This window comes from Rhodoferax sp. U11-2br, assembly GCF_018619435.1.
Taxonomy (GTDB): domain Bacteria; phylum Pseudomonadota; class Gammaproteobacteria; order Burkholderiales; family Burkholderiaceae_C; genus Rhodoferax.
Genome location: NZ_JAHFZF010000008.1, coordinates 57672 through 115342 on the forward strand (window position 1 = coordinate 57672; position 57671 = coordinate 115342).

Sequence of the window (57671 nt, forward strand, 5' to 3'; positions counted from 1 at the left end):
CAGTCAATCGTGATGCCCAGGCGGTGCAGCCCCACACGCACCGCTTCACCAATCAGAGGGTCGTCTTCTACCAGCAACACACGCATCGGTTTTTCCAGAACAAAGAAGTGATTTTCAGCTTAGCACGCCCACACGCGACAAAGCCGCGCAAAAGCGCGGCTTTGTTGTGGGGCGGATAGGCCACCTCAGGTCAAGCTGTTTAGCTGGCGACAGCTTCCTTCTTGACAGCCTTCTTGGCGGCGTGTTTTTTCACGACCTTCTTGGCCGGTGGCGTCACCGCTGCAGGTTGGGCGGCGGTTGCGGTGGCAGCCGGTGCTGCAGGCGCGGCGGGTGCAGCCGGGGTGGCGGCAAAAGACAGGCTGGCGCCCAGAAGACCAGCAGCGAGGCACAAAGCGGAAAAACTTGATTTCATGATGCTTCCTTGACAGGTTGAGGTTGTTTACTCAGGTGTTGGTAGCTCACCAACTGGGGAGAACTGTAGAACCCGCAACTTAGCCTGTCCTTAGGCTTGGCTTAGACGAGACTTAAGCTGGGTCATGACCATGCCACACCCCGCTAGACCACAAGAGACTACTCAATAGTCATAGCAATTAGCCCTTTATACACAAGGGCTGGAGACCAAAACTAAGCAGATTCAGCGTCCAGATGGACCCGACCCGCCTCGATCGTGATCACCCGCTGGCAACGTGCCGCCAGCGCCTTGTCATGGGTCACCAAGACCAGGGTGGTGCCAAGCTCGCGGTTCAGGGTCAGCATCAGCTCCATCACCGTCTCGCCGGTGGCGAAGTCCAGACTACCCGTGGGTTCATCCGCCAGCAACACCGCCGGTTGCACCACAAAGGCGCGGGCCAGCGCCACCCGCTGTTGTTCCCCCCCCGAGAGCACCTTGGGGTAATGCCCCAGGCGCTGTGACAAGCCAACCCGTGCCAACAGCTCGGTGGCGGTCTGGCGAGCGTTGCGGTGTTTGGCCAGTTCCAGCGGCAGCATCACGTTCTCTAACGCGGTCAGGTTGCCCAATAGCTGAAAGCTTTGGAACACAAAACCCACTTTCTGGGCACGCAGTGCGGCGCGGGCGTCCTCGTCCATGGCAAACATATCCTGGCCTGCCAGGTGGACCGTGCCTTGGCTGGGCACATCGAGGCCGGCAATGATGGAGAGCAGCGTGCTTTTGCCAGAGCCGGAGGCGCCGACAATGGCCACTGTTTCCCTCTGGTTCAGCTGAAAATCGATATCACGCAGAATGTCGAGTGTGCCGGTGGAGTCCGTGACAGACTTGAACACGTGGTCGACCGAGATAATGCAATCTGACATGGGGCTTTTTTTGAATGTGATCAACTTGAATCGTCGTCACTGTATCGCGTTGGCCAGTGCACTGGCTTTGGCAGGGATTAACAGCGGCGCAGCACAGGGCCAAACCATGAGCTCACCACCCGCAGGACCCACCATCGTGGTGCTGGGTGACTCGCTGAGTGCCGAATACGGCCTCAAACGTGGCAGCGGCTGGGTGGCCTTGCTGGAGAAAAAACTGGCCAGCGAAAAGATGCCTGCCAATGTGGTCAACGCCAGCATCAGCGGTGACACCACCAGCGGCGGGCGCGCACGCCTGCGTGCGCTGCTGGCCAAGCACCAGCCCAAGCTGGTGGTGATTGAGCTTGGCGCCAATGACGCCTTGCAGGGGCTGCCGCTGGCCCTGACGCAGGACAACCTGAATGCCATGGTCCAGTCGGTGCAGGCCACCGGGGCCAAGGTGTTGCTGGTGGGCATCCAGGTACCACCCAACTACGGGCGTGACTATGGCGAGCGTTTTGCGCGGATGTATACGCAGGTGGCCAAAGCCAACAAGGTCGCTCTGGTGCCGTTCATGCTCAAAGGGGTGGCCGATGTGCCTGACAGCCTGAAGTGGTTCCAGGCAGACCGCATCCACCCGGTCGAGGCGGCGCACCCGATCATCCTGGCCAACATCTGGCCTGAGTTCAAAAAGACACTGCGATGAGCCTGCAAGGCGATTCGCGCGGTCCGATTGTGGGGGCGGGCTGAATGGCGCAGGTACGTTCAGGACAGGTGGTGCAAGATCATGCTCCACCTGCATGACACCCGACCTAGCTGCAATCGATGCAGCGCAATTTTGTACAGTTTGGAAACCCAATAACCATAGCGCCGAAGGGTTGTTCCATAAGGGCTATGACCAATTTGAGCAGTCTGACTCTGCCATCAGACTGATGGGCCTAGGGCCCTGTCAACCGGGTTGGCCAGACGCGTCATTGGGTGTGGATGGCGCACCCATGTCATCCTCGGGCAGCGGGTCACCGGCCTTGCGCTGTGCTTTTTCCTTCAGCTTTTCTTCTTTTTTCTTCTTCTTGGCCAGTTCTTTCTGACGCTTCTCGTAGCCGTAATTTGGTGTTGCCAATGTAGTCTTTCAGTGTTGAAGGCCCGATTTTAACTGCAGGCCTCACACCAGCCGATGCAAGGCCTGCGCCAGATCGGCCTGCAAATCTGCCACCACTTCGAGGCCGATGGAAAACCGAACCAAGGTGCCGTGCGCCAGGTGTGCCGGCCAGCCACCACGCATGCTGGCCAGGTCGTAAGGCACCACCAGGCTGATCGGGCCACCCCAGCTGTAACCAATCTTGAACAGGGCCAGCGCGTCACAAAACGCGTCGACCTGGGCCTGGCTGTATTCAGGCTTGAACAACACGCTGAACAGCCCAGCCGCACCGCCCCAACCGGGGGTGCACAGCGCTTGCCAGTGTGCATGGCCCGGTGATGACGGCAGCGCCGGATGCAACACCTGGGCGAATTCGGGGCGAGTCTGGGCCCACTGTGCCAAAGTGCGGGTGGCTTCGTCATGCGCCTTGTAACGCAGCAGCAAGCTGGGCAGGGAGCGCAGCACAGCTTCCACATCATTGGCACCAACACCCAACCCCAAGCGCATGTGGCACAGCTTGAGCTTCATGTGCAAGCTGTCGTCGCGGGTGACGACACTGCCCATCAGCACATCACCGCCGCCACTGGGGTATTTGGTCAGGGCGTGTGCGGAGATATCAACGCCGAGCGCGGGCATGCTGCCAGGTTGCAGATCAAACGGTGCAAACGCCAGACCGGCGCCCCAGGTGTTGTCCAGCGCGCACAACACGCCAGCCGCTTTGCAGATGCGCACTTGGGCGATCAGGTCAGGAAACTCCAAGGTAACCGAGCCCGCAGCTTCAAGCCAGACCAGCCGAGTCTGGGGGCCGATCTTGGCCGCCAGGTCTTGCGGCTGCATCGGGTCAAAGTAACGGTGGCTGATGCCCCAATGTTTGAGTTCACCTTCAGCCAGCGCCTTGCTGGGGCCATAGGCGTTGTCGGGGATCAGCACCTCGTCGCCTGATTTCAACAAGGCCAGCGAAACCGTTGCAATCGCCGCCAAGCCGCTGGGCACCAAGAGGCACTGCTGGCCGCCTTCCAGCGTACACAGCCGTTCTTCCAGCATGTAGCTGGTGGGCGTGCCATGTAAACCGTAGGTGTAGGCGGATTTGTCTTTCCACTCAAAGTGCCGCATCGCTGCCACATTGGGGAAAAACACCGTCGAGGCCTTGAACACACCCGGCTGGGGTGCCGCAAAACCTGCGGGAGGCACATAGGCGTGGTGGATCAGATCGGTGCTGGAGACAGTCATGTGCGTGGTGCTATAAAACCCAAAAACGCTTACCAATCAATGGATTGTGATCAAACGCTCCACTTCTGGATGAGCTGTTCAGGGCGCATGTTGTCGTAGCCTTCGAAGGGCTGGTGGATCCACGGATTGGTCGGCAGGTAGTCCACACAGTAGTCGGGCGTGAAGATCGAGATCGCCTTGGTCCAGATCACCGCGCTGCGCAGCTCGGTGATCGGTTTGTAGTTGTTCTTGAGCTCTTCGATCACCTTGTTCAGGGTGTGGCCGGAGTCGGCCAGGTCGTCCACCAGCAAGACCTTGCCGGCAATCTGGCCCTTCGGCGTGGTGATGTAGTGCGCGATGTCGAGCTTGCCCTGCACCGTGCCGGCTTCGGATCGGTAGGAACTGGTGGACATGATGGCCAGCGGTTTGTCAAACACACGCGACAGCACGTCGCCCGGGCGCATGCCACCGCGTGCCAGGCACAGGATGGTGTCAAACTGCCAGCCCGACTGAAACACCTTGATGGCGAGTTTTTCGATCAGATTGTTGTACTCGTCGTAGCTCACATACAGGTGTTTGCCGTCTTCTGTCAACATGGATTTGCTCCTGTAAAAATAGCTGCTTACGCAACAGATATAAGGGCCAGAGGCCGATTACTTATATAAACTAAAAATTTGGTGATCAACGACTGACCGTTCAATCCGCCAAGAACGGGTGACGCATCATGATGGTGTGGTCGCGGTCCGGGCTGGTTGAAACCACGTGGATCGGCACACCGGTGACCTGCTCGATTCGCTGCAGGTACAGCCGCGCGGCGGTGGGCAACTGGTCGTACTGGGTCACGCCCACGGTGCTGTCGCTCCAGCCTTCCAGGGTTTCATAGACCGGCTCGCAGCGGGCGATGTCATCAGCGCCCATCGGCAGGATGTCGGTGAGTTCACCGTCAAGCATGTAGCCAGTGCAGAGCTTCAACTCTTTGAGGCCATCGAGCACGTCGAGTTTGGTGATACACAGGCCGGTCAGGCCATTGACCTGGGCCGAACGTTTGAGCAGCGCTGCATCAAACCAGCCGCAACGGCGGCTACGTCCGGTGGTCACGCCTTTTTCAGCACCCACGGTGCTCATGTGGTAACCCGGTGTGCCCTCCACTTCCCAGTCCAGCTCGGTCGGGAACGGGCCGCCACCCACACGGGTGCAATACGCCTTGGTGATGCCCAGCACGTAATGCAGCATGCCCGGGCCCACACCTGAACCGGCTGCGGCGTTGCCCGCCACGCAGTTGCTCGATGTCACGAACGGGTAAGTGCCATGATCGATGTCCAGCAGCGTGCCTTGGGCACCCTCAAACAGCAGGTTTTCACCATTGAGGTGGGCGTCGTTGAGCTCGCGCGACACGTCAGCCATCATCGGCCGAAGCAATTCGGCGTGGCGCATCGCTTCGTCATACACCGGCTGGAACTGCACCTCGCCGTCTTTCATGTACGGAGACAGCACCGGGCCGAAGTCGAAGCTGCGTGAATTCAAGTAGGTGGTCAACACATGGTTGTGCAGGTCCAGCAGTTCACGCAGTTTGCGGGCAAAACGCTCGGGAAACTTCATATCCTGCACACGCAGGGCACGGCGGGCGATCTTGTCCTCATAAGCTGGGCCAATGCCGCGGCCGGTGGTGCCGATCTTCTCCACCCCACCCTGCTCGCGTGCGGCCTCACGGGCCACGTCGAGGGCTGCGTGGAACGGCAGGATCAGCGGGCAGGCTTCGCTGACGCGCAGACGGGAGCGCAGTTCCACACCGACTTTCTCCAGCCCGGCAATTTCTTCAAACAGCTTGGCCGCCGACAGCACCACACCGTTGCCGATGTAACACTTGATGCCCGGGCGCATGATGCCGCTGGGAATCAGGTGCAAGGCGGTCTTGATGCCATTGATCACCAGCGTGTGGCCAGCGTTGTGGCCGCCCTGGAACCGCACCACGCCCTGGGCGCTTTCGGTGAGCCAGTCCACCAGTTTGCCTTTGCCCTCGTCGCCCCACTGGGTGCCGACGACCACCACATTACGTCCTTTGATTGCAGTCATGTTGTTCCGCTTGGTTTCACTCAAATTGTTTGCACAAGCCATTGCCCGGCGGACTCGACGAGTTCGCGGTCGCAATGGAATTCATCTACTTCACTCTCATGGCCTGGCAACACACAGACCACCACCTCACCTTGCGCACGCAGTGTGGTGATGGCTGCCGCCAGCCGGGGCTCCTGGCGCCAAGGGGCGCGAATGGCCGCCTGCAGGGGCCGCGCTGCCACCGCAGACACCAAGGCTTTGATGTCCAGGCTGAAGCCCGCCGCCGGACGGTTACGGCCAAACACCGCGCCGACCTGGTCGTAACGCCCACCACGCGCCACAGCGCCACTGGCACCTGGCGCATAAATGGCAAACCGGGCACCGGTGTAATAGGCATAACCCTGCAGATCGGCCAAGTCAAACGTGACCTGAACGCCCGACAGTTGGCCAGCGAGTTGCTTCAAATTCTGGAGCGCCTCAGCCACACCGGGTAGGGGCGGAAGGACTTTTTGGGCATCATCAAGCACGGAAGCGTCACCATACAGCTGCACCAGAGTCAACAGGCCCTGGCGAATGTGGGCGGGCAAATCACGTGTCAGTGCCGTCAACTCGGGGCTGTCTTTGGCCGCCAGCGCAGCGTACAAAGCGGCAAGTTGTGCCGACCCCAGCGACAGGCCCGACAACATGGACTTGACCAGACGCGCGTCAGCCAGGTCAACACTGGGCTTGCTGAGCTGAGCAGCCTTGAGGCAGTCCAGCGCCAGCGTCAGAATCTCGATGTCGGCTTCCAGACCGGCATGACCATAAATTTCGGCACCAAACTGCAAAGGTTCACGCGTGGCATGTGGTGCACCTGGCAAGGTGTGCAACACCGGGCCGCAGTAACACAGACGTGTGACACCGCTGCGGTTGAGCAAATGGGCATCGATACGAGCGACCTGGGGTGTGCTGTCAGCACGCAAACCCATCATGCGCCCCGAGAGCTGATCGACCAGCTTGAAGGTCTGCAAATCGAGCGCCACACCGGCACCGGTCAACAGGGATTCAAGATGCTCCAGCAACGGCGGCATGACCAGCTCGTAGCCATAACAACGCGCCGCATCCAGCAGGTCACGACGCAGTTCTTCGATGTGCCGTGCTTCAGACGGCAAGACATCGGCAATGTGATCCGGCAGGACCCAAGCAGACATGGATAAAAAAGGGAGGCTGTTAAAACCTGAATTCTACCGGGCGAATGCCGGACCCTGGCTCAGGCCAGCCACCAAATCAGCGTCAGACCGAGCAACAGGCTCAGCAAACCGAAGAAGCGCAGCTGGCCGTCGCTGAATTTGAGGATCTGCAGGAAGGTTTCCCGCCAGGTTGCCGGTGAGACAAAAGGCATGAAACCCTCCACCAGCAAGACCAGGGCAATGGCCAGCCAGAACGTGCTGCTGTTCAGGCCGGATTCCATGGCTACTTTTTACCGCTGGCAGCGGGCGCGGCGCCACCACGCATGGTTTTAAAGAAATCAGAGCTGTTGGGGTCCAGCACCATCACGTCGCTCTTTTTGGAGAACGTCGCTTTGTAAGCGTCCAGACTGCGGTAAAACTGGGCAAACTGCGGATCACGACCAAAGGCTTCGGTGTAGGTGCGAGCCGCCTCGGCATCGCCTTCACCCTTGATTTTCTGGGCATCGCGGTAGGCATTGGCCACCGTCACTTCGCGTTGGCGATCCGCATCGGCGCGGATTTTTTCACCTTCAGCCGCACCGGTGGAGCGCAACTCGTTGGCGACACGGGTGCGCTCGGCCTCCATACGCCGGTAGACCGACTCGGTGATGGCATCCACATAATCCACGCGGGTGATACGCACATCCACCACGTCAATCCCCCAGGGCTTGGCGCCACGCACCTGACTCAGCACCTCACCCTTGACATCCTCCATCAACTGCTCGCGCTTCGCTGACAGCAGTTCTTTGACAGTGCGTTTGTTGATTTCTTCCTGGAACGCATTACGTACCACGCGGTTGAGCTGGCTGGCACCCGCAGCCTCGGTGGTGCCGACATTGCGGATGTATTCGGTGGGCTCAGAGATGCGCCAACGCACATACCAGTCGATCACCACCCGCTGCTTTTCAGCGGTCAGCACCGGTTCGTTGTCGGTGCTGTCCAAAGTCAACAAGCGTTTGTCAATGTAGGAGACATTCTGGAAAGGGGGCGGCAACTTGAAGTTCAAGCCCGGCTCGGTGATGACGTCCTTGATTTGCCCCAAGGCAAACACCACACCAAACTGGCGCTGGTCCACCACAAACAGGGTGGAACTGGCCAATGCCAGCAGCAGCAAGACGGTTGAGAATAAAAAACCTAAGCGATTCATCAGGGAACTCCTAGCGGGTTTCGCGCGTGCGGTCACGAGCGGCGTCGCGGGTACGGTTGTCGGTCGCCGCAGCGGTGCCTACGGCCGGGGTACTTGGCACAGGCGCCGGTACAGCAGTGACGTCTTGCGAGACCTGTCCGGTCATTTGAATGATTTTGTCCAAAGGCAAATACAGCAAGTTGGAACCCTGTTTGGTGTCCACCATGACCTTGGTCACGTTGCTGTAAATCTGCTGCATGGTATCGATGTACATGCGGTCACGGGTGACCTGAGGTGCCTTCTGGTACTCAGCCAGGACCGACTTGAAGCGCTGGGAATCACCCTGGGCCTGTGCCACGATACGTGCTTTGTAGGCATCAGCCTCCTCTTTCAGCCGGGAGGCGGCACCCACGGCACGCGGAATCACATCATTGGCGTAGGCTTGGGCCTCATTCTTGGCGCGCTCACGCTCTTGTCCGGCCTTGAGTACATCGTCAAACGCCGCCTGTACTTGCTCAGGTGGACGAACACCCCCCTGCTGCAGGTTGATACCAACAACTTCAATCCCAACCTTGTAGCGGTCCAGGATTTTTTGCATCAGGTCACGCACGCGTGGCGCAATCTGGTCGCGTTCATCTGACAAGGCGCTGTCCATACGCATCTTGCCAACCACCTCGCGCACGGCAGTTTCGGCAGCCTGGACCACGGCGTCGGCCGGGTTTCGGCTTTCAAACAAAAACGCCCGCGCGTCGTTCAAACGGTACTGCACCGCGAACTTGATTTCGACGATGTTTTCATCTTCGGTCAACATGGCGGATTCGCGCAGACCGGTGGCCTTGATGATCACATCACGCCCAACGTCCACAGATCGGATCTGGGTCACAAAGACCAGCTCATGACGCTGAATGGGGTAAGGCAGACGCCAGTTAAAACCGGCACCCACAGTGGAGTTGTATTTGCCAAACTGGGTGATGACGGCCTGCTGCCCTTCCTGCACGATGAAAAAACCGGTGCCAAGCCAGATCAACACGGCCACACCTGCTATCAAACCTGCACCAATGCTGGCTGTCTTCATATCGGGCTGGAAACCGTTTGGACCACCTTTGCCCCCCCTACCGCCGCCAAAATCACCACCGTTGGGCCCACGGCCACCCGGTTTGGTGTTGCCAAACAGGCCACCTAACTTGCGGTTGAAATCACGCCACAACTCGTCCAGATCCGGTGGGCCCTGGTTGCCAGCACCTTGTGGTTTGCGCTCGTCATTTTTGGGGGGCTCGGAGCCTGCGGGTGCCGGGCGATCTGCCTCTCCACGAGGACTCTCGTCGGGCTTGTCATCATTGCGACCCCAGCGCGGATCATTGAGATTAAACATGCCTTGGAGGCGTCGCGGTAACAGCGCCAAACTCAAAGTGGGTAATTGGAATTTCATCGCATCAGCTCTTATCTAATAAGTATTGATTGTGCCGAATCAAAAGGCAGCCTCATGACCTGGAGGGAAATCTGTGGCAACCAAGCTGGGACGCTGGGCAATCACCGCTTGTGTGAGAAGCTCCCGCAACCCAGCAACACCCTCGCCGCTCTGCGCACTCAAGAATATCCGTGGTGTTGGTGTGCCGTCGAGTTCATAACTGTCTTGCAACACAGGGGGGCGACGGTCAGGCGCCACCGTATCCAGCTTGTTGAAGATCAGAATCTGGGGAATGTCATGTGCACCAATGTCCTTCAGAACATGTTGCACCTCAGTGATTTGGTTGAGGTAGTTGTCGTTGGAAAAGTCAACCACATGCAACAACAAATCGGCATCCACAGCCTCTTGCAGCGTGGCCTGGAACGCATCGATCAGCCCGTGCGGCAAATCACGGATAAATCCAACGGTGTCAGACAAAGACACCATGCGTCCGACGTCCCCCAGGTACAACTGACGGGTGGTGGTATCGAGTGTGGCAAACAACTGGTCAGCGGCATAAGTACGGGCCTTCACCAATGTGTTGAACACGGTGGATTTGCCAGCGTTGGTGTAGCCAACCAGTGAGATGTTGAAGGCATCGCGTCGATCACGCTGGCGGCGCTGGGTGGTTCTTTGGCGTTTGACTTTGCTCAACCGCTCTTTGATGCGTTTGATGTTGTCACCAATCATTCGGCGGTCAAGCTCAATCTGGGTTTCACCTGGACCCCCTCGCATACCAATGCCACCACTTTGTCGCTCCAAGTGGGACCAACGGCGCACCAAGCGGGTGCTCAAATACTGCAGTCGGGCCAGTTCCACCTGCAATTTGCCCTCATGGCTACGCGCACGCTGGCCAAAGATTTCCAGGATCAACAAGGTGCGGTCATTGACCGGCAACTCCAGATGCCGCTCCAGATTGCGCTGTTGCGCTGGACTGAGGCTTTGGTCAAACAGGATCTCCTGTGCACCCAGCTGCTGGGCCAGCATTTTGATCTCATCGGCTTTGCCGCTGCCTATAAACAGGGCCGCATCGGGCGCCCGCCGTTTACAGGTCACGCGAGCGACAGGATTCAGCCCAGCTGTCTGGGCCAGCAATCCGAGCTCTTGGAGCTCGGCATCAAAATGGGGGAGGCCAAAATCAACGCCCACCAGCAAGGTGGGCGCCGGATTGAGATCAAGCGGCGGCAGGTTGGTCACCCTCAGTGGCAGAGAAGTTGACGGCGCGCCCGGGGACGATGGTCGAAATGGCGTGTTTGTAAACCATTTGGGTGACGGTGTTGCGCAATAGCACTACATATTGGTCAAATGATTCGATTTGACCTTGCAGCTTGATGCCGTTGACCAGGTAAATCGATACAGGGACATGTTCTCGACGCAAAGTGTTGAGAAACGGGTCTTGCAAAAGTTGGCCTTTGTTGTTCACGATATTCTCCGTGTTCGGATAATGAAAGAAAAGAAAGAGTCACGATACCACAGCCATCTGTGGCAGCGACTTCAGAGTGGACAAATCCACCACAAATATGTCGAAGGGATGGCTTGCATGCCTCAGTCTGTCTTGTCGGCAAATGGATTTGCCGACGTTTTCAGCTCGATGCGCAAAGGCGTACCTACCAGATCAAACGCTTGTCGGAAGCGACCTTCCAGAAAGCGCTTGTACGCGTCGGTGACATGCTCAAGTGAATTGCCGTGAATCACGATGATTGGCGGATTCATACCGCCTTGGTGGGCGTAACGCAGTTTGGGCCTGTACATGCCAGAACGCTTCGGACTTTGGAACTGCACAGATTCCAGCAACAAACGTGTCAGCACAGGTGTTGACATCTTGCAGTTGGCAGCCTTGTAAGCCTGGATGATGGATGCCCACAAAGGACCCAGACCCTGCCGTTTTTGTGCAGAGATTAGATGCATGTTGGCAAACTTCAAGAACGCCAAACGAGTTTCAATGGAACGCTTCACCAACTCGCGCTGGTAGTCGTCCACCGCGTCCCACTTATTGACTGCCAGCACCACTGCCCTGCCATTTTCAAGGATGTAACCCGCGATGTGTGCATCCTGGTCGGTGACGCCTTGGGTAGCATCGATCAACAACAAAACAACATTCGCCGACTCAATGGCTTGCAAGGTTTTGACAACTGAAAATTTTTCGATGGCCTCGAACACCTTGCCACGCCTGCGCAAACCGGCTGTGTCAATCAGCTCAAACTTCTGGCCTTCACGCTCAAATGGTACGGATATGGCGTCGCGGGTGGTTCCAGGCAAGTCAAAAGCGACCAGACGTTCTTCACCCAACCAGACATTGATTAGGGTTGACTTGCCCACGTTGGGGCGACCTGCCACAGCGAGTTTGATCACGCCTGGCGCGGTATCCTCATCATCTGGACTGTCCGGCAGGTTCAGCGGTTTGAGCGCCAGATCCAGCAAAGAACGGATGCCCTGCCCGTGTGCTGCAGACACCGGCAACACCTCGCCCAGCCCCAACTCATAGAACTCGACCAAATGAGCGCCTTCCAACATGCCTTCGGCTTTGTTGGCGACCAGTAGACACGGCTTGCCCAAACGTCTGAGGTAGTTGGCAATGTCATGGTCTTGTGCAGAGACACCCCCTCGTGCATCCACCACAAACACAATGACATCGGCCTCTGCCACAGCCTGACGCGTTTGTTTGGCCATTTCTTTGTAGATGCCGCTAGTGGCATCTGGCTCAAACCCGCCGGTATCGATGACGATGAACTCTTGGCCGCTGTGTTTTGCGTTGCCATAGTGACGGTCGCGTGTGAGGCCGGAGTAATCCGCCACGATGGCGTCACGGGATTTTGTCAGTCGGTTGAACAGTGTAGATTTGCCCACATTCGGGCGGCCCACCAGGGCCAATACGGGCTTCATATTGATTGATCAGTCGGTGGTGACGTGCTACTCGGGCTGAAAGCCAAAGACCGTGCCATTGCGGGTGACCGCAACCAAGGTGGTTCCTACAACCACCGGGGTCGCCACAATGGCAGAACCATCCGTGGGCAAACGTGTGAGTGGTGTGCCGTCGGCACGCGCCATAAAATGGATGATCCCGGTGTTGTCACCGACCACCACAGAGCGTCCCAGCACCAAGGGTGTGCCAGGTTGCCGGTAACGCAGGCGCTCTGAGGTCCAGGTAAGGACACCGTCACTGAGTCGCCATGCCATCAGCTTCCCGTCGGCTTCAACCCCATAGACCAGCTTCTCATCCCCGCTCAGACCAACCCCACCAGAAGCTGGCTGTTTCCAAATAACATTGCCCTGGCTTGTGTTGACACAACCCACCGCAGCCTGGAACGCACGTGCACAAACCACATGGCCCTCGCGGCTGACTCCAGCAACCAAATCGACCAGGCGCTCGATATCGTTGGTGCCACGTGGCGTCGCCAAAGGTGCATCCCACACCACATTGCCAGTCAGCGGATTCAGACCAACCAGTCTGCCACTCAGGCCTACGACCAGTGTGTTGTTGACCGCCAAGAGAGCACCAGCCTGGCGCAGAACCAGAGCTTCACCGGGCCGCTGGTTGGACCACAATTTTTTGCCGCTGCGCGCATCAAAAGCTGAGACCACTCTGTCTGCACCCAGCACAAACACGCGCTCGCCCGCTACCAAAGGTGGAGTGAACACTTGGCTTGACAGTCGCGTACGCCAAAGCTCACCCTCAGCAACCATGGTGACAAGTTGGTTGTCTCGGGTAACCACTGCTGCGTACACGCCGTCACTGCCAACTCCCGCCGAAATCTGGGTGTCTAACTTGATGCGCCACAACGAGGCGCCAGTTTGTGCGTCCAGGGAGCTCACGTTACCGTCCGAGCTGGCCAAGGTCACGGCATTGGCGGAGGTACTAACAGCCAGCGGGAAGTCCACTTTGCCTACTTGGGCCTTCCAGACGGTTCGAACGCCCAACAACGCGGGGTTGGCGCCTAACTCGGCTGGTTTGGGCGCCTTCGATCCACTGGCACAGGCTGCCAACAGACCGACAAGGACCACACTCACTCCGACTTTGAAGAAACGATCAACTGTGAATTGGTTCAACATGGACTATTTCCCTTGTACGGCGTCGGCCGGGGCAGTGTTTTGCACGTTGACACCCAAGGCGCCAAGCTTGACCTCGACCAAACGCCGGTATTCTGTCAAAGTGTCAAACAGGCGGTAGGCCTTTTGATACTCTTCAACCGCTTTGGATTTGTTGCCTTGCAGCGCCAGAATGTCGCCTTTTCGATCCGCTACCAAGGCCTCAAAACCCGCAGGAAAGCTGCCACCCAACTGGCTCATCGCGCCATCCAAGTCCTTGGCATCCATCAGAATCCCAGCCAACCGGAGCTTGGCCACAGCTTGGTAACCAGCATCAGAAGACTTTTCGGCAACCCAGAGCAGTGCCGATTTGGCAGCATCTGTTTTGCCGGTTGTTGCATAGTGTCCGGCGGCCAATAACCCCGATTGCTGGGCATAGGCCGTGGATGCAAATCGATCTTTCATATCTGAAAAAACACGGTCAATTTTGGCTGAATCGCCGGACTGAATGGATCGCTCGACTTCATCAAACAGCGCCGCCGCCTGATTGGCTTGGTTACGTTGCCAATAGTTGTAAAAATTCCAGCTGGCGAAAGCTGCCAGGACAACAATCAAAACCCAGGTGATCAGATTGCCATATTGCTTCCAGAAATGCTTGATTTGGTCAAGCTGTTCCTGTTCTTCAAGATCCAATTGGTTTGCCATGACGTGATTCGCTAAACGGTAGATTGTAGAGTTGGCGCCCATGTGGCCAGATCGGCCAAGGCTTGTGAGGTTTGCGCGACTGCGGCATCGCGCAACGGTTTGATCGTGACCTGTTTCGCCGCGATCTCATCAGGTCCAAAAACCAATGCGTAGCGTGCACCACTGGCATCTGCGCGTTTGAACTGGCTTTTCATGCTGCCCATCCCCTCCAAGGAACTGGTGTGCATTTGAACGCTAATGCCCGCTGCGCGCAAAGACTGCAGCGTCGACAGAACCAAAGGCATGGCAGACGCCTCTGTCACGATTGCATAAGCATCGAGTGGCGCCCCGGTGCCGTTCAGTCCGGCCGTCTTGGCCAGTTCCAGCACACGGTCGACACCCAGTGCCCAACCAACGGCCGGGGTTGATTTTCCGCCCAATTGTTCAAACAAATAATCGTAGCGGCCACCGGCGCAAACGGTGCCTTGTGAACCCAGACGGTCGGTGGTGAACTCAAAAACCGTCAGGTTGTAATAGTCCATACCACGCACCAGTCGCGGGTTCACGGTGTAGGCCACGTTGTTGGCTTCCAGGATGGTCTTCAAACTGTTGAAGTGGGACAGCGAAGCCTCACCCAGAAAATCCAGAAGCTGAGGCGCCGCATTCACCAGTCCTTGCATTTGAGGATTCTTGGTGTCCAAAATACGCAAAGGGTTGCTGTACAGCCGTCTGCGCGCATCCTCATCCAGCACATCGGCGTGTTGCTCAAAGTAGGCAATCAGGGCTTGCCGATGTGCCAAGCGTTCGGGCGGTTGACCCAAACTGTTGAGTTCCAGGCGGACATCCGTCAATCCAATCTCTGCCCACAGCGCTGTGGCCATCAAAATCAGTTCGGCGTCAACTTCGGCTCCAGGAAAACCCAATGCTTCGGCACCAATTTGATCAAATTGCCTGTAACGACCTTTCTGCGGCCGCTCATGTCGGAACATGGGGCCCATGTAATACAGGCGCTTACCACCATCATACAAGAGGCTGTGTTCCAGCGCAGCACGCACCACGCCAGCGGTTGCCTCCGGGCGCAGGGTCAGAGGATCGCCGTTGAGGCGGTCCTCAAAACAGTACATTTCTTTCTCGACAATATCCGTCACCTCACCCAAACCACGTACAAACAAGGGGGTGCGCTCAACAATGGGGGTGCGGATATTGCGGTAGGCAAAACGCGACATCAAGTCGCGGACTTTGGCTTCAAACCATTCGACAGTGGCTGAATCAGGGGGAAGCAAGTCATTCATGCCTTTCACGGCTGTCAACTTGCCCACAGGAGAGGGAGTTACTTTTTCTGTCATGGAAGGCGGGGTCACATCTGGGAAACGGCTGTTGCACCAAAGCGCTTTTCAACATAATCTTCAACAACCGCCTGAAATTCTTCGGCAATGGCATCACCGCGCAGGGTCATGCGTTTTTCGCCATCGATAAAAACTGGCGCAGCAGGTGCTTCACCGGTACCGGGTAAGCTGATGCCAATGTCTGCGTGTTTGCTCTCGCCTGGGCCATTCACGATGCAGCCCATCACGGCGACTTTCATTTTTTCGACACCAGGGTATTTGCTGCGCCAATGGGGCATCTGCGCACGCAGAAAAGCTTCGATACGCTGAGTCAACTCCTGAAAGGTGGTACTGGTGGTGCGGCCACACCCAGGACAGGCCGTCACGCTGGGCACAAAAGAACGCAAGCCAAGTGCCTGCAAAATCTCAGCGGCAATCAACACTTCTTGTGTTCGGGACTCTCCAGGCTGAGGGGTCAAAGACACCCGAATGGTGTCTCCTATACCTTCTTGCAACAGCACAGACAGCGCTGCAGCGGAGGCGACGGCGCCTTTGGTGCCCATACCAGCTTCTGTCAAACCCAAATGCAATGCGTAGTTGCAGCGCTTGGCCAGTTCTCGGTACACCGAAATCAGGTCCTGCACACCACTCACTTTGCAAGACAGGATGATCTGGTTCGGATCCAGCCCCATCTCAACGGCTTGTTGCGCGGAATCCAGCGCAGAAGTGACCAAGGCCTCATACATCACCGACTTAGCACCCCAAGGCGTGTCCCGACGGCTGTTTTGATCCATCAGGTCGGCCAGCAAAGTCTGGTCCAAGCTACCCCAATTCACCCCAATGCGAACGGCTTTGTTCCACCTCACAGCAGCTTCGATCATCAGGCCGAATTGCTTGTCTCGCTTGTCCCCCTTGCCCACATTGCCTGGGTTGATCCGATATTTGGACAAGGCCTGGGCACATTCCGGGTAGTCGGTCAGCAAACGATGCCCGTTGTAGTGGAAGTCACCAATCAAGGGCACATCGATGCCCATGCGATCGAGTTGCTCTCGAATGTGCGGTACGGCCTGAGCTGCCTCGGGCGTATTCACCGTCAAACGTACCATCTCTGAGCCGGCCAAAGCCAGTTCCTTGATCTGGATGGCAGAACCAATCACATCCACCGTGTCGGTGTTGGTCATGGATTGAATCCGTACCGGGGCACCCCCTCCCACCGTGACGATCCGATTGCCCCAGACGACTTTGGCCTGTCTGGATGCGCTGGTTTGTGCAGTCGCTTCTGCTATTGGCCTAGCTGTATTCATCACTTCACCTCAAATCGCGCAACATTTTCGCGAGCCAGAGGCGTCAGATCCAGCGGCTTTCCGCGAACAGCCACCGACACCATATCTGCACGCCCCACCACAACGGACAAAGGCAGTTGTCCTGTCAAGCGAATCACTTCGCCACTCTGCATCAACTTGCGCAATTTGGACTGCCCTGCACTGTCAGTGACTTCAACCCATGATTCCCCATGACCACTCAGCTCAAGCACAGCTGGCGGACTCATCACCTCAGCGCTGACCACATTCACCGGCGTACTGGCCGGAAGTGGAGGTGCAACACTCACCACTTTACTTGCCGATGCCGCAGGTACCTCCGCAGCCACGGGCGCCTCTGGGCGAATGCTAGAAGGAGGCTGCGTCAAAACAACCGCTTCTTCAACCCCATTGGCAGATACCTGCGGATTTTGGGCGGGTTGCTCCATGACCAGCATAGGTTCGGCAGGCTCTTTGGATACAAGGGCGCTGTCCTCAAACAAAGGAGCGACCGGCCAAGCCAGGATCACCACAATCGCTACGATCAAAAACAGGACACCAAGACCAATGGGACTGGATATCTGTGCCAACACACCGTGCCGCGATGCCCCGGTAGAGTCTTTGAAGCTTGTGTTCAAGCCAGTCTCATTGATTTTGAACTGGTTGAACTGAGGTTCAGGCAAACTGGCCATGATGGGCGCAGGATCCACTTTCAAGGCGCGACAAACACTCAGAGCCAACGAACGCACAAAAACCATGTCGGGCAACTGGTCAAATCGACCGGCCTCCAGTGCTTCCAGCTTCCTCACCGGTACTTTCAAGGCGACAGCCAAGGCTGCAATATGCAGCCCTTGTGCCTCACGCGCTTCTTTGAGCATAGTCGCTGCCTGCATCGGCGCAGACTGGACTGCAATATCCGTCACCTCGCCCTCAAGACCCAGATCATTCATCAAAAGCTCCACGCTGGAAAAAGGCAACCTGCGGCGACTCGGGAAAACGCTTGATCAACTGTTCAGCAAGCTGATTCATCGCTTCAAGATTGGCCATACGTTTTTCGATCTTGATACCGAGCCACAGCGTCTCTGCGTTAGCCAAATCGGTATTGTTCAGTCGACGGATGTAAAACTGCGCTCGGACAAACTCTTTTCTTTGAAAAAGAACATTGGCCAGGTTGTACCCAGTGACAGGGTTGGCCGCGTCATATTCATACGACTTCATCAGGCTGGCCTCTGCCTCTGGCAATTGGCCCGCTTTGAGCTGGCAGACACCTTGGGCCATAAGTGTCTTGGCACGCTCGTTGTACAGTGGATTGGCCAGAGCCTGACTGAAATAGGACATCGATTGAGCAAAGTGCCCGTTCTGGCACTTTAACCACCCCATGTTGTGCAACACGTGGCTGTCCCTAGGTTTGAGCGACAGTGCTTTGTTGAAACTGTCTTCGGCAATGGCGTAGTCATTCAAGCGCATGTAAATCAGTCCACGCAGGCTGAAAGCGTCTGAATAACTTGGATCGACCGCAATGGCCTGCTTGATTTCGTCCAATGCGACGGTGGTCTTGCCTTCTTCAAGGTAGCCTAGCGCCAACTCCATCCGGATACGTGCCCGTTTACGCTCAGCACTCACATCCGACTCGGTGACGATGTCCTCATGCACCTCACCCACACGGCTTGAACCTGCCGGCGCAGCACAGCCACCGAGCGTCAACGCACTACACAAGACGCAGGCCGCCAGAAGCAACTCAAGACGACTTGTCGATGTGATTTTCATCGTGACTTTCATGGTTCAGATTTTCGCATCGCTTGGGACATCCAAAGGACTTGAATTCAACTCAGAACTACGTTGACGGGCAATTCGCACAGTCACCCGGGTCCGGTCAACCACATCACCTGCAAGCTGACCACAGGCCGCATCAATATCATCACCACGGGTCTTTCGCACGGTGGTTGTGATGCCTGCTTCGCTCAGGATTTTTGCAAATCCTTGGACTCGCTCCGGCTTGGACCGATGCAGGCCGGAGGCCGGAAAAGGATTAAAGGGGATCAGATTGAATTTGCACCACGACACAGAATGTCCGTAGTGCTTTACCAACTGGACCAGTTCCAGTGCCTGCGCATCGCTGTCATTCACCGCGTCGAGCATGCAGTATTCAAAGGTAATGAAATCCCTCGGGGCATGTTCGAGGTAGTTGACACACGCTAGCATCAACTCTTCAAGCGGATGTTTGATGTTGAGTGGCACCAAGTAATCACGCAATGCATTGTTGGACGCATGCAGAGAAACAGCCAAGGCCACTGGGCATTCAACACCCAACAAGTCCATCTTCTTGACCAAACCAGACGTCGACACCGTGACACGACGGCGTGACAGGCCGTAGCCATGGTCGTCCAGCATCATTCGGAGAGCTGGAATCAGCGCCGTATAGTTTTGTAAGGGCTCACCCATGCCCATCATCACCGTGTTGGAGATCACCCGCTCATCGCGTTTGAGATGCTTGCGCAAAAAATGCTCGGCAAACCAAAGTTGCGCGATGATTTCACCCGTGGTCAGGTTGCGACTGAAACCTTGATGCCCGGTTGAGCAAAATCGACAACCCATGGCGCATCCGGCCTGGGTCGATAGACACAGCGTCCCTCGGTCATCCTCCGGGATAAAGACCGTCTCCACGGCATTGCCACCGCCAACATCGAAGAGCCATTTGATGGTGCCATCCGCAGAAATATGCTGGGAGATGACATCCATCGCCTTGACATGGGCAACACCCTTGAGTTTTTCACGCAAGGATTTCGCCAGATCGCTCATGTCCTCAAAACTAGAACATCCTCTTTGGTGGATCCAGCGAAACAGCTGAACAGCGCGAAAGCGCTTCTCGCCCAGCCGCTCGCAAAAAGCGGCCAAACTCTCGAGGTCGTGTTCGAGCAGGTTGACCGTCATACTGTCTTCAGCGAGAAAAAACGTTCATGCCGGGGAAAAAGAAGCTCACTTCGACAGCGGCTGTCTCAGCGGCGTCAGAACCGTGCACTGCATTGGCATCAATGCTGTCAGCAAAATCAGCACGGATGGTGCCAGGCGCAGCCTTCTTAGGATCCGTTGCGCCCATCAGTTCACGGTTCTTGAGGATGGCGTTTTCACCTTCCAGTGCCTGGATCATGACCGGGCCGGAAATCATGAATTCGACCAGATCCTTGAAGAAAGGACGCTCTTTGTGCACTGCATAAAAAGCTTCGGCCTCGCGGCGTGACAAATGAGCCATCTTGGAGGCCACAATTTTCAGGCCGGCCGCTTCAAAGCGAGCATAAATCTGACCGATCACGTTTTTGGCAACAGCGTCAGGCTTGATGATGGAGAGAGTGCGTTCGATAGCCATATGATTTCCTCGTGAATTAAAAATTTCTGATCTTTGGACCAAAGCCCTTGATCTTAACCTGCGCCCAATTGGCATGAACGCCAACGGGTTGCTTTCTTATCTGCTGCGCCCACCGGGCCTGCGTCCAGCACCTGGTACGTTTCCGCGTTTTTTGCCAGCTTCTTGACGCTGCTTGGAAAAACTGTCCGCTCCAATGTAGCCCAATGATGTTTTTAAGGGATCAGGTTGTGAAGCTGCAGCTTTGCCAGCAGCCGGGGATCGTGCAGGACCTCGACCCGGTGTGTTGCGGGTGCGTACCGCGCCACCTGCACCACGCCCGTTGGGTGTCCGCTTACCCGCCGGCGCGGGCTCAGCAGAGTCGCGCACAGGTGCACCTGCCGTTTGTGATGCCCGCGTTAACAAGCGGATATCTGCGTCGTCCAATTCAACCCAGGCACCCCGCTTCAAGCCTCTAGGCAACACCATGGAGCCATAACGGATACGGATCAGACGGCTCACGGCATGGCCGACCGACTCCAACATGCGCCGCACCTCGCGGTTGCGCCCTTCGGAGATCGTCACCCGATACCAGCAATTCGACCCCTCCCCACCCCCCTCTTCGATGGAGCCGAACTGCGCCATGCCATCATCGAGCCGGACACCGTCGAGCAGTTTGTGTTTTTCTTCCAAAGTCAGCGCGCCCAGCACCCGCACCGCATACTCGCGCTCCAACCCAAACCGGGGATGCATCAAATTGTTGGCCAACTCACCCGAGCTGGTGAACAACAGCAAACCCTCGGTGTTGAGGTCAAGGCGGCCCACCGACTGCCATTTACCCTGAAACAACTTGGGCAGTTTGCGAAACACCGTGGGCCGGTTTTGCGGGTCATCGTGGCTGACCACTTCGCCTGCAGGTTTGTGATAGGCCAAGACGCGTGCTGGCGGCGGCGCAATCTTGAAACGAATCGGCTTGCCATTGACTTTGACATTGTCGCCAAACTGAACACGCTGCCCAATATGCGCAGGTTCATTGTTGACGGTGATACGCCCCTCCAAGATGAGCTGCTCCATCTCCAGACGTGAGCCCATGCCAGCCTGCGCCAACACTTTGTGCAACTTGGGTGATTCCGGCTGAGGTGGCAGAACCCGCTTGAGTGCAGCTGGGTTTGCTTCGTTTTCTGCAGCATCGAACACACCGGAGACAACGTCTTCAAAACGAATGGCATCATCCATGTCAGTGGCAGGCGCGGTCGGCTCTGTAGGGAGTTCGGTCATGGTGTGTCCTCAGGTACGGGTTCAAGCGGGCTCGTGCCCGGATCGGGGTCGTTCGACCAGTTCAATTCGCCATTGCGTGAACTGGCGTCGGTTGAAACGAAAGAGGCTGCTTTCAGCGAGTCAGCCAAGGGCAACTCCTGCCCCAACATCGATTCAAGAGCATCGGTGGCTTGGGGTGGCGATGTCAACAGCGGCAGTTGATCCAGGGAGTTGAGCCCCAGATCGTCCAAAAAATGACGGGTTGTGGCGAACAGCGCCGGCCTGCCCACGGTATCACGATGCCCAATCGTCTCAATCCAGCCCCGGTCTTCGAGCTGTTTGAGGGTCAGCGAATTCACCGTTACCCCGCGAACTGTCTCGATATCACCTCGCGTGACAGGTTGCTTGTAAGCAATGATGGCCAAGGTCTCCAAGGTCGCACGGGTATACCTGGGCGGCTTCTCCGGATGCAAGCGCTCCAGATACACCTGCATGCCAGGGCGACTCTGAAAACGCCAACCTGTAGACACCGACACCAGCTCCAGACCGCGTTCGGACCAGTCTGCCTGCAACTCGAACAACAGCGCATCAATCCCGGACGTCGCCCAGTCATCACCCAACAAGATCCGCATGTCCTTGACGGGCATGGGTTGTTGGGCACAAAGCAATGCAGTTTCCAGGATGCGTTTGGCATCCGCCGTGTTCATGGTTGGCAAATTCCGGTCAAAACACCCCCATGGGTGCGGTACTCAAAGATATGGAAGACGTGATCAGGACCGACAAGTCATCGGTGGCACGTTGAATCGCATGGCAAGGCCGTGCTAAAAGATGTCGCTATTGTAATTGAGGCCCCAGCTACAAAGCGCCGTCGAAAAGTCCGATGGCAAAGGCGCCTTAAAAACCAGCGATTGCCCCGTCACGGGGTGGACAAACGCCAGCTTGGTGGCATGCAAAGCCTGTCGTTGTAATCCCGCGGCTGCCGCACCACCGTAGGTCTGGTCCGACACCAAAGCATGCCCGATCGACGCCAGATGCACCCTGATCTGGTGCGTCCGACCGGTGTGCAAAGTGCACTTGATCAGACAGCCCTGCACACCGTTTGCCAGGCATTCAAAGTCGGTCTGTGCCACCTTGCCCGCATGCAGCGCCAGATCCACCACCGACATGCGCAAACGATTGCCAGGGTCGCGACCAATGGGGGCGTCCACATGCCGCACAGCCGCACCGCGCCAAACACCGTGTGCCAGAGCCAGGTATTGCCGTTTCACCGTACGTGCAGCAATCGCCTGGACCAGCGCGTCCATGGTCTGGCGGGTGCGCGCCACCACCATCAGGCCGCTGGTGTCCTTGTCCAACCGGTGAACGATACCGGCACGTGGCAGATGAAAAGCCTGACTGTCATAGCCCAACAAACGGTTCATCAGCGTGCCACTCCAGTTGCCAGGCGCCGGATGCACCACCAGGGCGGCCGGTTTGTCGATGACCAGTAAGTGCTCATCCTCAAAAACAATATCAAGAGGCTCACTCTCGGCCTTGAACGCCTGGCTTTGGGGTGTTGGTCGCAGTGCAATTTGGCCAATATCGCCAGCTTTAACCTTGGATGCGGCCTTCTTGACCACTTTCCCGTTCACCCAAACACTGCCCAGGTCAACCAGTTGCTGCAGGTAACTTCGTGAGAACTCAGGCACGAGGTCAGTCAATGCCAGATCCAAACGCAAGCTGTGATGCTCTGGCTTGAACGTCAATGCGCGCAGCTCCACCTCTGGCCCGGCGTCTTCGGTAGCCTCGCCGTCATAAGTCCCAAGGTCGGTCGATATAATTTGTGGAGTGTTTTTCAAGAAAGCTGTCCTACATGCCTGATGCCAAATTATCTGCTGCCCGCACCTGGGCCCTCGCGTGTGGCGTTGCGCTGCTAGGCGCTTGTTCCTCCACCCCCAAAGATCCGACAGCGGGTTGGAGTCCGAACAGGATTTATGCCGAGGCCAAGGATGAGTTAAAAGCTGGCGCCTATGACAAGGCAGGCCCCCTGTTTGACAAGCTCGAAGGCCGCGCCGCTGGTACGCCCTTGGCGCAACAGGCCCAGTTGGACAAAGCCTACGCCCAATACAAAAACGGTGAACCGGTGCTGGCGGTGGCCACACTCGACCGTTTCATGAAGTTACATCCAGCCAGTCCTGCGCTGGATTACGCGCTGTACCTCAAAGGATTGATCAATTTTAATGATGATCTGGGTTTGTTTGGGTCCATCACCCGGCAGGATCTGTCAGAGCGTGACCAGAAAGCTGCCAAGGAGTCGTTTGAATCTTTCAAGGAACTGATCACCCGTTTTCCTGACTCCAAATACGCGCCAGATGCCAGTGCGCGTATGCATTACGTGGTGAACTCGCTGGCCGAGTCTGAGGTGCACGTGGCGCGCTACTACTACCAACGTGGCGCCTACCTAGCCTCTATCAACCGAGCTCAAACCGCGATTGCGGACTACCAGGGTGCGCCAGCCTTGGAAGAAGCGCTGTTCCTGATGATGCAGTCGTATGATGCATTGAATCTGCCCGAATTGCGCGACGACGCCCGGCGCGTGCTGGAAAAGAACTACCCCCAGACTCCCTATCTGACACAAGGATTCAAGTCCAAGACGCAGCCCTGGTGGAAGCTCTGGTGAGGGAATGAGTATCAAGGCTTGTCGGGTCACAGCTTCGACCGGTATTCACAAAGGCGATCGGGATTACCAGCAAGATCAGGTGAGCTTGATCAGCCACCACCATGTCAAAGGCTGCGTGATGGCGGTGTTGGCAGACGGCATGGGTGGCCGCAGTGGTGGGCGCAAAGCCTCTGACCAGGTCATGATGACAGCACGACAGCTGTTTGAGCGCTATGCACCGTCGGTCGACGATCCGATCAGCATGCTGAGCCAGTTGGTTCTGGAAGCGCACACGGTGATCAAACTCACCGCCATATCTACCGAAGAAGAGCCCCACAGCACCATTGCGGTGTTTATCCTCAACCCGGATGGCAGTTGCCACTGGGCCCATGCCGGTGACTCGCGGATTTACCACTTTCACGGCAAACAGCTGGTGTCTCGCACCCGCGACCATTCCTACGTTCAATCACTGGTCAACAAGGGTGAACTCACCGAAGAACAGGCCAGTTTTCATCCGCAGTCCAATATTTTGATGGGCTGCCTGGGCACCGAGAAAGAGCCGCCGATTGACACCCACAGCATCAGCAAACTGCAAGCGTCAGACACCCTCATGGTCTGCAGCGATGGCTTGTGGCACTATTTCACCGAGGCTGAGCTCGGTTCCGTGCTGGCAACACTGTCGCCTCGGGAGGCCAGTGAATTTTTGATTGACAAAGCGCGTTTGCGTGCCAAAGGCAGTGGCGACAACCTGTCACTGGCCATCGTCAAGGTGGAAGCGGCCAGCAGCTAAGCTCAGGGCTGGGTCTCAGGCGGAACAGATTTTTCCAGCTGTTCCTGTTGTGCCGCGATATTGGCTTCGATGCGTTTGAGCGCCTCTACCGCCTTGCTTTGGCGCTCCATGTCGTTCAATACCAGTTCTTGGCGGCGCAACTCGTCCGTCGCCTGACGCTTCACCTTGCGGGCGTCACTCAGACAGTCGGACACCGCAAAGCGGCTGTAACAGTCACGTTCTGACGCGGCATACACCAGTTCGCTGGCCTCACGTTCCCGGGCAATACGTGCCCGCTCTGCCCCCACATCCAGCGCATTAGCTGAAGGCATCTCGGTTTGTGCCATGGCAGCCAGCTGCGCCAGGGTCAAGATCAGTCCGATCAAAATTTTGAGTGTCATGTCAGCCGTGTGTCCACGTTACGGCGCTCGAGCGCCAAAAATTCACCAGTTTGCATTTCTTTGATACGCGACACCGTGCGCGCAAATTCATTGACCAACTGCCCTTCGGTGTACAACTGATCAGCGGGCACAGCGGCCGACATGATCAGATTGACCCGCCGATCGTAAAGCACATCAACCAGCCAGGTAAAGCGTCGCGCCTCCGCCGCCATGCGCGGTGGCAACTGGGGCACGTCGCTGAGCAGAACAGTGTGAAACTGGGTGGCCAATTCCAGATAGTCATTTTGGGAGCGCGGCCCACCACACAGGGTTTTGAAATCAAACCAGACCACACCACCGGCACGCCGGCGCGCCTGGATCACACGTGATTCGATCTGTAACACCGGGTCCTGGTCCTGCTGCTCGGCCAGCCGCTCGAACGCACTGACCATGGCCGCCTCAGCTTCTGGTCCCAAAGGTGTGTGGTAGAGCTCCAGCTGTTCCATCGTGAGGCCACGGTAGTCCGTGCCGTTGTCGACATTGATCACTTGCAACTCGTGCTTGAGCATCTCGATGGCGGGCAACAGGCGATCACGGTTCAAACCATTGGGGTACAACTCGTCGGGTTTGAAGTTGGAGGTGGTCACCATGCCCACGCCATTGTCAAACAAGGCCTTGAGCAGGCGGTGCAAGATCATCGCGTCGGTGATGTCCGACACATGGAATTCATCAAAACAGATCAGGCGGTACTTTTCGGCAATCTGTTTGGCCAGTTGGTCCAGCGGGTTGACCGTGCCCTGCAAGGCGGCGAGTTCACGGTGCACTTCGCGCATGAACTCATGAAAATGCAGCCGGGTTTTGCGCTTGAGCGGCACCGCGGTGTAAAAGCAGTCCATCAGAAAACTTTTTCCGCGCCCGACGCCACCGTACATGTACACACCACGCGGAATTGGCGGGTGGTTGATCAGCTTCTTGAATGCGTTGGAGCGCTTCTCCTTGAAATGGCTCCACTCGCGCGCGCAGGTTTCCAGTGCCTGCACCGCACGCAGCTGCGCCGGGTCACTCGTGAAACCACGCGCAGCCAGTTCATTCAGGTAGATTTTCTTAACGGTCACAAGCCAACCACAAACTATAAAAAATAGAGCTACTAGCCCTTATTTTATAAGGGCTAGAGGCCAATTTTTTATCAATCAGAAGTTCAGGGTGCGTTTATCCACCGCCAGCGCTGCTTCCTTGGTCGACTCACTCAAAGACGGATGAGCATGGCAAATGCGGGCAATGTCTTCGCTGCTGGCACGGAATTCCATGGCCATCACACACTCGGCGATCAGCTCGCTGGCCATCGGGCCAACGATGTGCACGCCCAGGATCTCGTCGGTCTTGGCATCTGCCAGCATCTTGACCATGCCGGTGGTGTCCCCCAACGCCCGCGCACGGCCATTGGCCAAGAACGGGAAGGTGCCCGCCTTGTAAGCCACACCATCGGCCTTGAGCTGCTGCTCGGTACGCCCGACCCAGGCAATTTCGGGACTGGTGTAGATCACCCACGGAATGGTCTGGAAGTTGACATGCCCATGCTGACCAGCAATGCGCTCGGCCACGGCCACGCCCTCTTCTTCCGCTTTGTGCGCCAACATCGGGCCCCGCACCACATCACCCACCGCCCAGACGCCGGGCAGGTTGGTCTTGCAGTCGGCATCCACCACAATCGCACCGCGCTCGTCGAGCTTCAGGCCCACGGCCTCGACGTTCAGTCCGGTGGTGTTGGGCGAGCGACCGATCGAGACGATGAGTTTGTCCACCTCCAGCGTCTTGGCTTCACCCTTGGCGCTGGTGTAGGTCACCGTTACACCCTTTTTGCTGGTCTTGATCTCACCGACATTGACGCCAAGCTCGATCTTCAGACCCTGCTTGTCAAAGGCTTTTTTGGCTTCTTTGGCAATCTGCTCGTCCACCACCCCCAGCAGGGTTGGCAAACCTTCCAGAATCGTGACATCGGTGCCCAGGCGGCGCCAGACTGAGCCCATCTCCAGGCCAATCACACCGGCACCAATCAGCCCGAGCTTCTTTGGCGCGGCATTGATGCGCAAGGCCCCGTCGTTGGACAGGATCAGTTCTTCGTCAAACGGTGTGCCCGGCAGTGCACGGGCGTTCGAGCCAGTGGCCACAATGATGTGGCGACCCACAATGGTTTCTTCGGTGGCACCTGCCACCTTGATCTCATACCCGTCGGCGCTGGCTTTGACAAAGGAGCCGCGGCCATGGAAGAAGCTGACCTTGTTCTTCTTGAACAGGTATTGGATGCCATCGTTATTCTGTTTGACCACCGTGTCTTTGCGTGCCACCATCTTGGCGACATCGATACTCAGACCCTTGACGGTGATGCCATGGTCGGCAAAGTGATGGCTGGCCTGCTCATAGTGCTCTGAGGATTGAAGCAGTGCCTTGCTCGGGATACAACCCACATTGGTGCAGGTGCCGCCCAGCGCCGGACCACCCTGGCTGTTTTTCCACTCATCCACACAGGCCACGTTTTGGCCCAACTGGGCGGCACGGATGGCCGCAATGTAGCCACCAGGGCCGCCACCAATCACGATCACATCAAACTGTTTGCTCATAAAAATTCCTTTTTGCGTTCATGAGGCATCCATTCACAGCGTGCCCTCAGCCAGAAACACCGCGGAACCGGCTTGGCCGGGCCGCTGGTGTTGCCCCTGCAAGGGGCAGGCGTTGCGACACGCAGTGCGCGAAGCCTGGGGTGTGCTTTAAATATCAAACAACAGGCGTGCCGGATCTTCCAGCGCCTCTTTCATGGCCACCAGGCCCAACACGGCTTCGCGGCCGTCGATGATGCGGTGGTCATACGACATGGCAAAGTAGTTCATCGGGCGTACCACCACCTGGCCGTTTTCAACCATGGCGCGGTCCTTGGTAGCATGCACGCCCAGAATCGCGCTTTGGGGCGGGTTGATGATGGGGGTGGACATCATCGAGCCAAAGGTGCCGCCATTGCTGATGGAGAAAGTGCCACCGGTCATTTCTTCCATGCCCAGTTTGCCGTCCCGGGCCTTTTGGCCAAACTCGGCAATCTTCTTCTCAATCTCGGCAAAACTCATCTGATCAGCGTCACGCAGGATCGGCACCACCAGACCACGTGGTGAGCCCACGGCAATACCGATGTCAAAGTAGCCGTGGTAGACGATGTCGGTGCCATCCACCGAGGCGTTGAGCACCGGGAATTTTTTCAAGGCGTGCACTGCGGCCTTGACAAAAAAGCTCATGAAACCCAGCTTGACACCGTGTTCTTTCTCGAAGCGTTCTTGCATGCGCTTGCGCATGTCCATCACCGGGGCCATGTTGATCTCGTTGAACGTGGTCAGGATGGCGTTGGTGCTTTGTGACTGGATCAAGCGCTCGGCAACCCGGGCGCGCAGGCGGCTCATCGGTACACGTTGTTCGGGGCGACCTGCCAGCTGCGCTGCCAGATTGCTGGCCGGCGCCGCCACTTGAGGCAATAAGGGGGCTGCTGCCTTTGCTGGTGCAGGCGCAGCAGCTACAGCTTTAGGTGCAGCCACGGCCGCCAGAACATCCCCTTTGGTGACGCGGCCATCCTTGCCTGTACCCGTCACCGAACCTGCAGCCAGGTGGTTATCCGCCATCAGCTTGGCCGCAGCGGGCATCGCCACACCAGCCATCGCGGTTCCGGCTGGTGCTACCGCTGCGGGTGCTGCGACTGCTGCAGCCGACACCGCCGCCATGGCCAGGGTCACTGGCGCCACCACCGCGCCTGCCACACCTTCGGTGTCGATACGGGCAATCAGCTGATCAGCCGCCACCGTGCTGCCATCGGCTTGCAGGATTTCGACAATCACACCAGCTGATGGCGCCGGCACTTCCAGCACCACCTTGTCGGTTTCAACGTCGATCAGGATTTCGTCCACGGTGACGCTGTCACCGACTTTTTTCTTCCACTGCAACAAGGTGGCTTCGGCCACGGATTCAGACAGTTGCGGGACTTTGACTTCTACGATTGCCATGACAATTCTTTCAAAAAATACTTGAGGACTGCGCTTGTGACTGTGTCAGGCGCGTTTATTTGGACAGGACAAAGCCCTTGAGCTTGCCAAACGCACCTTCCACCAGCGCTTTTTGTTGCTCCTGGTGCAAATGGGCGTAACCAACGGCCGGCGAGGCCGAGGCTGCACGTCCTGAGTAGCCGAGCTTTTGCCCCTCAAGCATGTTTTCGTGAATGTAGTGCTGCACGTAGAACCAGGCACCCTGGTTTTGCGGCTCGTCCTGTGTCCACACCACCTCGGTGGCATTGGGATACTTCTTGAGCTCGGCGCCAAACACCTTGTGCGGGAACGGGTAGAGCTGCTCGACCCGGATGATGGCCACGTCATCGGCGCCTTTTTCCTCGCGTTTCTTGGCCAGATCGAAATAGACCTTGCCCGAACACACCACCACCCGTTTGACCTTCTCGGCCTTGAGCGCCTTCTGGTCAGGGATGATGGTCTGGAAGCTGCCCTTGGTGAATTCAGACAAGGGGGACGCGGCATCCTTGTTACGCAGCAGCGACTTGGGCGTGAAGATCACCAGCGGTTTGCGCAGGGTGCGGATCATCTGGCGGCGCAGCACGTGGAAAATCTGGCTCGCGGTGGTCGGCTGCACCAGTTGCATGTTGGTGTCGGCCGCCAGTTGCATGAAACGCTCGACCCGAGCTGAGGAATGCTCCGGCCCCTGCCCTTCGTAGCCATGCGGCAGCATCAGCGTGATGCCGTTGACACGACCCCATTTCACTTCACCCGAGGCGATGAACTGGTCAATCACCACCTGCGCGCCATTGGCAAAGTCGCCAAACTGGGCTTCCCAGATCACCAGCGTGTTGGGGTCGTTGGAGGCGTAACCGTATTCAAAGCCCAGCACCGCTTCTTCGGACAGGATGGAGTCGATGACATTGAACGGGGCTTGGTTGTCGGCCACGTTTTGCAAGGGCACATAGGTGCCGGTGTCCCATTTTTCACGGCTTTGGTCGTGAATCACCGCATGGCGGTGGGTGAAGGTACCCCGGCCGCAATCTTCACCCGACAGGCGCACCGGGTAACCACTGGCCACCAGCGAGGCAAAAGCCATGTGTTCACCCATGCCCCAATCCACCGGAATGTCGCCGCGACCCATGGCCGCACGGTCGTCGTAGACCTTTTTGACCAAGGGATGCGGGTTGACGCTGGCGGGGATCACGGTGATTTTTTCAGCCAGACGTTTCCACTCTGTCAGTGGGATGGCGGTGTCGCAGACATCGGTCCATTTTTTGTTCAGGTAGGGCGCCCAGTCCACCGCAAACTTGCTCTTGAAATTGGTCAACACCGGGTCCACCGTGTGGCGGCCAATGTCCATGGCGGCACGGTAGGCCTTGGCCATCTGGTCGCCCAGATCAGCCCCCAGACCTTGCGCGGCCAGTTTGTCCGCGTAGAGTTTGCGGGTGCCAGGATGCTGAGCGATCTTTTTGTACATCAGCGGCTGAGTCAGCGCCGGGGTGTCCTGCTCGTTGTGGCCCAATTTGCGGAAACAAATGATGTCCAGCACCACGTCCTTGCGGAACTCCATGCGGTAGTCCAGCGCCCACTGCATGGCCATCACCACCGCTTCGGGGTCATCACCGTTGACGTGCATCACCGGGGCTTCGACGCCCTTGACGATGTCGGTGCAGTACAGCGTGGAGCGGTAGTCGCGCGGATCCGAGGTGGTGAAACCAATCTGGTTGTTGATGATGATGTGCACCGTGCCGGCCGTGGTGTAACCACGGGTTTGTGCCAGCGCCAGGGTTTCCTGGTTGACACCCTGGCCCGCAAAAGCGGCATCACCGTGCACCAGCACTGGCAACACCTGGCGGCCTGTCGGGTCAGCACGGCGGTCCATACGGGCCCGCACCGATCCTTCCACCACCGGGTTGACGATTTCCAGGTGTGACGGGTTAAACGCCAGACTCAAGTGCACCGGGCCACCAATGGTGGTGACATCGGAGCTGAAACCTTGGTGGTACTTCACGTCGCCGGCGGTCAGTTCTTCCGGGGCGGTGTGGTCAAACTCGGCAAACAGGCCAGCGGGCATCTTGCCCAGGGTGTTCACCAACACGTTCAGGCGGCCGCGGTGGGCCATACCAATCACAATTTCCTGCACGCCACGCGCACCAGCCTGCTGGATCAGTTCGTCCATGGCTGCAATGAAGCTCTCGCCACCTTCGAGCGAGAAGCGCTTCTGGCCGACATACTTGGTGTGCAGGAAGCGCTCCAGGCCCTCGGCGGCGGTCAGACGGTCCAGGATGTGTTTTTTCTTGTCGGCATCAAACTGGGGTTTGCTGCGGACACTTTCCAGCTTTTGTTGCCACCAGCGCTTTTGCGCCTGGTCGGTCACATACATGTATTCGGCGCCGATGGTGCTGCAGTAGGTCTCACGCAATGCATTCAGAAGATCACGCAAGGTCATGACTTCTTTACCGAAAAACGTATTGCTGGTATTGAAGACTGTTTCGTGGTCGGCATCGGTAAAACCATAAAACGCCGGGTCAAGCTCAGGAATGTGCTCCCGCTCGGTGCGCTTCAAGGGGTCCAGATCAGCCCAGCGGGCACCCACATTGCGGTAGGCAGCGATCAACTGCTGAACAGCCACCCGCTTGCGACCCATGTCAGAGTCTGCGCCGCTGGCCACCACAACCCGGCTGACGCCTTGTTTGGCGCGTTCGGCAAATGCGTTGATGACCGGTTGGTGCGGCACGTCGCGGGCATTGCTGCCGTCTACCGCAGGCACATGCTGCAACGCGTCGAAATAATCGCGCCAGGTATCGGGAACACTGCCGGGGTTGGCGAGGTAGTTTTCGTACATCTCTTCGACGTACGGGGCATTCCCACCGAAAAGGTAGGTGTTGGCCTGGTAGGCTTGGTAAACCGAGTTGGTCTCACTCATATTCGCTGACTTTCACTCCCCTTCAGGGAGCTTTAGCTGGTTAAAGCTGGGTTAGTTAACCTTCCGCGTCACGGCTTGACCGTTTGGCGGATGCGACAGTGGCGTTGGAAGGGCCTGCAATCAGTGCGGCATTGTGCCACTGAAAAAGGGCACAACGCGAACACTATTTGATTTGGCTCAAATCAGGCGGAGACCAGATCCTTGATCTGCTGCAAGGCGGCGGGGTCGTCCATGGTGGTCAGGTCACCGGGGTCGCGGCCTTCACACACTGCCGCGATGGCCCGGCGCAGGCACTTGCCGCTGCGGGTTTTTGGCAACACGGTCACAAAACGTACCCGCGCCGGGCGCGCCACCGCACCCAGATCCCGATCGACCAGCTTGAAGACCTCGGCCTCCAGCGCCAATGCGCTGGCTTCGTCGGTGATCAGGCTGGCATTTTTGAGCACCGCAAAGGCCATGGCCACCTGGCCCTTGAGCTGGTCTGCCACCCCCACCACCGCCACCTCGGCAATGTTCGGGTGGGCAGAGATGCTCTCTTCGATCTCGCGAGTGCCCAAGCGATGCCCGGCCACGTTGATCACGTCGTCGGTGCGGCCCAGGATGAAGTAATACCCGTCGGCGTCACGAATCCCCCAGTCAAAGGTGCTGTAGACCAGACGCCCCGGCACACTCTTCCAGTAAGTATTGACAAAACGCTCGTCATCGCGCCACACGGTCTGCATACAACCCGGTGGCAATGGGCCTTCCACCGCGACCACACCCTTCTGGTTGGCGCCTTTGAGTTCCTCGCCGGTCTGGTCGTCGAGCAGCTTGACGTCGTAGCCGTACACCGCCTTGCCAGGGGACCCAAACTTGGAAACCGCTTTTTCCACACCGTTGCACAAGGAGAGGATCGGCCAGCCGGTTTCGGTCTGCCAGTAGTTGTCGATGATGGGTTTGCCCAGGCCGGTGCTGATCCACTGTGCAGTGGGTTCGTCCAGCGGTTCACCCGCGAGGAACAACGCCCGCAAAGAAGACAGGTCGTATTTGGTGAGCAGGGCCGGATCCTGCTTCTTGAGCACGCGCACCGCAGTGGGCGCGCTGAACATCACGGTGACCTTGTATTTCTCGACCAGGCTCCACCAGATGCCGCCGTCTGGACGCGTGGGCAGGCCCTCGTACATGATGGTGGCCATGCCAGCGATCAGCGGGCCATAAATGATGTAGCTGTGACCTACTACCCAGCCGATGTCGCTGGTGGAAAAGTAGGTTTCACCCGCGTTGCCCGCGTAAATGTGTTTCATGCTGGCGGCCAGTGCCACACAGTAGCCACCGGTGTCGCGTTGCACCCCCTTGGGTTTGCCGGTGGTGCCGCTGGTGTAGAGCGTGTAGCTGGGGTGGGTGGCGTCGACCCATTCACATTCCACCACGGTGTTGAGGTTCTTTTCGCGCAGAGCCCCCCATAAATGGTCACGACCAGCTACCAAGTCCATAGCAGCCATACCACGGTCCACCAGCAAAACAGCTTCCGGTTTGTACTTGGACAGACGCAGCGCCTCGTCCAGCAAGGGTTTGTAGGGCACCGGTTTGCCGCCGCGCGAACCGGCATCGGCACTGACTACCACCTTGGGTTCGGCATCTTCAATACGTGAGGCCAGCGAACCCGACGCAAAACCACCAAACACCACCGAATGGATGACACCGATGCGGGTGCAGGCCAGCATGGCAAACGCGGCCTCGGGGATCATCGGCATGTAGATCAGCACCCGGTCGCCTTTTTGCACACCCAGGTCTTTCAGAACCGCCGCCATGCGTTGCACTTCTGCATGCAACTCCCTGAAGGAATAGACTATTTCCTGGTTGGTTTCGGTCGAGACAAAAATCAATGCAGCCTGGTCGGGACGCGTTACCAGATGCCGGTCCACCGCGTTGTGGCACAGGTTGGTGATGCCACCGACAAACCATTTGGCAAACGGTGGGTTGCTGTAATCACAAATCTGCTGTGGCAGCACCTTCCAGTCCACCAACTGTGCTTGTTCGCCCCAAAAACCGTCGCGGTCGGTCAGAGAGCGCTGATGAAAGTCGGCATAGGTGCTCATGGTTTGTCTCCGGTGGTGGTATTTGTAGTGAATTCATAATTATGTTGAATGAACTTGCAGCATGCTGACTGCATACCACCCCACTACTACACCAGAGAGCAACGAGCTATTTTAGAAATCTATAGCATTCAGCCCAAGTAATACAAGGGCTACAGGCCTATTTGATCAATGCCTGAACCGCTTTGAATTGGGGGTGTTCGGCAGAGCGCAGCCACTCGAACAGCACCATCTCGGTGGTCACCAGCTCGGCACCGGCACCTGCCAGTCGGTCAAAGGCTGCATCCCGGTTGCGCTCGGTACGAGAGCTGCAGGCGTCAGTCACCACCCACACCTCGAACTCGTCTTCCAGCAGATGCAGCGCGGTTTGCAGCAAACACACATGGGCTTCACACCCGGCAATCACGATGCTGCTGCGTTCGGTTGGAGTGTTCGAGGGCTTTTGCAGGTGCTTGGGCAGGCTGCGTGCGTTGCCTGCGGGTGGTTTGACAGGTGGGCGCAACCATTCACCCAGGCCTTCTTCGACGCCGCTGAACTGCATCTTGGCCAGGGTGCGTTGGCACAGGGCCTTGATCTCCGGGGCGTTTTCGCCTAACTTGGACGGATTCTGTTCCGTGCCGAGCACCGGCACCTGCAGCAACTGGGCGGCTTGCGCCAAGCGCAGCGCATTGGCCAACACCAGCGGCGCCTCGAAAATAGCGGGCATCAGCCGTGCCTGGTAATCCACAAGCACGAGTTGGGACAGTTCAGCTTCAAGCAACATGGTAGTCTTTCAACAATCGGTGACGGCAATATTAGACCGCAGGATTCACACCCTGCGCGACTGCCGACAACTGTCAACCGCCAGAAATTTTGTCAAAGGGATGACAGGTGAAACTGGCCAAAAAATAAAAACTCTTTGATATTCATATCGTTACATCGCATTTCTATAATCAACTTTCATTGAAATTGATTTGACACAAATGCATTTTTGCCAGTAAGCTACCGCCCATGCGTTTTTTTGTCCTCGTCTCCAGCCTCCTGATCACCGGTGCCGTCCATGCGACGCCAGCTGAAGCTCCCGACGACATCAGCAAATTCCTGGCAGACAAACCTGTTCTGCAGCATATCCAGCAAGCCGGACAAACTGTATCCACCAAGGCGTCGTCACTGGTGGTCAACGCGCTGGGCTTCCTGGGTGTCCCTTACCGCCGTGGCGGAACATCTGCTGATACCGGCTTTGACTGCAGTGGATTTGTCAAAACCGTGTACGAGGAAACGGTGGGGCTGGTACTGCCACGGGTGGCGGCCCAACAAGCGGCCCAGACCGAAAAAGTCGCTCGCGCTGATCTCAAGCCGGGGGACTTGGTGTTCTTCAACACCATGCGCCGCACCTTCAGCCATGTGGGTATCTACATTGGGGACGGCAAATTTGTGCATTCACCCAAACCCGGTGAAGAAGTTCGCGTCGAAAGCATGAGCATGGCCTACTGGAAGCGTCGTTTTACCGGTGCGCGCCGTGTTTTGACCGGTGCAGACGACACGCCAGAGACACCGACAGCGGTGGCCGCAGAGCCTGCCTTGCGCTGAATAGCGCCCCCTCTTCTTTCTTGTCCATCTGGCTCCTGGCCTATCAGCTGCTTGGCATGGCTTTTTTATGTATATGAAATTAGTGGTCAGCCCTTTTTAAATAAGGGCCGACAGCTATGTATTTGATGGCAAACCCATCCGGACTGTGCCACCACACCAGCCAATAAGCCTTCAAAGAGGCACAGTGGCTGCGCCCACCTGCAGGTCATCACTGCGACGCTTTTTCATCAAGGCCTTGGCCTGGTACATCCGTTGATCGGCTTCGGCGATGCAGCCAGCCAGCGGATCGTCGGCGCTGTTGCGGATGGCATAACCCATGGCCGCACTGGGCTGGGCTGATTCGCCGGGTGCAACAAGGTAGCTGGTTTGTTGGCAGCGTGCTGACAGGGCCGCGATGCCGGCTTGGGCTCGGTTGGCGTCGGTACCGGGCAACATGATCAGGAACTCATCCCCCCCCAGGCGGAAAAAATACCCTTGTGGCCACTGCTGCTGTACCAGACTGGTGAACGACACCAGCAAGGCATCACCGGCCGCGTGGCCGTAGCTGTCGTTGATCTGTTTGAGATTGTTCACGTCGGCCACCACCAGGGCTTGTGGGTAAGCCCCTGCCACACCGTGGCTGGCCTTCTGGCTCAGGTAGTTGCGGTTGAAAAACCCGGTCAGGGCGTCGGTGTAGAGCAGGTTTTCGCGCTCGGTCAGAAACTGGGCCCGGCTTTTTTGCTCAGCCAGATTGCGCACCACCTTGATCACCAGCAACAGAATGCCAAGCAAGGCCACAACCAGCACCAGAACCAGCATCAAGAGCCTCCGGTTGGCCTCGTTATCGAGGGCAGGCACACTTTGTATGCCTGCGTATTTGGCGTCCTCAAAATCAATCAGCGGAATCACCTTGTCCATGATGGAAGCCAGCTCGGGCTGACGTCGGCTGACGCCAAAATACACAAACGAGTCCTTGGAGGTGTTGCCTCGTTTGACAACATCGGTGTAGCCCAGGCCATTGATGTAAAACTCCACCACCGTTGGGTTCTCGATCACATAGTCCACATTACCTTCGCGCACCAGCTGCAGTGAGGCCATGATGTCTGGCGTTTTCACAATCTGGGCGTTTTTGAGGTTCTTGCGCAAATACTCCTCGTGCCAGAAACCATCAATCACCGCCACCCGTTTGCCTTCCAGGCCGTACACATCCTGCACCGGGGCACTGGTTTTTAGACCCACGATGATGTCGCGCTCGGTGCTGATGGCATGGGGAAAGAAGAAGTCCTGGAGCCGGTCTTCCGTTTTGGCCATGTTGACCACGTCCACACCACCCCGTCTGGCCTGGTCCATGATCTCGGAGAAGCTGCCGCTGACCACCTTGAAACGGATGCCCACGCTGTCACCAATACGTTTGAGCATTTCCCCGGCAATACCGCGGTATTCCCCCTGGCTGTAGTGGTCAAACGGCAGGTAATCCTCTGCCACACCGACCGCGGCTGTGCCTTTTTGCTCCAGCCAGCGCAACTCTGTCTCGTTGAGCCGCAAGGTTTTGCGGTTGTAGAGACTCTCTGCATTGCGCTTCATGACCCGGATGGCCGTGTTTCTTTGGTCGATGTAGCGGTCCAGAACACGTCCCAACAGCTCACGGTCTCTGGCGACGGCCATAGTCATGTCCGAGGTGATGGAGCGGATCTGCGCCACCAGGGCCACCTTGGGATGGGTGTAGAAAAAGTCATACTCCAACCCGGCACCAGCCGTCACAAAACCGTCGATCAGACCCGCCTCCAGGGCCTGCAAACCCAACTCCTGGGAGTCGAACTCAAGGCTCTGAAGATGGATGTTCGGAAACTCCCGGTACAGCTGCTGAACCACAAAGTCATTGCGGATGAAGCCCACCTTCTTGCCATCCAGGTCACCCAGTGTCTGCACTGACGACGCCTTGAGTGCATACATGTTGTAGGGGTACTTCCACACTGGGCGGGTGAACCACATGATGCGTGAGCGCTCCGGGGTCGCGTTGACACCATACAGAATGTCAATCTGGCCCGCCACAAAGCACGTGTAGGCGTCGTCCCAAGCTTTGCTCATGACGGGCACTAGCTTGAGCCCGAGTTGTGCTTCGATGTCTTCGATCAAAGCGGGCAGCAGCCCGTTGGGTTGGCCACGAAACTCGAAATAGTCCAGTCCGGCAAAAGGATCAAACCCCACGGAAAAGGTCTTGCCACGGTTGGCATCCAGCCAGGCCTGCTCGTCAGAATTGAGTTGCACCTGCGACGGCTCTGCGGCACTCGCAACACCTGCCAACGCACAAACCCACACCAGCAGCACAACCCAACCAACATAAGCCCTGCCGCGCCTGCACATCTGATCCCAAACCACAGTCAACCTCCAGAGTCGCGACCCATCTTCGAGTTTCTTATTCGACACATGCTAACCCAATGATGCACAGGCATTTTTGCTTGACGCAGCAAAGGGTTGCGTTGGATCAAAAGCCTGCCGATCTTCGGCAAGCTGTCTCTGCTTCTTGGTGAAGCTGGCTGGCAAACCGTTAGAAACCTCCGCACAACACCCGCTTCGCTAAGCTTGTCCCGTTTGGGTGTCGACCGCAAAACCACTGGCCAGCTCGGCCAGTTCGGGCAGCAGGCCCTCAATCAGGCTGAGCTGGCGCATCACCCGCTGCGCGGTCTCACTGACGCCATGTTCCAGCGCTTGTGCTGGTGCGGTGGACACTGGCCCAGGCAAGATCACCGCACTGCGTGTGGTCAGCGCACTGGCAATCTGTTCCAGCCCGTGCTGGATACACGTCTCTCGCAGGGTGATCTCTGCAGCCTGCAATCCGGCGGCGTCCTGCTCGCGGTGGGCGCCCAGCGCCGAGACATAACCGAGCAAGGTGTGGCTGGCGCACAAAAACCGGTAGGCCGCGTCGGGTGGCAAGCTGTAGCGGTCTGGTTCGGTGAGCATGCTGGCCAGGGTGCTGGACAACTCGGCATCGGCATTGTGGGCATCACGCCGAGCAACACGGTACGGCAGGTCATCACGTGGGCCGCTGCGGTACTGCGAGAGGATTTCACTCAGGTAGGTTGCACTCAGGCTCAAACTGCGAGCCATGGCATGGTGCACCCGTTTGCCATGCCATTCCGGCAGGATAAAGGCCACGGCGGCAATTGCCAACAGGCTGCCCAGCAGGGTGTCAAGCAGGCGCGGCCAGACCAGCGCGTAACTGCTGCCAAACTGGTTAAAACACACCATCACCAGCACCGTGATGCAGGCGGTGGCCAGGCTGTAGCGCTCGGCACGAAAGTTAAAAAAAGCCACCCCCGAAGCCACCACCAGCGCCAGTTGCGCCAGAGGATGGGGAAAGGACGAAACAAACAGCGTGGCAGCAAGCAAACCAGCCACCGTACCGCCCACACGTTGCCCCAGCCGCAGCCAGGTGCTGCTGAAATTGGGTTGGCAGACAAACACCGTGGTCAACAACACCCAGTAACCTTGCGGCAGATCCAGCAGATTGAGCAGGGCGTAACCGGCAGTTAACGCCGCCGACAGGCGCAGGCCGTGGCGAAAACGCCGGGACGAGGGCCTGAACTGCTGGCGCAGACGCCGCCACATCTCCGCCAGGGTTTGCGGATCGGCATCTCGCAAAGTACTGTCAGAGATGACCTCCAGTGCATCGGGCTGGCCCGCGTGGGACAGGCGCAGCTCTATGGTGCGCAGGTTGCGGCACAGATCCGACAGCGCGTTCACCAAGGCTTTGTCCTGCGGCCCGGTGGTCTGGACATGGCTTAACGCAGCATCCAGCTCCTGCAATGCAAGGGCACCGGCATTGCCGTAGTCGAAGACATCTCCTTGCGCAATGGCTTGGCCGAGTCGCGTGCAAGCTGCGGCCTGCAAGGACATCAGGCGCTGACAACGAAACAACACATCGCTGCGGGAAAAGGCCTCACTCAAAGCTTCATACGGGTGATGCGCTGAGCTGGCCCGCTCATGCACCTCCTGGGCCAAAAAATACCATTGCAGAAAAGGGCGAGCGCCGTGTGCCGGGCGCGGAGATTGGGCCCACAACAGCAGAATCTGGCGCGCCCGGTTCATCTGGCCCACCAGCCGCCCATTCTGGGCCGCCAATGCCAAACGCAAGGCCTTCACATCGCGCCCGCGCACCGGCTCCAGCAAGGAGGCTTTGAGCGCCAGATACCGCCCCAGTGCCACAAACACCTGGGACACCACCTGACTGGCAGGCCGATTGGCAAAAATGGCGGCGGCCACCAGTGAAATGGCGCCGTACCAGCAGGTGCCTGCCAGCAGCAGCAGGGGGTCATGCAGGAACGGCACCGTGTTGTCTGCATGTTGTGCCACACCCAGCATGGTGTAGATCGCCAGAATCACAGACGCGATGGCAATCGTGGCGTAACGCTCTCCCAGAGCACCCAGCATCACATAGGTGAAGGTGGACAAAGCCAGGCCAACAGCGAACAACCATGGGTAAGGGAACAACAGCCGCACCGACACCGACGTCACACCAAAACACAGCAGGGTGACCAGCAGCGCTTTCATCCGCCCTGCCACCCGGTCGGGCGACTCAGCCAGCGCAGCGGCAATGATCCCGAGGATCAGACCGATCAACCAATCTTCATGGCCCGCGACAAAACAAAAGCCCACCACACCGGCGAACGCCAGCGCGACTTTGAGGCTGTCAAGGGTCTTGTCATGCGACCACAAGCGGCGCAGGTAGACCAAGTCATGGAACATGTTGGAGACAGTTAAAAAAAGAGTCAGGCGGTTGCCGGGTCAGCCCTGACCCAGCATGTGGCTTCAAAGCACAATCTGCGCCAGACTAGATTGTGGTCGGTGGGTACTTGACCGCGTTGAGCGCGATTTTTGAGGTCACCGCTGCATTGATGTCGATGCCCAGCACCATCACCAGACGCATCAGGTAAAGCAACACGTCCGAGACCTCCTGGCGCACATGTTCGGCTTTGTCGGTCTGCATGATCTGCTCGGCCTGTTCGTCGGTCAACCACTGAAAGATCTCGGCCAGTTCCCCCACCTCACCGGTCAGGGCGAGGATCAGGTTGCGGGGCGTGTGAAATTGGTCCCAGTCGCGCTGGTCGGCAAATTCCTGCAAAGCCGCCTCCAGGGCGGCGGTTTCAAGCAGTTTGGTCATGACAGTTCCGCGCGTGCTTCAGCTTGTTTTGACCTGGTTGAGCATCGGTTCACCGCGCTCGAACGCACTGGCGTTGCCCAGTGTGGTGCTGGCAATCGCGTGCAAGGCCTCACGCGTGAGAAAACCCTGGTGCGAGGTGATCAGCACATTCGGAAAAATCATCAGCCGCGCCAAGGTGTCATCCTGCAGCGGCCGGTCGGACAGGTCATGGAAAAACACGCCCTCCTCCATCTCGTACACATCCAGCCCCACACCGCCCACCTGACCGGTCTTGAGCGCGTCGATCAGCGCCTGTGAGTCGACCAGACCACCGCGGCTGGTGTTGATGAGGATGACACCGCGCTTGGTGCGCGCCAGTGCCGCTGCATCGATGATGTGGTGGCTTTGTTCGCTCAAAGGCAGATGCAGGGAAATCACATCGGACTCTTCCAGCAGGCGCTCCAGCGTGACGTACTCAAAACCGACCTGCTGCGCGATCTGTGCGTTCTCATAGGGGTCATAGGCCACAACCTTGCAACCAAAACCTTTGGCAATCCGCATTGCACACTGGCCGATGCGCCCGGCACCCAGCGCACCAAAGGTCTTGCCGTGCAAGTTGAAGCCTTCCAGGCCGTCGAGTGAAAAGTTCTGCTCGCGCACCCGGTTGTAGGCACGATGGGTCTTGCGCACCAGAGTCAGCAGCAAGGCAAAACAATGCTCGGCCACCGCGTCGGGTGAGTACGCGGGCACCCGCGCCACACAAATGCCCAGCCGCTCGGCGGCCACAATGTCGATGCCGTTAAAACCCGCTGCACGCAGCAGGACCAGCTTCACACCAAGCTGCTGCAGGCGATGCAGCACCGGGTCGGTCAAGCGGCAGTTGACAAAAGGGCAAACCGCATCAAAACCATGGGCCAGCTCAACGGTCTTGTCATACAGACGCTCTTCAAAAAACTCGAGCGTGTGGGCGCCATCGGCATTGGCGGCGTTCAGCGCCTGTTCGTCATACGCATGGGTGTCAAAAACGGCGATGCGCATGGTTTACGCCTGGCCCAAAAAATCACGTTTGCCCAATTCAACACCGTTGCTCCGGGCAATGGCATAGGCGGTGGTCACGTGGAAATACAGGTTGGGCAACACATAGGTCGTGAGGTAGTCCTGACCCTTGAAGTGCAGTTCACCACTGCGCATGGCCAATGTGATGGCCTTGTCCTCGCTGCCGTCGATCTGCTCAGACGTGAAGCTCTGCAGGTAGTCGATGGTTTTCTGGATGCGGACTTGCAGCTCCGGAAAACTCGCTTCGTTGTCCTCGAACCTGGGCGGCTCCTGCCCAGCCAGACGGGCTGCGCCGCCCTTGACCGTGTCCGAGGCAATCTGGACCTGCTTGACCAAGGGCAACATGTCTGGAAACAAACGTGCGCCGACAAACACCGCCGGATCGATCTTACGGGCCTCGGCGTGGGAGGCAATTTTGTCGAGGAAAGCGGCTAGGTTGGTCAGCGCGCGAACAGCGGGCGGAATGAATGCCTGGTACATGGAAATGCTCATGGTGAAATCTTTCGTGACGGGGCTATCCCGCTGGGTTGAAAAGACCTGCAGTCGATAGGCTGCTTCTGCGTTGTATTGTCGGTCATGGTTTTGACGCCAGTACAACAGGCGTCTCCCCTCGTTGGTCCAGCGCAGCCACGCGGCGCGGCCACACACCCACACTGTACAGTGCCCACACCACGAATACCGGCTGAAACAGTGGGCGGATCCAGTAGTACCAGGCGCCAAATTCGAGCCCCTGCACGGTCTGACCTTGCAGTGCCACGTTGATGTTCGCGGCCACCACACACACCAGCATCACCGCGAGCCAGATACCGGCTTGGCGTTGCAGGTTGGGCAAGCCCAAACGCTGGTAAATACGCACGGGCAGCAACAGCCCCAGGCCACCCAGGAGTTCGGCCGCACCTGTGAAGTAGACCCAGAACAAGGCGTGGTCAGCCAGCACTGCGGGCAACATAGGGGCGTAACGCGTTAAACCGTTGGAAAAGTGGTCGATTCCTGTGAACAGGAAACCCAGTGCCAAACCACAACGCATGCTGTCACGCAGCCCCAAACGCTGTCCGGTCAGACGAACAAACAGCCAGCTCAACACAGAACCCAGGGTAATCAGAAACAGAAAACTCATCAGAACCACCTTTGATTGTTAACAGCGGAAACATTGTAGAATAAGATGTTTCCGCTGTTAACTTTACCTCGACATGAGCAGCTCCTATCACCACGGCGATCTGAAAACGGCCCTGCTGGCCTACGCCATGAACCAGTTGGAAAACAACGGTCTGGGAGCACTGTCGATGCGGGACATGGCCAAAGCCATCGATGTGTCTCACACGGCGGCCTACCGCCATTTCACCGACAAACAGGCACTGCTTGAAGCCGTGGCGGTGCAGGGTTTTGAGACACTGCGCGGCGCCTGCGAGCAGGCCGTTGAAGGGGCCGAGTTGTCGCCGCGTGAGCGGCTACTGGCCTGTGGTCTGGCGTATGTGCAATTTGGTCTGGACAAACCCAAACTCCTGACCCACATGTTCACGACGGCGGCGCAGGTCGAGCCCTGCCCGGCACTGTCGGGCGCCGGGGCAAATCTGTTTGTGGTGTTGCAGAACCTGGTGGCCCAGGGCCAGAGCCAAGGCCATTTCCGCGAAGAGGATGTGCGTGAGCTGTCTTACGCCTGCTGGGCCATGGTGCATGGTCTGGCCATGTTGTTGAACATGGACCGAACCCGGAGCACACCCGCAGAACCCGCAGCGCTGATGGACCGAGCAGCCAAGTCTTTGACAGTGTTCCTGGACGGCTTGTGTTGCACAGAAACTCGCACGGGCACTGATCTACTCACCCGCAGATAACTTCTCTACGACACGTTTTCACAGCGAAACCGACAAAAACGTTCAAGGCACTTGACGCCAGCGGATGCGCATTACGGCGCAGGCTGGTAACACAGAACGCGGTTGCGCCCGGCTGCCTTAGCCTGGTACATGGCCCTGTCAGCATCTCGCAACAAGGTCGTCAGGTCATAACAACCTGACGCCACACCAATGCTGACGGTGATCTTGAGCGGCTGTGCCATGGTGGGAATGGCTATTGCCGCCAACGATTGGCCCAACTGTTGGGCTACAAATTCGGCAGCATCTAGGTCGGTATCCGCCAGCAACACGGCAAACTCCTCGCCACCGATGCGGCCACACACGTCTGAACCACGAAAGCGATTTGCCATCAAGGTGCTGAGGTGCTGCAGCACCAGATCACCCACATGGTGACCATGTTGGTCGTTGATCTGTTTGAAGTGGTCGACATCAATCAGCAGCGCGCTGACAGGGGAGGCGTTGCGCAAACCGTGGCGGATAATCTGTTCACTCAACTCCACAAACGACCTGCGGTTGTGGATACCCGTCAGCGGGTCGGTGCGAGCCATGTGCTCGGCCTCCTGGTGCGCATGATGCAGTTCGTAACGCATCTGCAGGCTGCGTTGCATGGCATCGGCCATAATTTTGGTGGCCTTGATGGAAATCGCCATGAAGAGTGTGGCCGACAGCGCCATGCCCAACGCCGTGCGGTCGTCCTGGGCATACAGCCAGATGGTGCTGGGTAGCAAAACCGCTAACATCGCCAGGATGTTGATAAGCCGGTGGGCTGAATAAGTCACCATCGCACCCGCTGCCATACCCACCAGATGGTAGAGCACCACGCCACGCTCAACACCGGAGTCCATTGGTGTGATCCAGGCCGTACCAACACCCCAGACCAAGGATGACAGCAGGAGTGTGAGGGTAAAGGGCCGCTCCCAACTCAAGATGTCCTCCCCGCGGGGTTTCACGCGGAAATACTGCAGAAAGAACAGCAAGCGGATCAATGTGCTGCCAGCCAGCGCCGACATCCACCACAGCAGCGACGTGTTATCAACCTGCCCCCACAAGGTCCAGCTCAGCACCAGGGCCACAATGGCACTGTAAAACACCGCAGGGAATGATTGCCTGAACAGCAACACCAGGGTCTCCGCACGAATCTGGGTGGCATAGGACACTGGCTCCGCTGCCGGGGGTTCGGGCAAAGACTCTGTTACACGCATGTTGAACGGATAGGTAGAAAACCCCGATGCTCGGGCGCCATAAAAAAGATGCACCCACCAGTCTGGCGGCTCAGCAGTCTAACAGCATGGGTGCCCCAACAAAGTGAGCATATCCACACTGAGTCAGACCATGAATTTTTGATGGAATACACCTATAACCCTTAATATATATGGGCTAAACACTACAAAATAAGCAGCGCTTTGAGATCCAGCTTAGGACTGCAGGCGCCGCTCGATCTGGCTCTCTTGGTAATGGCGGTTTTTGGCTTCGTACATGGCTCGGTCGGCCCGGTGCAACGTGACCTCCAGCTGGTCTCCCGCATGGGAGGTGGCGGCGCCGATGGCCATGCTCAGCTTATGACCCGAGTAGAACTGGTTGTTGAGCTCCAGAATCGAATGGATGCGCTCCACAATGGCCTGGGCGACGCGCTCATCGGCACCGGGTAGCAACATGGCAAATTCATCACCGCCAGTGCGGGCAACACAGGCGTTGGGGCTATTGACTTTGCTCAGAACCTCGCCAGCACGGCGCAGCAAAGCGTCCCCCGCGATGTGGCCACTTTCGTCGTTGACACGCTTGAGGCCATTGAGGTCGATCACCAGCACACTCAGCGGCCAAGGGCCCTTGCGGGACAAGCGGTTCAGCTCGTCCATGTAGAAAGCACGGTTGCGCAGCTGGGTCAGAGAGTCATGTTTGCCCAGGTACTCCAGATAGGCCTCGGCCTTCTTGCGGGCGGTGATGTCCACCAGCGACACCAGCACCAGATCCCAGTTCGCCAGATGGTCGGGCAACACCGCAAATTGCATGTGGATGTTGATCAGGTCCCCACTCAGCCGGTAGTTGACCACCTCGCGCATCAGTGTGGTCTTGCCCTGCCACAGCTCAATCAATTGTTCGGCAAACGAATCCCGCATCTCACCCTGGAAAACATCGCCCAGGCGGGCCAGCAACTCGGCCTTGCTTTGTGCGCCAAACATGCTCAGCGTCTGCCTGTTCACGTCGATGACGCGTATCTCCTGCATACAGCGCGACACAAATTCGGGATGCACATTGATGAAGGTGCGGAAGTCCTCGATACCACGCTGGCGCAGTTCATCGAGCAGCAGCTTGACCGCGCTGAAATCCTCGACCCACAGAGATACCGGGGAGTAGTCGAACAGGTCGCGGGTATGCTGCTCGCTGGCCTTGAGCAACCGGGCACTCTTCAGCTCATGGGTGATGTCTTCCAGGGACACCATGACGCGGGCCCAGCTGTTTTCATGACCCTGGAGCACGCGGGCGTGGACCTTCACATCCAGTCGCCGCCCGTCCAGGCTGTAGTTCACCGTTTGCACAGAAAAGCCGAGTGATCCTTCCCACATGGGCAGGAGCTGCTCCATCAGTTTGCCCAGCATGTCGCCCCGGAACACCTTGTCCAGATTCGCCAGCAGCTCATCCTGGCTGCGTGCACCAAATATCTCCAGGCTGCGCTGGTTCACCTGCAGCACCAGCAAACAGGCCGCACACTCGGCCAGGCTGCTCGGGTGGGCCTGCACATGTGCCTGCAGATCGGTCACGCCCTGGCTGCGCCAGTTGTCGAACAGCTGCTTGAGTGCGCTGAAATCTTCCAGCCACAAGGAAACGGGGGCCAGATCAAACAGTTGCGCGTAATCGGCCGGAATAGAAACATGGGACACAGCAAAACCTCCTGAGGGGTATTGTGCAGGGTCCCATCGGCCGCCACCGGCAGGTGAGGCATGCTGGTGAAAAAACCCGGCTACCCTGAAACACCGCAGCAAGAACCGTGCGCGGCGCAAGCACTAGGTGGTAAACCTGCTGTCTGCTCAGGCAGCCGGATGGGCCGTGTCCTGGCCAGCCTGGGGGGCGGACGCAGGCTGTGTGGAGTCGAGCTGTAAAAAGCGGTCTTCGATAAAAGCCTTTTCAGTTTTTTGCCGCTGAAACTCCATCTCCATCTGCTCGATCTTGGCCAGAAGCGACTTTTCACGGCCAGCCAACACGTCGATCTGGTCCTGCTGGTCCTGAATCAGCGCTGCCTGGTCAATCGGTGCCAAGTCAGCCCCCTCGACAGCTGAGCCTGGCACGCGACGGGTGGCAAAGTTCTGGGCGTTGACCTGGGCGCGGATTTCGTCAAGCTGCAAAGCATTGTCTTCCGCCAGTTTCTCGGCCGCACGTGTGCGCTCACGCGCCTTTTGCAGTTCAGCTTCCAGGTCTGCTGTTTGCTGCATCAGGCTGTCCACCACCGACTGCTTGACACCCTGCACTTCGCTGATCTCGCTGCGCAGCTGCTCGTTGCTGGTCGAGGCTTCTTTGAGGTGAAACTGGATCTCTTCGACCTGCTCCTGCAGCATATGATTTTTGGACAGCGCGGTGTTGAGTTCAGCCTGCAACTTGGCACGGATGTCTTCTACGTGGGTCTTCTCTTCGGCCGCACTGGCAGCAGCCCCGGCGGCGGTAGCGCTGCCTTGCGCCAGGTTGTCGATCAGGTTTTGCAGCTTGAACGACAGCACGCTGATGGCGCGGCCACTTGCGTTGTCATGCGTCTGGTGCGCCTGGCTGACACGTTCAAGCTCCGTGGCCGTGCGATTGGCGGCGATCTTGAGGTGTTTACCCGCCTCAATGGTCAGGCTGGCGGCCTTGAGCAGATCTACCCGGCTTTGCGCGGTGGTGTTGAGAATGCGATAAAGCAGATAACCCGACCCAGCCATGAAGACCAGGTTGGAAAAGAACAGAAAGCCGTAGGCGATGTTCAACCAGTTCATGATGTCATCACAAAAAATGCCATCCGTCCCTCACCGTAACCTGGAATGGCCAGTCGGAAATCGGAACGCTGCCCCGGCTGGGCCAGTACCGTGGCCAGCTTGGCAAAGGAGTTTTTGACCACACTGGCCTTGGCCATGGTGACCTCGGTGACCGGCGACGCTGCCGATTCGCTCAGGCCCACCGCAGCGGCACGCAGAAACTCATTGGCCTTGTCCATCATCACGGCACTGGGCTGGCCGCTGGCCATCAGGGCCCGCACCTCATTGGGCAACATACGCGCCGCGCCACCGCCCACCATACACACGGCATTGGCATCCATGACCCCAATGGCATAGACACCTTTGACCTCATTCGCAGCGTAGAGGCCCAGCAAATTCTGGGAGGTCAGTGCCTCCAGCGTCATTTTTTCATGGGGAATCAGGCGAAACGGAATGTTGCCCAAGCGGTCCAGCAGCAGCAGCTGCATGGCCGCATGGCTGATCGGATCTTCCCCACGGCGCTGGAGCAAGGCGGAAGCGGCATCTAGGGGACTTGCGGCAACGCCGTCCAGCGTGGCGGGAGCCCCACCCACCAGGTCCTTCACCGCATTGGCCACCACCGCCACCAGTTCAGCATCGTCAAAAGGTTTGTGCAGGATGAACAGCGCACCATTGCTGATGGCTTCCTCTAGCAGCGCCGGGGTGCGCTCGGTGGTGACGAACCCCACCCGCACATCCTGGTGCCCGAGCTGGCGCAGCGCCTGCACCATCTCCAGGCCCGACACCTTGGGCATATGCCAGTCGGTGATCACTAGGTCTGGCTTGAACGACGCGATCAGGTCCAGCGCCTGCTCACCGTCCAGGGCAGTCTCCACTTCAATGGGCGAGTAACCACAACGCAGGATGGCGCGCCGCACAATGGCCTGAATGGCACGGCTGTCATCGACCACCAGGAAGCGTAGAGGCGAAGGCAATTGAATTGGAACTGTGGACATGGTCGTCAGTGAGGTTGGCTGAAAATATGGTACTCGACAACAAAGAGCTGCGCGTTGTCGGTGTTGCTGACATACACCGACGCAACGGTGCTACCTGTGGCAATCTGCTCATAGTCGGCTTGGCTGGCCAGGAAAGGCAAACCCATATGGATGTCGGAGCTGTCGCTGACATGCAGTGCCACACAATCTGAGAACAGGTTGCAGACCTCGGCACACGCATCGTGCAAATCGGCATCCTGCAGGCAAGTGGTGTCAACACCAAACATGTGGGCTGCCACACCAAGGGCATCCGGGCGCTCAATCAACACACCAATGCCGCCGGTGCGGTAGTCCGGCGACAGCCTGAGCGGCATGAAATAACTGAACTCGGTGAAGCCCAGCGCCGCCTGCTGGGTCTCACACAGGTCAAAACCGCGTTCCTGGCCGGACAAGAATTCCCATGCTTTGGTCAAGCCAGCGCACACTTGCTGGATGTTGTTGCAGGGGTATGAGCGAGGCATTGAGCCAGTATCCGGCAATCAGGCGCGGTACGTCAAATTCCTCGCAACGTACTCGGGGGGAGACACAGGCGGTCTATCCTGTCACAGGAGTCATGCTACGATTATTTCGTGATGCCCTTGCGTCCAACGACACGCTGACCCAACAGGATGGCCCATGGGTTGACATAGAACGTGGTTTGCCTTCGTTTCCGAGTTGTTTTGCACACAAACCATGTCCAGCATGCACTTGCTCACACTCCGTTTCAGAGACAACGCGCAGGAAAAAGAATTTCTCAGCGCCACGCAGACGCGCACACGTCAGCAAGGCCAATTTGCCTGTGTGGTTGGGATGCTGGTGTATCTTTTACACGGCGTCCTCGATCAATGGTTCGTGGCCCCTGAGCTGTTCGGCCAGATCTGGCTGGTGCGCGCTGCAGCGCTGTGTGTTCCGATCTTGGTTCTGCTGCTGTCCTTGACCTCTTGGTTCGCCCCCTTGACGCATGTGTTGCTGGCCTTGGTGGGTGCAGCGGCCGCAGCCGGGCTCATCGGCATGCAGATGCACCTGCCGCTGGAAAGCGCTCCGTACTACTACCCGATGATGGTGGTGGTGACGTTTTACACCTACAACTTCATCGGTACACGCTTCATCTATGCGCTGTGTGTCGATCTGGGGATGCTGCTGGCCTACAACCTGATCTTTGGCCTGGTGCTCGATTACCCTGTTCACACTCTCATGGGCCACGACTTTTTCATCGTCTCGGCCAACTTGATTGGGGGCTCGGTGGGTTACCTCACCGAGCGTCAGCGCCGCCTGCTGTATCTGCGCGAAAAGGAACTCGATGCCGAGCGCAACCACCATCTGCACCGTTCCTTGCATGATGGCCTCACGGGTCTGCCCAATCGCGAGCTGCTCTACGACCGCATTCTTCAGGCTGAACTCAGCGCCACCCGCGAAAAAATACGCCATTGCGGCTTGTTCCTGGACCTGGATGGCTTCAAAAGCATCAATGACGTGTACGGCCACAAAGCGGGTGACCAAACGCTGCGTGAGGTCGCCAAACGCCTGTTATCCACCGTCAGGGCCAGCGATACGGTCGCGCGCATCGGTGGTGATGAGTTCTTTGTGCTGGCTGAAAACATCGAAGACCTGTCTGCAGCCCGCGCCTTGGCCCACAAGATACTGGCCGAGCTCTGCGCGCCTTTTGTGTTCCTGCCAGAACACACGCAGCTGGGTGCCAGCATTGGCATCTGCCCTTTTCCCTATGAAGGCATGACAGTGTCCGACTTGATCCATCGGGCTGATGAAGCCATGTATCGGGTCAAAATGTCCGGCAAGGGCAATATGGCAGTGGCGGATTTCCCCAAGACATCCGACGCGACAAGCGCCAGCTGGAGCTAATGAGTCACCCCAGACTGGTCAACAAGCAGTTGGCGTCCAGCCAAGTCAAATACTACAAATTTTCTAGCTACCAGACCTTGTATCAAAAGGGCTGGATGCATATTTCTCTTGTACTCTTTGGCCAATGCCGGTGCGGCGTCACTGGGCGCTGGGCGAGCCCGAGCCTCGTGTCACGCGCCACATGCCGACACCACCGAGCAAACCACAAGCCGCCAGTACCCACCAGATACCGCTTGCAGGTGCTGCCTCAGATCCCCCCAGGCCCGCACCCACTGCCGCCTGCCCCACCAGTGCGGCACACCCGCCGACGCTGGACATGAAGCCATAACAGGTGCCCAGGGGGCAGTCCCGCGCATACCGCGGCAAAACGGTGGCAAACAGCGGAAAACACAGGATCGACCCCAGCGACAACAGTACTGCCAGGACCAGCATCGCCGCCAGTGGCCAGGCCGCCAGCACCACTGGCGACAGGAAGGCCGTGCCCATGAGTGCCAACCCGCAGCCCATCGCGGCAGCATCCCCCAGGCGTGGCACCAGCCAGCGGCTCACAGGCCATTGCAAGGCGATGCCCACCACGGCGCTGAGTGTGAACACCGCACTGAGTGTGCTGTCCCCCAGACCGTGCTGTTGGACAAAGGCCGGCACAGCCAGATACAGCTGGTGAAACATCACCTGGTAGGTGGCACAACAGCCAACAAAACGCAGCAGGTTGGGCTCTGCCAACTGCGCGAACAAAGACCTGGGCGACGCGTGCACAGCGTCCGACACCAACGGACGTGGAGGCCTTGGCGAGCCTTGATCGGGCGGGAGCAGTCTCCATTGCAGCACCCCAAACCCCAGAAACAATGCACCGGCCACACAGCCTGTCAAGCGAAAGTCCACGTTCAGCAGCGCCAGACCCACCAGTGGGCCCAGCAGCATCCCGGCTTCACTGGCTAGGTTGTGCAAGGTAAAGGCGTAGCGCCGCTGTGACAAATCGGGGCACTGGGCGGCCAGACAGGCCTGGGCACAGGGTGTGAACAGGGCACCCGCAAAGCCTGTCAAAAAGGCGGCCAGCAACAGCAATGGCAATGTTTCGGCCCAGCCCAGCATGGCAAAGCCCACACTCCGCAAGAAACAGCCCCAGACGATGGCCCTGCGGTAGCCCAAACGGTCTCCCAGCCAGCCGCCGAGCAGAAACAAGCCCTGCTGGCTGAACACGCGCAGCCCCATGACAAGCCCGGTGATCCAGCCCGCCAGCCCCAGGTCCGCGCCCATGTGCTGCGCCAGGTAGGGCATCAGCATGTAAAAACCCAGGTTGAACGCCAGCCCGTTGGCGACCAACACGCGGGCGGCGGGACTGAGCGCGCGCCAGCGGTTCACTTGACAAGCGCCAGCAAGCTGTCGACACGCGCACCATGGCTGTAGATCCGCCCCTGCGTGGACTTCATGACCGCAGTGGCGGCGGCGTGGTTGACCGCCTCACCGACCTGAATGAGCCCAACCATGCCCATCATCAGATGGGGTGGGCAGTTGTAGAAATACAGGCCTTGATGCGCCAGCGTCACCACAAACGGCTGATCTTCCTCGCTGAGCCAGGGCTTCGCACCATCGGGAACAGCCAGGCTGCGCACAAAATGGCCGGTGCTGGTGGGCTCAAAACGCAGTGTGTCACCCACCTGGGCGTGCACAAAGGCCGGCTCAAACACCATGGAGCCGTCTGTGCCAGCGTTGAGCATGCGCACCACATGCTCTGCGCTCCAGGCAGGCGCGGCAAAAAGGCTGCAAAGTGCCAGCAAGCCCCTCAGAAGTGGGCGGTGCAGGTAGGAAAAGTGAACTGTGTGGGTCGTCATATCGACATTTTCATTTCTGAGGCCATCAGGCGCTCATGGGTGTGGGCTGTGATGCGCGAAGGGTGCGCACGTAGGGTTGGCCGTCCTGGTCGTGGTGGACATCCACCGGGACGTGGTAGAGGTGGTGGATGAGTTCGCGGCTCAGCACCTGGGCCGGCGGGCCAAAGGCCTGCAGGCGACCATCTCCGAGCACGATCAGCTGGTCGGCAAACTGCGCCGCCAGGTTCAGGTCGTGCAGCACAGCCACGCTGATCCAGCCCTGGGCGGCGGTCTGCGCCTGCAGATGCTCCATCAGCTGCATCTGGTGTTTCAGATCAAGTGCGCTCACGGGTTCGTCCAGCAGCATCAGCTTGGGCTGGCGCAGCAGCACTTGCGCAAACAACACCATCTGGCGTTGCCCACCGCTGAGGGTGTGCACCGGCCGGTCGGCCAGATGGGCGATGTCCAGCGCCTGCAAAGCCGCCAGCGCTGCACCCAGATCGTCGTCCGACAGCCGCATCGACAGCCGCTGCAGGCGCCCCAGCACCACAACTTCAAGCGCGCTCAGGTCCAGGTCAAGCTGGGTGTTTTGTGGCATGTAGCCAATACCCTGGCGCCAGCTTGGCAAGCTGTGCGGCGTCATCGGTGTGCCGCGCAGGCGCACCGCTCCGTGCGTCAATGGCAACTCGCCAAACAGCGCGCGCAGCAGGCTGGTCTTGCCGGTGCCGTTGGGGCCAATGATCACGTGCAGTTGCCCGGCAGACAGTTGCAGATTCAGCCCTTCGACCAGGGTCAAGTCGCCGATGCGCAGGGTCAGGTCAGAAATTTCAAGCACGGTTGCGCTTTCGGTTGCCCAGAATGAGCCAGATCATGAAAGGAACCCCGATCAGCGCCGTCACGATACCGATCGGAAACAGCGCGCCGGGCACAATGGATTTGGACAGCACCGAGGCCACCGAGAGCATCAGTGCACCACACAGCGCCGACTGTGGAATCAGGAAGCGCTGGTCTTCGCCGACCTGCATGCGCGCAACGTGCGGCGACACCAGCCCGATGAAACCAATGACACCCACGAAGCTGATGGCGGTCGCGGTCATCAGCGCAACCAGCACCAGGGTCTTCAGGCGCAGCCGCGTGACGTTTACACCCAGGCTGCGCGCACGCGCCTCACCCAGACGCAGGCAGGTCAGCTGCCAGGCGTCTCGATGCAACAGCAGCGCACACACCAGCGTCACACCCGTGGTGATCCACAGCATCGGCCAAGTGGTGCGCATGAGGCTACCAAACAGCCAGAAGATGATCTGCTGGTTCAGTTCGGGCGAAGCGAGAAACTGGAGCAGCGACAAAAGTGACTGGAACAGAAACAGCAGCGCAATGCCGGCCAGGATGATGGTCTGGCTGTTGACATGGCGCATCAGCGCCAGCCCGAACAACAGGCTGGCCGCCAGCATGCAAAAGACAAAAGCGCCGATGGGGATGGCCACCAGAGGCGGCAGCCCCAGGCCACCGGTCACCAGGGCCAACGCAGCCCCAAAACCGGCGGCAGCAGCCAACCCCAGCGTGTAAGGGCTGGCCAAGGGATTGTCCAGCAGGGTTTGCATTTGCACACCACCCACGCCCAGGGCCGCACCCACCACCAGCGCCATCAGCGCAATCGGCAGACGCATGTCCATCACGATGGCGCGCGTCATCGGGTCGGCCGCCGCAGGCGCCAGCAGCGTGCGCACCACATCACCCAGCGCCAGCATGGAGGGGCCGGTGGCCACGTCCAGCATCAAGCTGAACAGGCTCAGACCCACAAACAGGGCCAACCAACGCCAGCGGAGCGTCTCGCGCCGACGCTGGCGCTGCAAGACCAGGACGCCCATATCGGGCGTGGCAGTGATATCTGTCATGGGGTGAGGTTCCGAAAGTCGGCGCCGCCGGCAAGCGGCGCGGGTCTGCCTGTCATTTCCAGCTCAACACGAAAGTGCCCTGGGGCTGGATGGGCAGGTAGTGGCGGTAGAAGTCTAGGTAGGTGGCTTCAGGATGGATGTCGGCAAACAAGGTCGGATACAAGGCCTTGGCCAGATATTGCAACTGCGACGCGTCCAGCAGGCTGCGCGTGGCGCCGTGGTAGACCCCGTACAGACGCGCATCCTGCAGCGCTGGCAGAGCACTCCACCCCTTGCGTTGTGCAAAGCCTTGCAGACGTCGGCGCGCTTCACCCGCTGGCACCCCCATCCCCATCTGCATGGCATCGGGGTTGCTGACGCTTTCGTAACCGGCGATGAACACCACCTGCGGTTTCGAAACCAGCAACTGCTCGGGGTTAATCGGCCCCCAGTCCTTGACGAACGGCGCAGCGACGTTGTCGCCACCGGCCAGATCGACCATAGCGCCCCACATGTTTTTGCCGTAGGTGTAGCTGTGTTCGGCTGGCCCTTTGTCGCCTAGCTCAATGTACACACGCGGGCGGGGCAGCTTGGCTTTGGCGATGCGTTGCTGGATCGTCTCCACCACTTGGCGGTATTCGTCGGCAATACGTTGTGCGCGGGCCGTTTCGCCGGTGATCTGGCCCAGCACCTTGGTGCTGGCCAGGTGGCGCTCCAGCGTCTGCGCGTTGTAGTCCACCACCACTACCGGGATGCCAGCGGCCTCCAGGCGAGGGATTTCGGACGCCAAGGCCTTGAACTGCCAGTCGGCCAGAACGACCACATCGGGTTTGGTGGCCAACGCCTTTTCGAGCGAAAAGGTCTGGAACTGCACGCTGCCCACGTCGACCACGTCGCGCAGCGTGGGCCGGGCTGTAACGTACTGCTCCCACACGGCCGGGCGCGACTTGACGAACCAGCCAAGCGACAGCCCCACCAGTCGGTCGAAGGCCTTGTCACCACCCACGGCGAAGTAGTCCTCGATGTAGAAGCCCAGCAGCACCCGCTTGGCTGGCAACTCCAAGGTGATCCTGCGACCCAGCACATCTTCAATGGTGCTGGGCACCGCCCAGGCACTGAGCGCGCCCAGTGCGAGCATTACAGACAGCGCGAGTTTTTTCCAAAAATGCTGTGTCAATTACATCCCCAGCGCAAAGCTGCCCTTGGCCTGCACAGGCAAGTAACGGCGGTAGAAAGCCAGGTAGTTGGCCTGGGGGTCGATGTCCTTGAACAGCGTGGGGTACAAGGCCTTGGCCATGAATTGCACCATGGTGTAGTCCAGCACCGAGCGCGATGCACCCTGATAAACCGCATACAGGCGTTTGTTCTTCACCGCTGGCAGCTCGCTCCACCCGGCGCGCTGGGCAAAACCCTGCAGCCTCTGCTGCGCCTGAGCAGACTCAACGCCCTGCCCCATCAGCATCGAGCTGGGGTTCTTGGTCGACTCCGTTCCGGCGATGAACACCACCTCGGGCAGTGCGGCAAGCACCTTCTCCGGATTCATCGGACCGTACCACTCGACAAAGGGGGCAGCGATGTTCTCGCCGCCAGCCAGCGCACCCAGCGGCCCCCACATGCCCTTGCCATAGCTGAAGCTGTACTCAGCCGGCCCTTTGTTGCCAAACTCAACATAGAAGCTAGGTCTGGGCTGCTTGGCGGCCGCAATACGCGACTGCACCTGATCGATGGCGCTTGTGTATTCGTCGGCAATTTTCTGCGCGCGCTTCTCGTCGCCCGCAATTTTTCCGAGCAGCAGCGTGCTGGCGTGGTGGTTGGCGGGCAGCTCCATGTTGTAGTCCACCACCACCACCGGCACCCCGGCGTCTTCCATACGTTTGACGTCCGGGCCCAGGCCCTTGTATTGCCACTCAGCCAGCACTAGCACATCGGGTTTGAGTGCCAGCACCCTCTCTACAGAGAAGGTCTGCGCCTCAACCTCGCCTACGTCGGGCAGGTTTTTGAGCGAAGGCCGATGTGTTGTGAACAGCGACCAGTTGGCCGGACGCCAACCTTCCCAGGCCTCGCGAGACAAACCAACCACTTTGTCGAAGGCTTTTTCACCACCAATGGCCATGTAGTCCTCGAAGTAAAAACCTAGCAGTACACGCTTGGCAGGCAGATCGACGCGCACGGAACGACCGAGCACGTCTTTGATCACTTCGGGGGCTGCCTGCGCGGTCAGGATCAGGCCAACCGTCAGACCCAGGATACACAGCCAGCGTGCGGTGGTGGCAATTCGCATGAACACTCCTTCAAAAGGCCGGGCACCCCGGCGAAGGTCGGCATTCTATATGCGAATGATTCGCAAAAAGATTTCCAGAAGTCAGATTCAAGCAAGTTTCTGCGTTGCATCTGCCACAACAACGAGGGCGACGTCGACGCCACTCTCTTGGGCTCTGCGTTCGCCAGCTGCAGCGACAGTCAAAGCATCTGTGGCCTGTTGCCAACGATGGCCCTCAATGCGCTATACAAAACATAGCTTATAGCGCTTATGTTATATGGGCTGATTAAGTATTTATTAAGCAACACGCCGGATACAAACGCTTGACAATAGCAGCTTACTATGGGAGCTTGTTCAACATTCCGCCGCCCAGCCACACCATCCATCCATGCTGTTACCACCCACATCTCCGGCCCGCTCAGTCTTGCCCCTGCTGCTCTGTGCTCTGCTGTCGGCTTGCGCAGCCGTGGGCCCAAACTACCACGCGCCCGCTACAGAACAACTGACGGTACCCAGCCAATGGCAGGCTGCCTTACCGCATGGCGGTGAGACCAGTCAGTTGTTGAGTTGGTGGGCTCGGCTGCAAGACACCAGCCTGAATCGCCTGCTGCAGGCCGCCGAGGCCAGCAGCCCGTCACTGCAAAAAGCGGCGGCGAATATCGCCTCGGCCCGCGCCAGTGTCACCACAGCGCGTGCTTCCGGCCAGCCGACTCTGACCGGCTCGGCCTCAGCCAACCGCAGCAACACCCTTGGCAGCGCCCAGACCACCACCAGCGGCGGGCTGGATGCCAGCTGGGAAATCGATTTGTTCGGCAGCGTTCGCCGCTCCGCTGAATCCGCCGACGCGCTCCTGCAAGCCCGCCAGGCCGACTGGCACGATGCGCGCGTTTCGCTGGCCGCAGAAGTGGCTACCAACTACGTCACCTACCGCGCCTGCCAGTTGACGCTGAACACCGTGCAGTCCAGTGCACTCTCCAACCTGGCCACGGCGCGCATCACCCAGCGGTCTTTGCAGGCTGGTATGACGGCGCGCGCCGATGCCGATCTGGCTGACGCCAGCGCCGCCAGCGCATCCGCCAGCGCCATTGCCCAGCAG

56 protein-coding genes (2 of these 56 cut by a window edge) are annotated in these 57671 nt (G+C 58.3%); 7 read left to right on the forward strand and 49 right to left on the reverse strand.

All coding sequences use genetic code 11. The features are described 5' to 3' along the window. The 3 genes from KKO72_RS07370 to KKO72_RS07380 form a co-directional block, all read right to left on the reverse strand. A protein-coding gene (locus tag KKO72_RS07370) for a response regulator (RefSeq protein ID WP_214936926.1) crosses the window boundary here: on the reverse strand, positions 1–86 show its beginning. 592 nt of this gene lie to the left of the window's left edge; only the first 86 of its 678 coding nucleotides appear in the window; its start codon is at positions 84–86; its stop codon lies off the left edge, out of view. Between the two features lie 113 nt (positions 87–199). Next, positions 200–412: a hypothetical protein gene (locus tag KKO72_RS07375; RefSeq protein ID WP_214936928.1), complete on the reverse strand. Its 213-nt coding sequence runs from the start codon at positions 410–412 to the stop codon at positions 200–202. 212 nt (positions 413–624) lie between these two features. Next, positions 625–1311: an ABC transporter ATP-binding protein gene (locus KKO72_RS07380; RefSeq protein WP_214936930.1), complete on the reverse strand. Its 687-nt coding sequence runs from the start codon at positions 1309–1311 to the stop codon at positions 625–627. A gap of 106 nt (positions 1312–1417) precedes the next feature. Here KKO72_RS07380 and KKO72_RS07385 point away from each other — a divergent pair, with 106 nt between their 5' ends. After that, positions 1418–1993 (forward strand): arylesterase, encoded by a 576-nt coding sequence (locus tag KKO72_RS07385; RefSeq protein WP_251140516.1) that lies wholly within the window; start codon positions 1418–1420, stop codon positions 1991–1993. 243 nt (positions 1994–2236) lie between these two features. Here KKO72_RS07385 and KKO72_RS07390 read toward each other — a convergent pair whose 3' ends face one another. The 22 genes from KKO72_RS07390 to KKO72_RS07495 all read right to left on the reverse strand — a co-directional run bounded on the left by KKO72_RS07390 (position 2237) and on the right by KKO72_RS07495 (position 23235). Beyond that, the gene (locus KKO72_RS07390) at positions 2237–2407 is read right to left on the reverse strand and encodes a hypothetical protein (RefSeq protein ID WP_214936934.1); all 171 of its coding nucleotides are present in this window, start codon (positions 2405–2407) and stop codon (positions 2237–2239) included. 42 nt (positions 2408–2449) lie between these two features. Continuing rightward, positions 2450–3655 carry a PLP-dependent transferase gene (locus tag KKO72_RS07395; protein ID WP_214936936.1) on the reverse strand — a complete coding sequence of 402 codons (1206 nt, stop codon included), beginning with the start codon at positions 3653–3655 and terminating at the stop codon, positions 2450–2452. A 50-nt stretch (positions 3656–3705) separates the two neighbouring features. Continuing rightward, positions 3706–4230 carry a phosphoribosyltransferase gene (locus KKO72_RS07400; RefSeq protein ID WP_078365653.1) on the reverse strand — a complete coding sequence of 175 codons (525 nt, stop codon included), beginning with the start codon at positions 4228–4230 and terminating at the stop codon, positions 3706–3708. A gap of 100 nt (positions 4231–4330) precedes the next feature. After that, positions 4331–5707 carry an adenylosuccinate synthase gene (locus KKO72_RS07405; RefSeq protein ID WP_214936938.1) on the reverse strand — a complete coding sequence of 459 codons (1377 nt, stop codon included), beginning with the start codon at positions 5705–5707 and terminating at the stop codon, positions 4331–4333. A gap of 20 nt (positions 5708–5727) precedes the next feature. Beyond that, the gene (locus KKO72_RS07410) at positions 5728–6876 is read right to left on the reverse strand and encodes an ATP phosphoribosyltransferase regulatory subunit (RefSeq protein ID WP_214936940.1); all 1149 of its coding nucleotides are present in this window, start codon (positions 6874–6876) and stop codon (positions 5728–5730) included. 59 nt (positions 6877–6935) lie between these two features. Further along, complete coding sequence (locus KKO72_RS07415; protein WP_371736842.1) at positions 6936–7136, reverse strand: DUF2065 domain-containing protein; 201 nt, start codon at positions 7134–7136, stop codon at positions 6936–6938. Positions 7137–7138: 2 nt separating this feature from the next. Continuing rightward, complete coding sequence (gene hflC, locus KKO72_RS07420) at positions 7139–8041, reverse strand: protease modulator HflC (protein ID WP_214936942.1); 903 nt, start codon at positions 8039–8041, stop codon at positions 7139–7141. A gap of 10 nt (positions 8042–8051) precedes the next feature. Beyond that, on the reverse strand, positions 8052–9449 hold the full coding sequence (gene hflK / locus KKO72_RS07425) for an FtsH protease activity modulator HflK (RefSeq protein ID WP_214936944.1): 1398 nt from the start codon (positions 9447–9449) through the stop codon (positions 8052–8054). 39 nt (positions 9450–9488) lie between these two features. Beyond that, positions 9489–10616 (reverse strand): GTPase HflX, encoded by a 1128-nt coding sequence (gene hflX / locus KKO72_RS07430; protein WP_214937065.1) that lies wholly within the window; start codon positions 10614–10616, stop codon positions 9489–9491. Positions 10617–10641: 25 nt separating this feature from the next. Beyond that, on the reverse strand, positions 10642–10890 hold the full coding sequence (gene hfq, locus KKO72_RS07435) for an RNA chaperone Hfq (protein WP_078365658.1): 249 nt from the start codon (positions 10888–10890) through the stop codon (positions 10642–10644). Positions 10891–11012: 122 nt separating this feature from the next. Continuing rightward, positions 11013–12350: a ribosome biogenesis GTPase Der gene (der, locus tag KKO72_RS07440; protein WP_214936946.1), complete on the reverse strand. Its 1338-nt coding sequence runs from the start codon at positions 12348–12350 to the stop codon at positions 11013–11015. A 27-nt stretch (positions 12351–12377) separates the two neighbouring features. Beyond that, positions 12378–13517, reverse strand: a complete 1140-nt coding sequence (gene bamB, locus KKO72_RS07445) for an outer membrane protein assembly factor BamB (RefSeq protein ID WP_214936948.1) — start codon at positions 13515–13517, stop codon at positions 12378–12380. A gap of 3 nt (positions 13518–13520) precedes the next feature. Next, a complete protein-coding gene (locus KKO72_RS07450; RefSeq protein WP_214936950.1) occupies positions 13521–14198 on the reverse strand; it encodes a tetratricopeptide repeat protein in 678 nt (225 codons plus the stop codon). A gap of 11 nt (positions 14199–14209) precedes the next feature. After that, positions 14210–15523, reverse strand: a complete 1314-nt coding sequence (gene hisS / locus KKO72_RS07455) for a histidine--tRNA ligase (protein WP_251140517.1) — start codon at positions 15521–15523, stop codon at positions 14210–14212. Positions 15524–15534: 11 nt separating this feature from the next. Further along, the gene (gene ispG / locus KKO72_RS07460) at positions 15535–16806 is read right to left on the reverse strand and encodes a flavodoxin-dependent (E)-4-hydroxy-3-methylbut-2-enyl-diphosphate synthase (protein WP_214936951.1); all 1272 of its coding nucleotides are present in this window, start codon (positions 16804–16806) and stop codon (positions 15535–15537) included. Then, positions 16806–17750 (reverse strand): RodZ domain-containing protein, encoded by a 945-nt coding sequence (locus tag KKO72_RS07465; protein WP_214936953.1) that lies wholly within the window; start codon positions 17748–17750, stop codon positions 16806–16808. Before KKO72_RS07465 ends, ispG begins: the two co-directional genes overlap by 1 nt. Beyond that, a complete protein-coding gene (pilW, locus tag KKO72_RS07470; RefSeq protein ID WP_251140518.1) occupies positions 17743–18579 on the reverse strand; it encodes a type IV pilus biogenesis/stability protein PilW in 837 nt (278 codons plus the stop codon). Before pilW ends, KKO72_RS07465 begins: the two co-directional genes overlap by 8 nt. Before the next feature lie 3 nt (positions 18580–18582). After that, the gene (gene rlmN, locus KKO72_RS07475; RefSeq protein WP_214936955.1) at positions 18583–19731 is read right to left on the reverse strand and encodes a 23S rRNA (adenine(2503)-C(2))-methyltransferase RlmN; all 1149 of its coding nucleotides are present in this window, start codon (positions 19729–19731) and stop codon (positions 18583–18585) included. Between the two features lie 7 nt (positions 19732–19738). Then, the gene (ndk, locus tag KKO72_RS07480; RefSeq protein WP_078365666.1) at positions 19739–20164 is read right to left on the reverse strand and encodes a nucleoside-diphosphate kinase; all 426 of its coding nucleotides are present in this window, start codon (positions 20162–20164) and stop codon (positions 19739–19741) included. Positions 20165–20260: 96 nt separating this feature from the next. After that, on the reverse strand, positions 20261–21418 hold the full coding sequence (locus tag KKO72_RS07485; protein WP_214936957.1) for a pseudouridine synthase: 1158 nt from the start codon (positions 21416–21418) through the stop codon (positions 20261–20263). Next, complete coding sequence (gene scpB / locus KKO72_RS07490) at positions 21415–22104, reverse strand: SMC-Scp complex subunit ScpB (RefSeq protein WP_214936958.1); 690 nt, start codon at positions 22102–22104, stop codon at positions 21415–21417. The genes KKO72_RS07485 and scpB overlap by 4 nt, the downstream gene beginning before the upstream one ends. 114 nt (positions 22105–22218) lie before the next feature. Then, positions 22219–23235, reverse strand: a complete 1017-nt coding sequence (locus tag KKO72_RS07495) for an RluA family pseudouridine synthase (RefSeq protein WP_371736843.1) — start codon at positions 23233–23235, stop codon at positions 22219–22221. 14 nt (positions 23236–23249) lie between these two features. On the opposite strand from KKO72_RS07495, the gene KKO72_RS07500 reads away from it, so the two are divergent. Together KKO72_RS07500 and KKO72_RS07505 are read left to right on the forward strand one after the other, a co-directional pair. Beyond that, positions 23250–24056: an outer membrane protein assembly factor BamD gene (locus KKO72_RS07500; protein WP_214936960.1), complete on the forward strand. Its 807-nt coding sequence runs from the start codon at positions 23250–23252 to the stop codon at positions 24054–24056. Positions 24057–24060: 4 nt separating this feature from the next. Beyond that, positions 24061–24825 (forward strand): PP2C family serine/threonine-protein phosphatase, encoded by a 765-nt coding sequence (locus tag KKO72_RS07505; protein WP_214936962.1) that lies wholly within the window; start codon positions 24061–24063, stop codon positions 24823–24825. Positions 24826–24827: 2 nt separating this feature from the next. On the opposite strand, the gene KKO72_RS07510 is transcribed toward KKO72_RS07505, so the two are convergent. From KKO72_RS07510 to KKO72_RS07540, 7 genes are all read right to left on the reverse strand, one after another. Next, positions 24828–25205: a hypothetical protein gene (locus KKO72_RS07510; protein WP_214936964.1), complete on the reverse strand. Its 378-nt coding sequence runs from the start codon at positions 25203–25205 to the stop codon at positions 24828–24830. Beyond that, positions 25202–26299: a cell division protein ZapE gene (zapE, locus tag KKO72_RS07515; protein ID WP_214936965.1), complete on the reverse strand. Its 1098-nt coding sequence runs from the start codon at positions 26297–26299 to the stop codon at positions 25202–25204. Before zapE ends, KKO72_RS07510 begins: the two co-directional genes overlap by 4 nt. Before the next feature lie 75 nt (positions 26300–26374). After that, the gene (gene lpdA / locus KKO72_RS07520; RefSeq protein ID WP_214936967.1) at positions 26375–27802 is read right to left on the reverse strand and encodes a dihydrolipoyl dehydrogenase; all 1428 of its coding nucleotides are present in this window, start codon (positions 27800–27802) and stop codon (positions 26375–26377) included. Between the two features lie 147 nt (positions 27803–27949). Continuing rightward, the gene (gene odhB, locus KKO72_RS07525; RefSeq protein WP_214936969.1) at positions 27950–29221 is read right to left on the reverse strand and encodes a 2-oxoglutarate dehydrogenase complex dihydrolipoyllysine-residue succinyltransferase; all 1272 of its coding nucleotides are present in this window, start codon (positions 29219–29221) and stop codon (positions 27950–27952) included. A 55-nt stretch (positions 29222–29276) separates the two neighbouring features. Next, positions 29277–32147, reverse strand: coding sequence for a 2-oxoglutarate dehydrogenase E1 component (locus KKO72_RS07530; protein WP_214936971.1), 2871 nt, complete (start codon positions 32145–32147; stop codon positions 29277–29279). A 182-nt stretch (positions 32148–32329) separates the two neighbouring features. Beyond that, entirely contained in the window at positions 32330–34225 is a 1896-nt protein-coding gene (locus KKO72_RS07535; RefSeq protein WP_214936973.1) for a propionate--CoA ligase, read from the reverse strand. A 157-nt stretch (positions 34226–34382) separates the two neighbouring features. Next, positions 34383–34985: an isochorismatase family protein gene (locus KKO72_RS07540; RefSeq protein WP_214936975.1), complete on the reverse strand. Its 603-nt coding sequence runs from the start codon at positions 34983–34985 to the stop codon at positions 34383–34385. Between the two features lie 227 nt (positions 34986–35212). Here KKO72_RS07540 and KKO72_RS07545 point away from each other — a divergent pair, with 227 nt between their 5' ends. Next, positions 35213–35791: a C40 family peptidase gene (locus tag KKO72_RS07545; RefSeq protein WP_214936977.1), complete on the forward strand. Its 579-nt coding sequence runs from the start codon at positions 35213–35215 to the stop codon at positions 35789–35791. A 171-nt stretch (positions 35792–35962) separates the two neighbouring features. On the opposite strand, the gene KKO72_RS07550 is transcribed toward KKO72_RS07545, so the two are convergent. From KKO72_RS07550 to KKO72_RS07575, 6 genes are all read right to left on the reverse strand, one after another. Next, positions 35963–38038, reverse strand: a complete 2076-nt coding sequence (locus KKO72_RS07550; protein ID WP_214936979.1) for a diguanylate cyclase domain-containing protein — start codon at positions 38036–38038, stop codon at positions 35963–35965. Positions 38039–38347: 309 nt separating this feature from the next. Further along, the gene (gene yccS, locus KKO72_RS07555; protein ID WP_214936981.1) at positions 38348–40516 is read right to left on the reverse strand and encodes a YccS family putative transporter; all 2169 of its coding nucleotides are present in this window, start codon (positions 40514–40516) and stop codon (positions 38348–38350) included. 85 nt (positions 40517–40601) lie between these two features. After that, positions 40602–40931 (reverse strand): nucleotide pyrophosphohydrolase, encoded by a 330-nt coding sequence (locus KKO72_RS07560; RefSeq protein WP_214936983.1) that lies wholly within the window; start codon positions 40929–40931, stop codon positions 40602–40604. A gap of 18 nt (positions 40932–40949) precedes the next feature. Then, positions 40950–41948, reverse strand: coding sequence for a 2-hydroxyacid dehydrogenase (locus KKO72_RS07565; RefSeq protein WP_078365682.1), 999 nt, complete (start codon positions 41946–41948; stop codon positions 40950–40952). A 3-nt stretch (positions 41949–41951) separates the two neighbouring features. Further along, positions 41952–42458, reverse strand: coding sequence for a DUF1993 family protein (locus tag KKO72_RS07570; protein WP_214936985.1), 507 nt, complete (start codon positions 42456–42458; stop codon positions 41952–41954). Positions 42459–42540: 82 nt separating this feature from the next. Further along, positions 42541–43083: a DoxX family protein gene (locus KKO72_RS07575; protein ID WP_214936987.1), complete on the reverse strand. Its 543-nt coding sequence runs from the start codon at positions 43081–43083 to the stop codon at positions 42541–42543. Between the two features lie 73 nt (positions 43084–43156). On the opposite strand from KKO72_RS07575, the gene KKO72_RS07580 reads away from it, so the two are divergent. Then, complete coding sequence (locus KKO72_RS07580; RefSeq protein WP_214936989.1) at positions 43157–43798, forward strand: TetR/AcrR family transcriptional regulator; 642 nt, start codon at positions 43157–43159, stop codon at positions 43796–43798. A 71-nt stretch (positions 43799–43869) separates the two neighbouring features. On the opposite strand, the gene KKO72_RS07585 is transcribed toward KKO72_RS07580, so the two are convergent. The 5 genes from KKO72_RS07585 to KKO72_RS07605 all read right to left on the reverse strand — a co-directional run bounded on the left by KKO72_RS07585 (position 43870) and on the right by KKO72_RS07605 (position 49252). After that, positions 43870–45018, reverse strand: coding sequence for a GGDEF domain-containing protein (locus KKO72_RS07585; protein ID WP_214936991.1), 1149 nt, complete (start codon positions 45016–45018; stop codon positions 43870–43872). Positions 45019–45231: 213 nt separating this feature from the next. After that, positions 45232–46695 carry a diguanylate cyclase domain-containing protein gene (locus KKO72_RS07590; RefSeq protein ID WP_371736844.1) on the reverse strand — a complete coding sequence of 488 codons (1464 nt, stop codon included), beginning with the start codon at positions 46693–46695 and terminating at the stop codon, positions 45232–45234. A 147-nt stretch (positions 46696–46842) separates the two neighbouring features. Then, positions 46843–47778, reverse strand: a complete 936-nt coding sequence (locus tag KKO72_RS07595) for a hypothetical protein (RefSeq protein ID WP_214936992.1) — start codon at positions 47776–47778, stop codon at positions 46843–46845. After that, entirely contained in the window at positions 47775–48752 is a 978-nt protein-coding gene (locus KKO72_RS07600) for a response regulator (RefSeq protein ID WP_214936995.1), read from the reverse strand. The genes KKO72_RS07595 and KKO72_RS07600 overlap by 4 nt, the downstream gene beginning before the upstream one ends. Positions 48753–48757: 5 nt before the next feature. Further along, positions 48758–49252, reverse strand: a complete 495-nt coding sequence (locus tag KKO72_RS07605; protein ID WP_214936997.1) for a hypothetical protein — start codon at positions 49250–49252, stop codon at positions 48758–48760. A 211-nt stretch (positions 49253–49463) separates the two neighbouring features. Between KKO72_RS07605 and KKO72_RS07610 the strand changes: the two genes are divergently transcribed. Next, positions 49464–50630 (forward strand): GGDEF domain-containing protein, encoded by a 1167-nt coding sequence (locus KKO72_RS07610; protein WP_214936999.1) that lies wholly within the window; start codon positions 49464–49466, stop codon positions 50628–50630. A 138-nt stretch (positions 50631–50768) separates the two neighbouring features. Here KKO72_RS07610 and KKO72_RS07615 read toward each other — a convergent pair whose 3' ends face one another. The 6 genes from KKO72_RS07615 to KKO72_RS07640 are packed head-to-tail and all read right to left on the reverse strand — an operon-like array spanning position 50769 to position 56596. Further along, positions 50769–51992 (reverse strand): MFS transporter, encoded by a 1224-nt coding sequence (locus KKO72_RS07615; RefSeq protein ID WP_214937001.1) that lies wholly within the window; start codon positions 51990–51992, stop codon positions 50769–50771. Continuing rightward, positions 51989–52462, reverse strand: a complete 474-nt coding sequence (locus KKO72_RS07620; RefSeq protein ID WP_214937003.1) for a plastocyanin/azurin family copper-binding protein — start codon at positions 52460–52462, stop codon at positions 51989–51991. Before KKO72_RS07620 ends, KKO72_RS07615 begins: the two co-directional genes overlap by 4 nt. Positions 52463–52487: 25 nt before the next feature. Beyond that, a complete protein-coding gene (locus KKO72_RS07625) occupies positions 52488–53276 on the reverse strand; it encodes an ABC transporter ATP-binding protein (RefSeq protein WP_214937005.1) in 789 nt (262 codons plus the stop codon). Continuing rightward, complete coding sequence (locus tag KKO72_RS07630) at positions 53269–54336, reverse strand: iron ABC transporter permease (RefSeq protein ID WP_214937007.1); 1068 nt, start codon at positions 54334–54336, stop codon at positions 53269–53271. The genes KKO72_RS07625 and KKO72_RS07630 overlap by 8 nt, the downstream gene beginning before the upstream one ends. Positions 54337–54388: 52 nt before the next feature. Further along, entirely contained in the window at positions 54389–55492 is a 1104-nt protein-coding gene (locus KKO72_RS07635) for an ABC transporter substrate-binding protein (protein WP_214937009.1), read from the reverse strand. After that, complete coding sequence (locus KKO72_RS07640; RefSeq protein WP_214937011.1) at positions 55493–56596, reverse strand: ABC transporter substrate-binding protein; 1104 nt, start codon at positions 56594–56596, stop codon at positions 55493–55495. A gap of 367 nt (positions 56597–56963) precedes the next feature. On the opposite strand from KKO72_RS07640, the gene KKO72_RS07645 reads away from it, so the two are divergent. Then, positions 56964–57671: the 5' portion of an efflux transporter outer membrane subunit gene (locus tag KKO72_RS07645; RefSeq protein ID WP_214937013.1), read on the forward strand. Its footprint extends 699 nt past the window's final position; the window shows 708 of its 1407 coding nt (coding positions 1–708); the start codon lies at positions 56964–56966; its stop codon lies off the right edge, out of view.

Bases quoted from the DNA above. Each gene is read 5' to 3' on its own strand.
- KKO72_RS07605 (WP_214936997.1), bottom strand. From the start codon at position 49,252: ATGCCTCGCTCATACCCCTGCAACAACATCCAGCAAGTGTGCGCTGGC.
- KKO72_RS07380 (WP_214936930.1), bottom strand. From the start codon at position 1,311: ATGTCAGATTGCATTATCTCGGTCGACCACGTGTTCAAGTCTGTCACG.
- der (WP_214936946.1), bottom strand. From the start codon at position 12,350: ATGAAGCCCGTATTGGCCCTGGTGGGCCGCCCGAATGTGGGCAAATCT.
- KKO72_RS07630 (WP_214937007.1), bottom strand. From the start codon at position 54,336: ATGACAGATATCACTGCCACGCCCGATATGGGCGTCCTGGTCTTGCAG.
- KKO72_RS07400 (WP_078365653.1), bottom strand. From the start codon at position 4,230: ATGTTGACAGAAGACGGCAAACACCTGTATGTGAGCTACGACGAGTAC.
- KKO72_RS07485 (WP_214936957.1), bottom strand. From the start codon at position 21,418: ATGACCGAACTCCCTACAGAGCCGACCGCGCCTGCCACTGACATGGAT.
- hisS (WP_251140517.1), bottom strand. From the start codon at position 15,523: ATGACAGAAAAAGTAACTCCCTCTCCTGTGGGCAAGTTGACAGCCGTG.
- KKO72_RS07510 (WP_214936964.1), bottom strand. From the start codon at position 25,205: ATGACACTCAAAATTTTGATCGGACTGATCTTGACCCTGGCGCAGCTG.
- KKO72_RS07640 (WP_214937011.1), bottom strand. From the start codon at position 56,596: ATGCGAATTGCCACCACCGCACGCTGGCTGTGTATCCTGGGTCTGACG.
- KKO72_RS07395 (WP_214936936.1), bottom strand. From the start codon at position 3,655: ATGACTGTCTCCAGCACCGATCTGATCCACCACGCCTATGTGCCTCCC.
- KKO72_RS07465 (WP_214936953.1), bottom strand. From the start codon at position 17,750: ATGAATGATCTGGGTCTTGAGGGCGAGGTGACGGATATTGCAGTCCAG.
- lpdA (WP_214936967.1), bottom strand. From the start codon at position 27,802: ATGAGCAAACAGTTTGATGTGATCGTGATTGGTGGCGGCCCTGGTGGC.
- KKO72_RS07620 (WP_214937003.1), bottom strand. From the start codon at position 52,462: ATGACGACCCACACAGTTCACTTTTCCTACCTGCACCGCCCACTTCTG.
- KKO72_RS07415 (WP_371736842.1), bottom strand. From the start codon at position 7,136: ATGGAATCCGGCCTGAACAGCAGCACGTTCTGGCTGGCCATTGCCCTG.
- KKO72_RS07405 (WP_214936938.1), bottom strand. From the start codon at position 5,707: ATGACTGCAATCAAAGGACGTAATGTGGTGGTCGTCGGCACCCAGTGG.
- ndk (WP_078365666.1), bottom strand. From the start codon at position 20,164: ATGGCTATCGAACGCACTCTCTCCATCATCAAGCCTGACGCTGTTGCC.
- bamB (WP_214936948.1), bottom strand. From the start codon at position 13,517: ATGTTGAACCAATTCACAGTTGATCGTTTCTTCAAAGTCGGAGTGAGT.
- KKO72_RS07450 (WP_214936950.1), bottom strand. From the start codon at position 14,198: ATGGCAAACCAATTGGATCTTGAAGAACAGGAACAGCTTGACCAAATC.
- KKO72_RS07560 (WP_214936983.1), bottom strand. From the start codon at position 40,931: ATGACCAAACTGCTTGAAACCGCCGCCCTGGAGGCGGCTTTGCAGGAA.
- hflC (WP_214936942.1), bottom strand. From the start codon at position 8,041: ATGAATCGCTTAGGTTTTTTATTCTCAACCGTCTTGCTGCTGCTGGCA.
- KKO72_RS07500 (WP_214936960.1), top strand. From the start codon at position 23,250: ATGCCTGATGCCAAATTATCTGCTGCCCGCACCTGGGCCCTCGCGTGT.
- KKO72_RS07410 (WP_214936940.1), bottom strand. From the start codon at position 6,876: ATGTCTGCTTGGGTCCTGCCGGATCACATTGCCGATGTCTTGCCGTCT.
- KKO72_RS07570 (WP_214936985.1), bottom strand. From the start codon at position 42,458: ATGAGCATTTCCATGTACCAGGCATTCATTCCGCCCGCTGTTCGCGCG.
- KKO72_RS07505 (WP_214936962.1), top strand. From the start codon at position 24,061: ATGAGTATCAAGGCTTGTCGGGTCACAGCTTCGACCGGTATTCACAAA.
- KKO72_RS07545 (WP_214936977.1), top strand. From the start codon at position 35,213: ATGCGTTTTTTTGTCCTCGTCTCCAGCCTCCTGATCACCGGTGCCGTC.
- KKO72_RS07375 (WP_214936928.1), bottom strand. From the start codon at position 412: ATGAAATCAAGTTTTTCCGCTTTGTGCCTCGCTGCTGGTCTTCTGGGC.
- KKO72_RS07565 (WP_078365682.1), bottom strand. From the start codon at position 41,948: ATGCGCATCGCCGTTTTTGACACCCATGCGTATGACGAACAGGCGCTG.
- KKO72_RS07540 (WP_214936975.1), bottom strand. From the start codon at position 34,985: ATGTTGCTTGAAGCTGAACTGTCCCAACTCGTGCTTGTGGATTACCAG.
- KKO72_RS07610 (WP_214936999.1), top strand. From the start codon at position 49,464: ATGTCCAGCATGCACTTGCTCACACTCCGTTTCAGAGACAACGCGCAG.
- KKO72_RS07595 (WP_214936992.1), bottom strand. From the start codon at position 47,778: ATGAACTGGTTGAACATCGCCTACGGCTTTCTGTTCTTTTCCAACCTG.
- rlmN (WP_214936955.1), bottom strand. From the start codon at position 19,731: ATGACGGTCAACCTGCTCGAACACGACCTCGAGAGTTTGGCCGCTTTT.
- KKO72_RS07385 (WP_251140516.1), top strand. From the start codon at position 1,418: ATGAGCTCACCACCCGCAGGACCCACCATCGTGGTGCTGGGTGACTCG.
- hflK (WP_214936944.1), bottom strand. From the start codon at position 9,449: ATGAAATTCCAATTACCCACTTTGAGTTTGGCGCTGTTACCGCGACGC.
- scpB (WP_214936958.1), bottom strand. From the start codon at position 22,104: ATGAACACGGCGGATGCCAAACGCATCCTGGAAACTGCATTGCTTTGT.
- pilW (WP_251140518.1), bottom strand. From the start codon at position 18,579: ATGAAAGTCACGATGAAAATCACATCGACAAGTCGTCTTGAGTTGCTT.
- ispG (WP_214936951.1), bottom strand. From the start codon at position 16,806: ATGAATACAGCTAGGCCAATAGCAGAAGCGACTGCACAAACCAGCGCA.
- KKO72_RS07600 (WP_214936995.1), bottom strand. From the start codon at position 48,752: ATGTCCACAGTTCCAATTCAATTGCCTTCGCCTCTACGCTTCCTGGTG.
- yccS (WP_214936981.1), bottom strand. From the start codon at position 40,516: ATGTTCCATGACTTGGTCTACCTGCGCCGCTTGTGGTCGCATGACAAG.
- KKO72_RS07585 (WP_214936991.1), bottom strand. From the start codon at position 45,018: ATGCGTGTAACAGAGTCTTTGCCCGAACCCCCGGCAGCGGAGCCAGTG.
- KKO72_RS07580 (WP_214936989.1), top strand. From the start codon at position 43,157: ATGAGCAGCTCCTATCACCACGGCGATCTGAAAACGGCCCTGCTGGCC.
- KKO72_RS07530 (WP_214936971.1), bottom strand. From the start codon at position 32,147: ATGAGTGAGACCAACTCGGTTTACCAAGCCTACCAGGCCAACACCTAC.
- odhB (WP_214936969.1), bottom strand. From the start codon at position 29,221: ATGGCAATCGTAGAAGTCAAAGTCCCGCAACTGTCTGAATCCGTGGCC.
- KKO72_RS07535 (WP_214936973.1), bottom strand. From the start codon at position 34,225: ATGAGCACCTATGCCGACTTTCATCAGCGCTCTCTGACCGACCGCGAC.
- KKO72_RS07575 (WP_214936987.1), bottom strand. From the start codon at position 43,083: ATGAGTTTTCTGTTTCTGATTACCCTGGGTTCTGTGTTGAGCTGGCTG.